Below are 55580 nucleotides of genomic sequence, written 5' to 3' on the forward strand. Positions count from 1 at the left end.
GGTGGCATCCACCAAAGTGCCTTGGGTCATCATGACGCCTGCTTCGGCCAGCCAGCGATTGATGGTCTTGAACAATTGACGGGCCAGTTGATGCTGCTCGAGCAGGTGGCGGAAATTCATGATGGTGGTGCGATCCGGCAGGGCGCTATCCAGGGATAATCGGGCAAACAGGCGCATGGAGGCGATTTCGTACAGGGCATCTTCCATGGCACCGTCGCTCAGGTTGTACCAATGCTGCATGCAGTGAATACGCAGCATGGTCTCCAGCGGATAGGGCCGTCGGCCATTGCCCGCCTTGGGATAAAACGGCTCGATGACAGCGGTCATATTCTGCCATGGCAGAATCTGCTCCATGCGGGAGAGGAAAATCTCTTTTCGGGTCTGACGGCGCTTAGTGCTGAATTCACTATCGGCGAAGGTGAGTTGATGGCTCATGATGTCCCTCTGGGATGCGCTCCGGATGAATATGATGATCTCATATCAGGAACTTGTTCGCACCTTCCCTGGGTGAACGAGGAACTGAGAGAAAAGTTTTTCATAGCCTTCGCCACGAATTTGCTCAACAACTTGACCGAAACCAAGTACCAGAAGATAGGATCGCCCTACTTATGGGGCATGAAAGAGGCAAAACGGAATCTTTTAAAACTTATTCTAAACATGCCGCATCAGTTAAAGAATTAGCGGCATATATTGAATTAGTCAGCTTTGAGAAAGTATTTTTTTAAAGCTGACCTAATCGCCGCTATATTTGTATATACTGTACTCGTACGGTTTATAATTCGATCTTACGTGAAAACAAACAAACGTATGACCACTCATTTACCGGCGGCGATTTTTCGATATTCTGATTTATTAATGTAGCCTGTTGAGATTTAAAAATAATTGTACCGCGATGGCCGGGTGCTTCAGCACTTTCAAAAACCCATGTATCCCCACGTACTGTTATTTCAGTAACCTTTTCATCATATATAAGTGCTTCTGCTTTTCCTGACTCAGTTATATGTGTATAAAAAGCCTTTCCTTCATCGCATACCCATACGTCCCACTGAGATTTCACAGAGGTATCTTTGCAACCAACCATCAAAAATGGCAAAAAAATCATTATTTTTTTCATACAGCAGTACTAATCCCCACCATCCAAATTATAGTATAACGCATTGTTAAATAGGTCATTTCACTCCGTTATAACCATCCATGAATGTATCTTTTAGAGTCTGCCCCCAAAGTTGAGAAGCTCGTGCATCAGGCGTTATTTGTGTTTTGTGCTCTTTCATATTCATGTATGTTTCTGTCCCGCTCGTTGCATGTGCAGACGCCTGATTAATTTCTTCGGCGACTGATTGTGCCTGCTCGAGCGTGAACCCTTTTATTTTCGCCTCTTGCCCTTGCTTATAGATTTTTTGATAAGTAGGCAAATTTGATCGTGCTGTTTCTGTTGGATTCTTGACGTAATTCCCGCCAGACATCGTTGGATCATGACGCGCATAATAAAGTGCATGCCGCTCTGGAGAAGACTTAGATGCGCACCCTGCGAGGGTAATGAAAGTAGCTGCTATCAATATTTTTTTCATTTTGAATCAGTTCTTATAAACGTAAAATCACAGTTAACCAGAAAGAACATTTTTCAGAGTTGATATTAGTCATTTTAAAACATAAAAATTTACAAGTAGAAAAAATCCCTTTTTCATTAATCCGTTTCGGCGGCCAATTTAGCCGCCTGTATTCGTTAGTGGCTGGGGTAGTCGCGGGCTAGGTCTGCGAAAATCCGCGCCACCTCTTCGTTAGCTTGGCGGATTTGCTCAGCCAATGCGGCCTCGTCGTCAGCTTTCGCCGCCGCTCTTGCGTTCGCGCTGGTAGGGTTGACCGTCGCGTTCAGTAGATCAGTGACCTTTTGCAGTAGCGACACGCTCAGCGCTGCGGATTTCTTACAGATGACTCGCGCTGATTGCTCTTCGCGGCTCAGCTCCTGCACCGGCGTTAAACCGCCGGGCCAGTGGCGCGGATCGGCCTCATTCATCACGACGCCGGTTAGCGTCGCGGCCAGTTCTTCCAGTTCTTTTAATCGTGGGTTAGCCATTCACTGCCTCTTGATAAGTGTCATCTTTAGCCGCCGGGGCGGCGTAAATCAGCACCAGCTGGTCGCCGACGTAGCCCGATACGAAGACGCGGCGTGCTGTATGGTGGCGTAACTCGCTCACAGCTGCACAACGTTCGTTAAAGCTCAGCGCCCGCCACCAACTGCAAGCCGGTAATGTTTCCAAGTCGAATAGACTCACGCGGCCACGTTCCTGCACCAGCTGCGTCAGGCGATCAGCATTAGCCACTGTGGCTTTGTGCTTCGCCTTGCTCCAGCGTGCGAACGGTTCGGGCTGATATGAGTATTCAGCATGATCCAGCGTGCGCTTTGAGAGGGGGTAAACCGGGTTCCCGCCGCCGGTGCTTTGCTCGGGTATACTCAGAATCCAGGCAGCTACACAAAAGGCGTGCATCGGGATGTAATCGCGCATTGCGCCGCCACAAGCGTGGTTTTTAACGTGGCTAACCCAACGTTCTACCGCGTGTTTGTAGCCGTAAGCGCTGCGGTGGGTGTTGAAGCTCTTACGCTGGGTTTTGACCAGATCAAAATGGGTCAGCCAATCGACGCAATGGCGAACGGCATCGAGAAAGGTTTCGCCGCTCTCTTCGGTCAGAATATCCACCGGCTTACCGTGTTTGTTCGGATAGCTGGGAGAAAACGAATATTTATTTTCCGTCGGATATTTATTTACGATCTCAATTAACGCGCGTTCGACCGTATTCAAATTAATAGATTTAGCCGCCTCGGTAAAATATATCGTGCGTAGTTCTATCGCATCGCGGGCGGCATGCATTGCCGTAGTCATGCGGGGTTAATCCTTATCGCTGGGTGTATGAAGCACTCCTATATTTTACCCTATGCCGTATATTAATTGTTAATAAACACTGACCATGAGCCAGAAATATAAGACTTTTTTATAAAATCTTGAAGGGAAGACTATGGGTTAAATAAAAAAAGGGTGGGGTAAATAAGCATGCTTTTTATTATTTGCACTAGGTGTATATACACGAACATTTAGAATTGCGCGTATTTTACCGGCGAATATAGAGAGAGTGTGCGCCCTGCGTTTTTGGGGGTAGGCCCGTCGGCGAGCCTATGAGCCAGTAGGGCCGTAGGGGGTTCCCCCCTCCGCCTTATCGCCTTTGACCTATTTCCGATACGCTGGCTTTATCCCACGGCTTACCGCCTCCTGTTGTGTAGCCTGCGGCATTTAGTTCGGTGGCTACGGCGGCGGGCGCTATGCCCTGCTTGTAACGTTCCATCAGAATAGCCATTGCTGCGGCATCGGTATCAAGGCGGCGGCGTGCTGCTGCCGTGGATGGCTTTGTTGCTGTCGCGGGTGCGGCTGGCTGCTGCATCAGCAATGCTAACTGGCGCTCAACCTCAGTGACGCGGGCGGCAGATCTGCGCCGTTCGATACGCTGCCGGTAACGTTAGCCGCCTCGGTTAGTGGTGCTCCACTAGCCAGCACATAACGAATCGCGGTCACAATCCAGGCGCTACGGCTTAGGCCAGCTGCGCGGGCGGCTTCATCAGCTGCGGCCAGCTCTGCGGGATCGATGTTTATTGATGTGGGGCGGTTCTTCATCGGTTAGTCTCTGGCGGGAATTATATCACTAACAGTTAACTATCAATTAGTTAAGCGCCTAGCCTGTCGCGGCCCGACCGGGTATAATACGGCCTGTGCGTTGGCGCGCGCTTGCTGGTTGTATGGATACAAGAAGGCCCACTGTCGAAAGATAGAGGGCCTTTTTTCTGTCTGCTGCTTACGCCGCGTGTTGAATATATTTCAACGCGGCTAATAGGTAGGACGCATTAAAACTGGCCTCGCGATAGTGGCTGGCGGTGGTGCTGCCGGTGGCTTGATAATGTTCAAAGAAAGCGTGCGCCTCTTTGGGGCTGATAGCTCGGCGCTTGCCGTCAGGCTTCGCCACCGTAACGCGGCCCCCATCGGTGAACATAACGAACGGCTTCGCCTGTGGACCGGTGGTTAAGTCGGTTGGTACATGAAACGCGTTAGCCATTACGCTGTAGAAACTGGCGGCAGTAATCTGCTGCATGTGACTATCCCTGTGCATGTGTGGTCATTGAATATGCGCGCTATAATAGCGGGCTGGCAACCTTCAATTAATCCAATTAGCCGAACTCGGCCAGTGTGGCGGTGCGTTCGGCGGCCAGTTCCTTAGCTACGCGGCTAATCGTGGTCGGGCTGTAGCTGTGGCGGCGGTGGATCTCTCGCTGTGGCATACCTTCATCCAGCAATTTAGCGATGTGCGCGCGCTTGGCTTCGTCTACTGGGCGGCCCTTGTACTTGGTTTCATCCTGGCGCGCTGCGGCGATGCCCTGCGCCTGGCGGCGGCGGCGGTCTGCGTAGTCTTTACGTGCAACGGCGGCCAGCGTTTCCAGCATCATTCTTGTTTGGCCCTTCATCAAGCGGCGGTGAAACTCGCGCGCGCTGGCTTCTGCTGGGTCTAATTCTGCCGCCGGTGTCAGTGCTTTGAGCGCGTCGTAAGTCATAGCCAGGTCAAGCGACACGATAGCCAGCTCTTTAGCGTCGATGGTTGCTATTAACTTATTCCAATCGGCCTCGTCTAAACGGGTCAGGCGGTCTACTGCTTCGATTAACAGCACGTCGCCAGGCTGTGCGATTTCAATCAATTTCATCAGCGCGGGGCGATCCAATTTAGCGCCGCTCAGGTTCTCAATGAATGGGGCGGCAATGGTGCGGCCGTAACTGGCAGCGAACTTCTCAAGCTGGGATTTTGCGCGGGTCGCGTCCTGCTCGTTGGTGCTGGCACGAAGGTAAGAGTAAATGCGGTTAGTCATGGGCTGAATCTCTCTGGCGCTACATTATATGTGTTACACTTTAAAAGTTACATTATAGGTTGTCAAACATATTTAGTGTAACATCTGTAACGCGCATTCTACCGCTACGCTAAACGCTACACTTGGGGCATACCCAATATGTAACGGGCATATCTTGCCGCCTAGCTACCTGCCAGGCACAAAAAGCCAGCTCGGCGGCTGGCTGGTGGGCGATGCTGGGTAATATTTTGGATGTTGTAACTATGGTTAGCGGCCGTCCAACTCGGCGGATCTGGCTTCTAACCAACGCAACCGGCGAAAGCTGATAACCACGGCGGCGGGTTCGGCTGCGTGCGGCTGCGGCACGCCGTTAATCGGTGGGTTAATATCGCCGCCCCGTTCGAATAGGTGAAATTGTTCATCGCGGCGCTGGCACTGGCGAACAATCTCGGCCATGTTGCGGGCCGCGCTATCAATAGTGGTTTCAATCATTGCCCTGGCTTCTTCTGCGCGGTTAGATCGATGCCCTGTTTACGGTTCCAGTTAACGGCTGCGCCGATCTCCCAACCGCTACAACCTAAACGGGCGGCTATCTCTCGGCGTGTTGCACCGGCACGGCTCAGCGCTGCCACCTCTTCGCGTAGCCATTTTTTACGCTGCTGGCGCGCCTGTACCTTGCGCCGCTTCCCCGCTGCCTCTTCCGTCACCAGCAAAGCGGCATGTTTTAGCGCTTCCTGCTGGCGCTGGTGTAGCTGGTGGGCGCGGTCAAAGTCGCCGCCCTCGATGTAGGCAAGCAACGCGCGCGCGTGACGCTGGTTGCCGGTGGCCTCTTCTTCGGTGCAGCCCTGCTGTTCTGCCGGTAGCTCGATAAACATCTTCAGCAAAGCGGCGGCCGGAACGCCGCGCCACTCTTTTAAGAGCGTGGCCGCGCCGGTTAACAGGTCGATCCCTTTTACGCTGTCCATCGTTGTTCCTTCCACTGTTCGCGAATCGCCCGCGCTTCTCTTATCTGCTGCTGGGCGGCGCGTAGTCCGTCGCCACGTTTACCGGTAGTAACTTTCGCCGCCTCTCTCGCTGCGGCACGGCGGCGGGCCTGGCGGGCGTTGGCTTTCTCGCGCTCGGTTGCGGCGGAGGCCTGGCAATGCTTCGCCAGTATGCGGGCGGCCTCAGCTTGGGCGGCGTCGCGCTCTGCTTCTGTGGCTTCTTTGTGGGCTGTGACCAATTGCAGGCCGTTAGCGGCACGGCGAAACATGCCGCGCTCTTTCAGGCTGTCGGCCTGTTGGCGTAACTCGTTCGGGGTCATGGGGTGCTCTCACGTTGGGAGCTATGTGCTGAACTCGCGGGCGATCACGACACGCGAGAACATAGAGGGAGTCTAAGTTACTTTTAGGCCGTCTTGGGGAATAATTGATGATTATTTGACCATTATCATGATAATAAGTAATAAATATTCGATTAATCATCACTTTTTCTTATAATCATTTTCCCGCGTAGCGAGCGGGCGCTTTTCTCCACCAGCAAGGCGGCCCGCACTTTTGGGGTGTAGGGGTCGAGCGACTACCGGCGGTGGGTCTGCGAAGTCGGCCGCCGTGCTTCTCTTGTTTCTCTAACTTTCTCTCAGCGTAAGAGAAGCATAAAGCCAGTGCTGGCGCGGTCTGCCGCCCGTTCTTCTATCATTCTCACGTTTTCTAAGTAAGAGAGTATTTATAAAGAAAGTAACCAATAAAATATAAAAAAAATGAAAAGCTAAAAAGTAAGAGAATGAGAGAAATATAGCTTCTAAGCATTGGTATTACTGGGTTTATGCTTCTCTTAACTTGAGAGAATCTAAGAGAATGAGAGAAGCATTAACGAGGACGGCGGCGAACTCGGCCATAAAAAACCCGGCGCTGTGGCCGGGTTGCTGGTTGCTGGTTGCTGATTACAGTTTCTTGAGTAGCGTTACTTGCTCGCCACCTTTGCGCGCCTCCACTTTGACAACGCCAGCTTTGAGCAATGAATCAAAAGCGACGTCGAACGGGTCAACCTGCCCCGCCAGCTTGGCCGCTTGTCGCGCCTGGCGCATTACTTTACCGCGCGTTGTACCTTCGCAGATCTTCGACTTTGACGCGCTGCCGTGGCGGCGTGGATCTTGCAGATAGTTAACGATAGCCAGCTTCAGCGCTGCGCCAACTGTCGGGGCGCTGTTCGCATCAATCATGCCGCGCATTGATGCGGTGCTTACGTTAAAAATCTTTGTGGCCCAATGATAGGCGGCAATATCGATAACGCCGGTATCGAGCGCCGTTAACGTCGCCAGCTCGTCAACGCGAAGCATAGCGCGACGGTAAATAGCGCCTAACGTTGGATGCTCGCGGTACTCTTCATCCTCGAAAATCTGCTTCAGGCGTTCGCGGTACTCCTGCGCCTCTTCGGTTAGCTGATATTCAGGCTGGCCGTGTTGGCTCAGGTCGTCAAAGTCCACGCCGCCCAACATTGCCCCCAGCTTGCGAAGGATCGCCGCCGTTTCTGGTGCGTCGGTGTCGAACTCCGGCACATTGTCGCGTAGGCGTCCGACTTCCTCACCGGCCAGCAAGATAAGCGCGGCTCAGTAACCCACTGTCAGCGGCGTTATCGCTGATAAAGCGGGAGAACGTGGCCGGAACGGCTGAAAGCAGCGCGGCAAATACCGGATTACGAACGCCTTTGATAACCAGCGTTTCACGTAAAGCGAGGCGGCGTAATGCTTTCTCTCCGCCCTTAATGATGCGCTCGGCCTTATTCTTCGGCATGATTTTACGCTTCGGTTTCTCGCCGCTCTCCCAAATCGCCAACGCTGCGGCCGCTTCCTCTAATTTATTCTCTAACGCTTCGCGCTTTGTGGTAATGGCGTGTAACTCTTCCTCACGGTGTAAGCCGGAATAAGAGAAGCGTTTCGCGGTAATAACCTCCAGCAAAACAGATCCGATCCCTGCGGTAAACGTCGCCGCGTTGCGGTTCCCCATCGCGGAAAATAGCTGGTCGGCTTCGTCGCCAATAACCAGCGTCGATCCGTAGCGCTTCGGCTTCGCGCGCTCTGCCTGGACGGGGTCAGCCTCCCAAACATCGACGGCGTTTCGTAACACGTTGCGCATAACTTCTTTGTCGCTGCGTGGTTTCGCCAGCGCGAAGCGCACGCAACTTTCATCATTCAGCGTCAGGCTGTCGAGCATGTCCTTAACGTAGCTCTGCCCCTGCTCTTTACCGGCTGCGGATAGCGCCAACGTGATAGTAAGCGGGGATAATTTGCCGCCGTTTACTGAACGCTTGCCAGATAGGCCGCCCACGACGGCGGTTAACTGAATGGCGGCGGCGATCGATGCCATAGGTAACGAGCGGTGCGCCAGGCGCTCAACGTCGCGGTAAATCTCCCCCAGCAATCCGGGCGGGCTGAAAATGTCCACGGCGGCCAGATCTGCAAACGGGTCGGCCGCTGCGTCGTAGTCCTCTAACCCCGCCAGCGTTTCGGCGGGTTCCTGCGGCCCCAGGTCGGGGAAGTCGTCAGCGTTGGCAACGTCGAAACGTTCGCCGCCCCATACGCGCGCGGCCAGCTCCGGCGAACATCCCAGCATAACGGCCGCAACGTATTGCGAAGATTTGCCCTGTTGCTTGCACTCTTCGCAGTGGGCGCGCCAGGTTGCGCGCTCGCTCTGAAAGCGGGATAACGTAGCGTCGCCGTCGATTTGCAATGCAAAGCTGGTATCGTGGCCGCGCTCGATTTCCTCGCTCTTAAACGGGTGGTCGTGCAACGTGTAAAGCCCTGGTTTGTTGCCAGGCTCGCCGCCGATGCCGATAAACCAGGCGGCCAGCTCTGCCGCGTCGCCTGTCAGCTCGTCAGGCACGGAATAAACGCCAGACTCGCGGCGCTTCTTCCCTGCGTTGGCATAGCTGAACGTGTCGGCCTCGGACAATGGCGGCAAGTCGTCGGGGAAGATCTGCGGGCCGTCGAAAATATCCAGCTTGTCGGCGTCGGCTTCAGGCATGAAATTAACCTGCACGTCACGGTAAACGCTCGGATCGAATTGCACCGGCGCGCCCTGGTAAACGTAATGCCCTGCGGCGTCGGTTGGCTCTGCTCCGGCCTGGCGCATAATCTGGCGCTCAAGCTGGGAGCAAACGGTCGCTTTCTGCTGAACGGTCACGGCTTCGGCCAGAATAAAACCGATACGGGCGCGCGGCTCTGCCTCTGTGCTGCTGGCCGTGGTATGGAAAAATGCGCGGTAGTCGTCCAACACTGCCGCGTTACCGTTGCGGCCGGTCAGCACGTCCACCAGCGACGGCGGCAAAACGTCAGCGTCGAGCGTTACCATTGAGCACGGCGCAACGTCGGACACGTTACGGCGGCGATAACAATCGTTCGCCGCGTCCTTCGTCGCTGTGTATGGGATATCGTAGCCGCTGCCGGTTACTGGCATTCCTCCATTCGCCAGGCCGCCGCCGAAATAGAACGGTAAAAGGTTCTTTAAATCTGCGCGGCCAGCGTCGCTATCTTCCTTCAGCTTTTGGCCGTGGGCGGTCAGCAAGGCGCAAAGCTCGTCGATATTGCGCGCGGCCTTGTGGTCGTCCTGGCTGTAATGGCTTTGCATTACGTGTTTGCCCTGTTTCTGGCTCCAGCGCTGGCGGCCGGTTGCGATTACTACCGGCGTGATAAATTTATCATCGTTCGCCGCCTGGCGAATGTCATCGGCGCGGGCGCTTACTGCTGTTTGCATACTGGTTTTTCCTGGATAGAAATTTCAATAGATGGCGCTGAAGTGCCTACGCCTGGCGCTGGTACTGCTAACGCTGCCCATTCACGGAACACCGGCGGAATGTTGGCCGCCTCACCGGTGCGGCTCAGCTCAGCGATAACACGCGCGGCCAGGTCACGACGGCGGCGGTTGGCGCGCTGCTCCGTCATGCGGGCGATCTGCTGCGGGCGGGCGGCGCGATATAACGTCAGCTCGTCGGCCGTGATGCGGTAATAATCCGTTTTGCCACGGCGGGAACGGGTAACGGTGCGGCCGTCGGGCGTCGTCGTCTGGTACTTCTCGGACGGCTTCATGATGCGCGCGACGGGGATTAGCCTGTCGTTGCGGATCGCGCTTATCGGATCGGCCGCACGTAAACCACGAAAACTAATTTCCTCCGGGCGAACATAGCCGCCGGTGATTAGCGTCGTGTGCGCCCATTCCAGCGCCTCCGCCCTCGTCAGATCTGGCACGGTTACAGTTTTTTGATTGTTGGCGCGTGGGGATTTCATGCGTCACCGCCTGCATAAGCAACGGTGGCACACTCTGCCAGTTTGGCGGTAATGGCGTCAGGATTAGCGAGAATCGCAACGATACTTGCAGCGCCGCGGTCTTCGTCTGGGTAACGTTCTGTCGCCATGTCGAATCCCAGCGACTCGGCCACCATCGAAAGGGATTCAAGCGAGGGGATCAGGCTCATTTTGCCGACTCCTTAAGCGCTGCCTTTGCCAGTAAATCACCGGCGACGGTCTGCAAGAACGCCTCCAGGTCATCAGCTTTGTATTCGTGTTTGCGGTCGTGGCTCAGGGATACCGGGCGCGGGAATAGCTCCAGATTCCAACGTCGGGCGGCGTAAATGCTGGATTTGCTAATGCCGAAGTGTTTCGCGGCCAGGTCTAACGTTAGGTATTCAGGGGTCATGCGGGTTGCTCCGGGTTATGAAATTCATAACCAGCGAAGCGGGGAGGCGGCGAACGTCGCGCACAATGAATCCTCCCCGCCTGGCTGGCGATGGGGGTTCATAGTCGCGGTGTCAGCGCCCACATTAGGCAGGCGGGGAAGGTATCGACGGGCGGGCCGTCAGGCTTCCATTACGGCTGGGTGGCTCTCTGTAATCCCAGCGTTTAAGAACGCGAATCTACCTAACAGGCGGCGCGCTTCGGGGATAGCCCTGGCGATCTGCCTGATAGTTTCAACGGGGGGTATTCTACAGGGTTAGCGCAAGGCTGTGTAAAATATTTTTTCAGAATCGCGATTCTCGCAAATCTAAGGGAGGTAGGCGGCGTTATCGTGGCGTAGACTACTCCAATGGTGGATAAGATATCTTGATAGCTTAGATTGGCTCTGGTGCGTTCGTATTACCGGCTTTCAAATTTAACTCTGCCCTTAACTGGTTCAGGTTTTCTTCCCAATTAAAACGTAAGTTTGTTGTCAGGTTGCATTGTTTTGATCTTCGTTGCCCCTGCGTGAACGCAGCATCAAATAAAACATTACGGGTGAAGTAAGAATTCAGGCAATAGAAGCCATTTAGCGCCGTGATGGGTACACCATCGATCAGCGCCGTAGGCTTTCAGCAGTAGTATCAGCGGTAACGAGCAGTAAGTCAGGTATACACTATCGTGTGCATGAAACGGGGTAGAGCCAGCCGCTTTCCCGAACTGGTTAGGAATCCCATCATTCGCCTGTTTATCCCGCGCTAAGGTCGTCGTAAGCGTCGCTGTTTTCAGAATTTTTAAAGACGCTGGCGGCGTCATTGGCTTCAAGTTGCAAACAGATACGTGTTTGAGCCTAGAAACTACACGCCGATGTGAGTTAATATCCTGATCGCCACTACTAACCACAGCGGCATTTTCTTGTGATGGGATTTACTGCAATTTTCAGTGACAGAGAGTTAAGATATTTATCGTAACTGACTGATTTTATTGAAAATAAAATGATTGGTGCCGAAGGCCGGACTCGAACCGGCACGTATTTCTACGGTTGATTTTGAATCAACTGCGTCTACCGATTTCGCCACTCCGGCACGGAAGGGATGCGGAAAACGTTGTGGATTATACCTGTCATGCGCCACCATGCAAGCGCCAGCGTGTGTCTGGCTCGCTAAGTGTTGAAAATTTCAGCATTACCTTTCTTAGCTGTAACCCTCATCACAGTTTGCCCTCTCCTTAATCCCCCCTTCTGCGAAGCGTCCCGTTTCCCCATGCTCTACACTTCCAGTTCAACACCATACTGAGGGAAACACGATGTCGATGATAAAAAGCTACGCTGCAAAAGCGGCGGGCAGCGAACTCGAACTCTATGAATATGATGCGGGCGAGCTTAAGCCGGAAGATGTCGAAGTCCAGGTCGATTACTGCGGTATCTGCCATTCTGATTTGTCGATGATCGACAACGAATGGGGATTCTCTCAGTATCCGCTGGTTGCCGGGCATGAGGTGATTGGTCGCGTGGCGGCGCTCGGCAGCGCGGCGCAGGATAAGGGCCTGAAGGTTGGTCAGCGCGTCGGGATTGGCTGGACGGCGCGCAGCTGCGGGCACTGCGACGCCTGTATCAGCGGTAATCAGATTAATTGTCTGGAAGGGTCCGTGCCCACGATACTCAATCGCGGTGGCTTTGCCGAGAAGCTGCGGGCCGACTGGCAGTGGGTGATCCCGTTGCCGGAGAGTATCGATCTTGCGGCCGCTGGCCCATTACTGTGCGGCGGCATCACGGTGTTCAAACCACTGCTGATGCACCATATCACCGCCACCAGCCGCGTCGGGGTGATCGGCATCGGCGGCCTGGGGCATATCGCCATTAAGCTGTTACATGCGATGGGTTGCGAAGTGACCGCGTTCAGCTCCAATCCGGCGAAAGAGCAGGAAGTGCTGGCGATGGGGGCGGATAAAGTGGTCAACAGCCGCGATCCGGATGCGCTAAAAGCGCTGGCGGGCCAGTTCGATCTCATTATTAACACGGTTAACGTCGATCTCGACTGGCAGCCCTATTTTGAAGCGCTGGCCTACGGCGGTAACTTCCATACCGTCGGCGCGGTGCTGAAGCCGCTGCCGGTTCCGGCGTTCACCTTAATTGCCGGCGATCGCAGTATCTCTGGTTCGGCGACCGGTACGCCGTTCGAACTGCGCAAGCTGATGAAGTTTGCCGGGCGCAGCAAGGTGTCGCCCACCACCGAACTGTACCCGATGTCGCAAATTAACGAAGCTATCCAGCACGTGCGTGACGGCAAAGCCCGCTACCGCGTAGTGCTTAAAGCCGACTTCTGATCGTCTTTGCCGGGTGGCGTAAGCTTCCCGGCTATTCTCCCCGCTATTCCTGACAGGTTAAATTCTCCTCACAATCTCCGCAATTTAGCGGTGAAGAGTGCGTCACGGTTGCCTATACTCCAGGCAGGATAAATGGAGGAAATCTCAATGAGCGCACCCCTGCTAATTGCCCGCACGCCGGACACCGAACTGTTTTTACTGCCAGGCATGGCCAACCGTCACGGGCTGATTACCGGCGCGACCGGGACCGGTAAAACCGTCACGCTACAGAAGCTGGCCGAATCGTTGTCCGAGATTGGCGTGCCGGTATTTATGGCCGATGTGAAAGGTGACTTAACCGGTGTAGCCGAGGAAGGACAAGCCTCTGAAAAGCTGCTCGCCCGCCTGAAAAACATCGGCATTACCGACTGGCAACCGCATGCTAATCCGGTCACGGTGTGGGATATCTTCGGCGAAAAAGGTCACCCCGTGCGGGCCACGGTATCAGACCTCGGTCCGCTGCTGCTGGCCCGTCTGCTGAACCTCAACGACGTGCAGTCCGGTGTGCTGGATATTATCTTCCGTATTGCCGATGACCAGGGTCTGTTGCTGCTCGATTTCAAAGACCTGCGGGCCATCACCCAGTACATTGGCGATAACGCTAAATCCTTCCAGAATCAGTACGGCAATATCAGTAGCGCCTCGGTTGGGGCTATCCAGCGCGGGCTACTGTCGCTGGAGCAGCAGGGAGCGGCACACTTCTTTGGCGAACCGATGCTGGACATCAAAGACTGGATGCGTACCGACGCCAGCGGCAAAGGGATGATTAATATCCTCAGCGCCGAGAAGCTCTACCAGATGCCCAAACTGTACGCCGCCAGCCTGCTGTGGATGCTCTCCGAGCTGTATGAACAGTTGCCGGAAGCGGGCGATCTGGAGAAACCAAAACTGGTGTTCTTCTTCGATGAAGCACACCTGCTGTTCAACGATGCTCCGCAGGTGCTGCTGGATAAAATCGAACAGGTGATCCGCCTGATCCGCTCGAAAGGGGTCGGCGTGTGGTTCGTCTCGCAAAACCCGTCGGATATTCCGGACAACGTGCTTGGTCAGTTGGGAAACCGTGTGCAACATGCCCTGCGCGCGTTCACGCCGAAAGATCAGAAAGCGGTGAAAACCGCGGCGCAAACCATGCGCGCCAACCCGGCATTTGATACCGAAAAAGCCATTCAGGAGCTGGGAACCGGTGAGGCGCTGGTGTCGTTTCTGGACGCCAAAGGCAGCCCGTCGGTGGTTGAACGAGCAATGGTGATTGCGCCATGCTCACGGATGGGACCGGTGACGGACGACGAGCGCAACGGGCTGATTAATCACTCTTCGTTGTACGGTAAATATGAAGAAGAGATCGACCGCGAGTCCGCCTATGAACGTTTACAGCAAGGCGTGCAGGCCAGTACCGAGCAGCAAAATACGCCTCCCGCCAACGGTAAAGCTGTCGATGTGGACGGCGGTATTCTCGGTGGGTTGAAGGATATTCTGTTTGGCAGCACCGGACCGCGCGGCGGTAAGCGCGATGGCGTAGTGCAGAGCGTGGCGAAAAGCGCGGCGCGACAGGTTACCAATCAGATAATCCGCGGCATGTTGGGGAGTTTGATGGGCGGGAGAAAACGCTAGCCCCGCGTTACGTTGCCGGATGGCGGCGTAAACGCCTTATCCGGCCTACGGGTCCGGAGTAGGCCTGAAAAGCGCAACGCCATCAGGCCTACGATTACTGTGATTACGACTTACGCAGCATCAGCCACAGGCTTATCAGGAAGAAGCTGGCGCTTGGCAGCAGCGCACCGATAATCGGCGGAATGCCGTACACCAGCGTCAGCGGGCCAAAGATTTGGTCCAGCACATAGAACACAAAGCCAAAGCTAATCCCTGTCACCACGCGCACGCCCATCGGGACGCTACGCAGCGGACCAAAGATAAACGACAGCGCCATCAGCATCATGACCGCTACAGACAGCGGCTGGAAGACTTTGCTCCACATATTGAGCTGATAGCGTCCGGCATCCTGGCCGCTCGACTTCAGGTACTTCACGTAGTTATGCAGACCGCTAATCGACAGCGCGTCAGGATCCAACGCCACAACGCCGAGCTTGTCGGGTGTCAGGTTGGTTTTCCAGGTGCCGCTCACCGTTTGCGAGCCGGTGATTTGCTTCGGATCGGTCAGGTTGGATTCATCTACCTGCGACAAACGCCAGACCTTCTGCTCCGGGTCAAACGTCGCGCTCGCAGCGTAGCGTACAGACTGCAGACGGCGCTTGTCGTTAAACGAGTAGATGCTAATCCCGCCTAACTCTGCGTCGCCTTTCACCCGCTCGATGTAGACAAAGCTGTCACCGTCTTTCGCCCACAACCCCTGCTGGGTAGAGAGCAACGAGCCGCCGTACATCTGCTGCGCACGGTAGTTACGCGCCATCTGTTCGCCTTGTGGCGCGACCCATTCGCCGATAGCCATCGTCAGCAGCACCAGCGGAATCGCGGTTTTCATCACCGACAACGCCACCTGCATACGGGTAAAGCCAGAAGCCTGCATCACCACCAGTTCACTACGCTGGGCCAGCATGCCCAATCCCAGCAATGCACCCAGCAGCGCCGCCATCGGGAAGAAGATCTGGATATCTTTCGGCGCACTGAGCAGGGTATACAGCCCGGCGCCCATCGCATCGTAGCTCCCCTGCCCGGCTTTTTTCAGCTGGTCGACAAACTTGATGATCCCGGAGAGCGACACCAGCATGAACAGCGTCATCATGATGGTGGTGAAAATGGTTTTACCGATATAGCGGTCAAGTACACCAAAAGGCTGCATTATACCGCTCCTTTACGCATAAAACGGGCACGCAAGCGGCGCATCGGCACCGTATCCCAGAGGTTAAGCACAATCGCGAGCGCCAGATACGCCAGGTTAACCGTCCACATCCAGAACACCGGATCCAGCTTACCTTTACCGCCGTTCGACTTCAGCGACGTCTGAACCAGGAAGAACAGCAAATAGAGCAGCATTGCTGGCAGCATCGACAGCACGCGCCCCTGACGCGGGTTCACCACGCTCAGCGGTACGACCATCAGCGCCATCATAAATACGGTGAATACTAACGTGATACGCCAGGTTAGCTCCGCGCGGGCACGATCGGTGTCGGTCGTCCACAGCGTACGCATGTTCATCTGGTCGGTATCGTTTGGATCCAGTGCCACGGCCTGATGACCGATAATCGCCTGATAATCCTGGAAGTCGGTAATGCGGAAATCGCGCAGCAGCGCGGTACCTTCAAAGCGCGTACCCTGATTCAGCGTCACAACCTGAGAGCCATCGCGCATCTGGGTAAGATGTCCGGAATCCGCTACCACCACCGAAGGACGAGCGTTGCCTTTCGGGCGGATTTGCGCGAGGAACACGTCTTTGAAGTTGCTGCCGTCAACGCTTTCAATAAACAGCACCGAACTGCCGTTGGTCGCCTGCTGGAATTGCCCCTGAGCAAGCGCCGCCATACCGGGGTTCGCTTTCGCCTCCGCCAGGACTTCGTCCTGATGTCTGGAGGACCACGGTCCAGCCCACATCACGTTGACCGCCGCAATAATACTGGTAAACAGCGCCAGCACCATCGCCGCTTTCACGAGCACTGCCTTGCTCAGCCCGCAGGCGTGCATGACCGTAATTTCGCTTTCGGTATACAGTTTGCCCAGCGTCATCAACAGCCCGAGGAACAGGCTTAAGGGCAAGATAAGTTGCGCCATTTCTGGCACGCCCAGCCCCAGCAGCGAGAGCACCAGATTTGCCGGGATATCACCGTCAACCGCCGCACCAAGGATCCTGACCAACTTTTGACAAAAGAAGATCAAAAGCAGGATGAATAGGATCGCAAGTTGGCTTTTGAGCGTTTCCCGAACCAGATATCTTATGATTATCACTTTAAATACGCCCGTAAAAACCCGTCTTTTGCCGGAATTTAGCTTGTTTCATGGCTTAAACGTCATTTATTCTCTTGAGTCGTCGAAATCGTCGCTAAGATCATTATACTCAACGGATCCACCTCTCAGAAATTGTTCTGACGTGCCAATGCCGTAATAACGTTAAGATTAACACGAAGTCACCGCAACAGCGGGTATGAGTTACGAAAGCTTGCAATTCTATCCGTAGCCACCGCCGTTGTCTTTAAGATTCAGGAGCGTAGTGCATGGAGTTCAGTGTAAAAAGCGGTAGCCCGGAGAAACAGCGGAGTGCGTGCATCGTCGTGGGTGTCTTTGAACCACGCCGCCTCTCTCCGATTGCAGAGCAGCTCGACAAGATCAGCGACGGGTACATCAGCGCACTGCTGCGTCGCGGCGAACTGGAAGGCAAACCGGGTCAAACCCTGTTGCTGCACCATGTTCCTAACGTTCTGTCTGAGCGAATTCTCCTCATTGGTTGTGGCAAAGAGCGCGAACTTGACGAGCGCCAGTACAAGCAGGTCATTCAGAAAACCATCAATACGCTGAATGATACTGGCTCAATGGAAGCCGTCTGCTTTCTGACTGAGCTGCACGTCAAAGGGCGCAATAACTACTGGAAAGTGCGTCAGGCCGTTGAGACGGCACAGGAAACGCTGTACAGCTTTGATCAATTGAAGACCAACAAAAGCGAGCCACGTCGCCCGCTGCGTAAAATGGTCTTCAACGTACCGACCCGCCGTGAGCTGACCAGCGGTGAGCGTGCTATCCAGCACGGTCTGGCGATCGCCGCCGGCATTAAAGCGGCAAAAGATCTTGGCAACATGCCGCCGAACATCTGTAACGCCGCCTACCTGGCCTCTCAGGCGCGCCAGCTGGCAGACAGCTACAGCAAAAATGTTGTGACCCGCGTGATCGGCGAGCAGCAAATGAAAGAACTGGGCATGCACTCTTATCTGGCCGTCGGTCACGGCTCGCAGAACGAGTCGCTGATGTCGGTCATCGAGTACAAAGGTAATCCGTCCGAAGACGCGCGTCCGATTGTGCTGGTCGGTAAAGGGTTAACCTTTGACTCCGGCGGTATCTCCATCAAACCTGCCGAAGGCATGGATGAGATGAAATACGACATGTGCGGCGCGGCAGCGGTATACGGCGTGATGCGCATGGTGGCCGAGCTTCAGTTGCCTATCAACGTCGTCGGCGTGCTGGCGGGCTGTGAAAACATGCCGGGTGGCCGCGCGTATCGCCCAGGCGACGTGCTGACCACCATGTCTGGACAGACCGTTGAAGTGCTCAATACGGATGCCGAAGGCCGTCTGGTGCTGTGCGACGTGTTAACCTACGTCGAGCGTTTTGAGCCAGAAGCAGTGATTGACGTCGCGACCCTGACCGGCGCGTGCGTGATTGCGCTGGGCCATCACATCACCGGCCTGATGTCGAACCACAACCCGCTGGCGCATGAGCTGATCGGTGCGTCCGAGCAGGCTGGTGACCGCGCATGGCGTTTGCCGTTGGGTGATGAATACCAGGAGCAGTTAGAGTCCAACTTTGCGGATATGGCGAACATCGGCGGACGTCCTGGCGGTGCCATTACCGCGGGCTGCTTCCTGTCACGCTTTACCCGTAAGTACAACTGGGCGCACCTGGATATCGCCGGTACCGCATGGCGTTCAGGGAAAGCCAAAGGCGCAACCGGTCGTCCGGTGGCGTTGCTGTCGCAGTTCCTGCTCAATCGTGCCGGTTTTAACGGCGAAGAGTGATGTAAAACGCCGGGTGGCGGCTTCGCCTTACCCGGCCGACAACGTTACTCAACCGTAGGCCGGGTAAGCGTAGTGCCACCCGGCTTTGCATTTAAATCCACAACAAGAAGCCCCATATCATGAGAAACGCAACGTTCTATATTCTGGACAATGACAACACCGTCGATGGCTTAAGCGCCGTTGAACAACTGGTGTGTGAAATTGCCGCAGAACGTTGGCGTGCTGGCAAGCGCGTGCTGATCGCCTGTGAAAACGAAAAGCAGGCTCTTCGACTGGATGAAGCTCTGTGGGCGAGACCGGCAGAAAGTTTTGTTCCGCATAATCTGGCGGGAGAAGGCCCCAGAGGTGGCGCGCCGGTAGAGATTGCCTGGCCGGAGAAACGCAATAGCAGCCCGCGCGACCTGCTCATCAGTTTGCGCGTTGGCTTTGCAGATTTTGCCACCGCTTTCACAGAAGTGATAGACTTCGTTCCTTACGAAGATTCTTTGAAACAATCGGCACGCGATCGCTACAAAGCTTACCGCGTGGCTGGTTTTAACCTGAATACGGCAACCTGGAAATAATGGAAAAGACATACAACCCACAAGATATCGAACAGCCGCTTTACGAGCACTGGGAAAAGCAGGGCTATTTCAAACCTAACGGCGATGAAAGCAAAGAGTCCTTCTGCATCATGATCCCGCCGCCGAACGTCACCGGCAGTTTGCATATGGGTCATGCTTTCCAGCAAACCATCATGGATACCATGATTCGCTACCAGCGCATGCAGGGTAAAAACACCCTGTGGCAGGCCGGTACCGACCACGCGGGTATCGCTACCCAGATGGTGGTTGAGCGTAAGATTGCCGCTGAAGAAGGTAAAACCCGTCACGACTACGGTCGCGAAGCGTTTATCGACAAAATCTGGCAGTGGAAAGCGGAATCCGGCGGCACCATTACCCGTCAGATGCGCCGTCTCGGCAACTCCGTTGACTGGGAGCGCGAGCGCTTCACTATGGACGAAGGTCTTTCCAATGCCGTGAAAGAAGTCTTTGTTCGCCTGTACAAAGAAGATCTGATCTACCGTGGCAAGCGTCTGGTCAACTGGGACCCGAAACTGCGCACCGCTATTTCTGATCTGGAAGTGGAAAACCGCGAGTCTAAAGGCTCCATGTGGCACATCCGCTATCCGCTGGCTGACGGCGCGAAAACCGCAGACGGTAAAGATTACCTGGTCGTCGCCACCACCCGTCCGGAAACCGTACTGGGTGATACCGGCGTGGCTGTGAACCCGGAAGATCCGCGCTATAAAGATCTGATTGGCAAATTCGTTGTTCTGCCGCTGGTTAACCGCCGCATTCCGATCGTCGGTGATGAACACGCCGACATGGAAAAAGGCACCGGCTGCGTGAAGATCACCCCGGCACACGACTTTAACGACTACGAAGTCGGGAAACGTCACGGCCTGCCGATGATCAACATTCTGACCTTTGACGGTGACATCCGTGAAACCGCGGAAGTGTACGACACCAAAGGCGAAGAGTCCGACGTTTACTCCAATGAAATCCCGGCTGAGTTCCAGAAGCTGGAACGTTTTGCTGCGCGTAAAGCGGTGGTTGCCGCCGTTGATGCGCTGGGCCTGCTGGAAGAAATTAAACCGCACGACCTGACCGTACCTTACGGCGACCGTGGCGGCGTGGTTATCGAACCGATGCTGACCGACCAGTGGTACGTCCGTGCCGACGTGCTGGCGAAACCGGCGGTTGAAGCGGTTGAAAACGGCGACATCCAGTTCGTACCGAAGCAGTACGAAAACATGTACTTCTCCTGGATGCGTGATATTCAGGACTGGTGTATTTCCCGTCAGCTGTGGTGGGGTCACCGTATCCCGGCATGGTATGACAACGACGGCAATGTCTACGTTGGCCGTACCGAAGACGAAGTGCGTCAGGAAAACAACCTCGGCGCCGACGTTGCGCTGCGTCAGGACGAAGACGTTCTCGATACCTGGTTCTCTTCTGCACTGTGGACCTTCTCTACGCTGGGCTGGCCGGAAAATACCGACGCGCTGCGTCAGTTCCACCCAACCAGCGTGATGGTTTCCGGCTTCGACATTATCTTCTTCTGGATTGCCCGCATGATCATGATGACCATGCACTTCATCAAAGATGAAAACGGCAAGCCGCAGGTTCCGTTCAAGACCGTCTACATGACCGGTCTGATTCGTGACGACGAAGGCCAGAAGATGTCCAAATCCAAGGGTAACGTGATTGACCCGCTGGATATGGTCGACGGTATCTCTCTGGCAGAACTGCTGGAGAAACGTACCGGCAACATGATGCAGCCGCAGCTGGCTGAGAAAATTGCCAAGCGTACCGAGAAGCAGTTCCCGGATGGCATCGAGCCGCACGGCACCGACGCCCTGCGTTTCACCCTGGCAGCGCTGGCCTCTACCGGTCGCGATATCAACTGGGACATGAAGCGTCTGGAAGGTTACCGTAACTTCTGTAACAAGCTGTGGAACGCCAGCCGCTTCGTGCTGATGAACACCGAAGATCAGGATTGCGGCTTCAACGGCGGCGAAATGACCCTGTCTCTGGCGGATCGCTGGATCCTGGCTGAATTCAACCAGACCATCAAAGCGTACCGCGAAGCGCTGGATAACTTCCGCTTCGATATCGCCGCGGGCATTCTGTACGAGTTCACCTGGAACCAGTTCTGCGACTGGTATCTGGAGCTGACCAAGCCGGTCATGAACGGCGGTTCCGAGTCTGAACTGCGCGGCACCCGCAATACGCTGGTTACCGTGCTGGAAGGTCTGCTGCGCCTGGCGCACCCGATCATTCCGTTCATCACCGAAACCATCTGGCAGCGCGTGAAAGTGATTTGTGGCAACACTGCAGATACCATCATGCTGCAGCCGTTCCCGGAATATAACGCCGCACAGGTTGATGAAGCCGCGCTGGCCGATACCGAATGGCTGAAGCAGGCGATCGTTGCCGTACGTAACATCCGTGCGGAAATGAACATCGCCCCGGGCAAACCGCTGGAGCTGCTGCTGCGTGGTTGCAGCGCTGACGCAATGCGTCGTGTGAACGACAACCGTAGCTTCCTGCTGAACCTGGCACGTCTGGAAAGCATTACCGTGCTACCAGCCGATGACAAAGGCCCGGTCTCCGTGACCAAAATCATCGACGGCGCCGAGCTGCTGATCCCGATGGCTGGCCTCATCAACAAAGAAGATGAGCTGGCGCGTCTGGCAAAAGAAGTAGCGAAAATCGAAGGTGAGATTGCCCGTATCGAAGGCAAACTTTCCAACGAAGGTTTCGTTGCCCGCGCACCGGAAGCAGTTATCGCCAAAGAGCGTGAGAAGCTGGACGGTTACGCAGAAGCCAAAGCGAAGCTGATTGAACAGCAGGCGGTCATCGCCGCGCTGTAATTGCCTATGCCGGATAGCGCTGCGCTTATCCGGCAAACGGGCACCGTCATCGTAGGTCGGATAAGCGTAGCGCATCCGACACCACAGACGATAAAGCCTCTGACGCATAGGCTCAGAGGCTTTTTATTGAATTATCCTCGCTTGCGCTTCCCCTCGCCGCAGTGGTATTAACTGCATATGTCTCACTTTTATGTCATGAGTTCGCTATGAGTGCCATTACCTCCGTCGCGGCAACGCTGCGCCGAATTTCTGCCGATGATAACGCCGCCATTGCCCGTGTTATCCGCAAAGTTTCCGCTGAATACGGGCTTACCGCCGATAAGGGCTATACCGTTGCCGACCCTAATCTGGACGAACTGTTCCAGGTTTACAGCCAGCCGGGCGCGGCCTACTGGGTGGTTGAGCAAAACGGTGAAGTCGTGGGCGGCGGTGGTGTTGCACCGTTAGGATGTAGTGAACCAGACATTTGCGAGCTGCAAAAGATGTACTTCCTGTCGAGCGCGCGCGGTCAGGGGCTGGCGAAAAAACTGGCGCTGATGGCGCTCGAACATGCCCGCGAGCAGGGTTTTAAACAGTGCTATCTGGAGACCACAGCGTTTCTGACCGAGGCAATCCGCCTGTATGAACATTTAGGCTTTGAGCATATCAGCGAAGCGCTGGGCTGTACCGGGCACGTAGATTGTGAAGTGCGGATGTTAAAGCCCCTCTGACCCTACGCCGATAGGCTTTAACCGCGTTACTGCATCTCGGCTGAGAGCATCAGTCTAATAACACCAGCCGCGCGAGCGGTTGGCAGTTTCAGCACCTGTGACCAGAGATCCTGCACTATCTCACAGGCAATCTTCTCTTTGCCGATCGCTTTAGTCGGATCGGCCATGATCTGAATATCCGGCCCATAACGCTGTACTAGCCCAGGGCTTATTGCTTGCAGATCCTGCAACGCCAGCTGTTTCTCTTCTGCCGTGACCGTATGTTTTTTCGGGCCGTGAGAGGCATACATCATGCTCATGTCACTCGCCATACGACGATCCATGATCTCACGCGGAACCAGACGTGCCGGGTTAATCCCCCCTTTCACTGCCGGAAACAGAAAGCGGAAGCATTCGTCATTACCTATTTTGGCCACAGCAGCGATCTGCTCAAGGTTAATTTTCATATATTCAATGACATTGGCATCTGGCGCCTGCTGCAATCTTGCCATTTGTAACTGAAGAATTTGCGGCTGTATCGCGTCGATAACCTGCTGTTCGCTACTCCCTGCTTTCTTCATCTGCGCTGCCTGGCTGATAATTTTTTGTGTCAGCTCAGGTTCCTGCTCCTTAATCACCTGAAACGCCGGATTGGAGAGCATCGCCTTTTCAAACTGCTGCTCTTCGGTCAGACCATAATCCGGGCTTTCGCGTGGGATCAGGTAGTGCACATCAAACAGATTCCACGCGATAATCGCCACCACAAAGACCACCGCGCCGGAGACCTTGCCCAGCCAGCCTTTTTTGCGAAACATGCCGACGACGATAGCAATCACCGCCCCGATATAACCTGCCAACAAAACGTGTGCCCAGTTCATTAACCATCCTTATGCCAAATCATCTCTGTTACGGGGATATATTTCCCCTTCGTGTGTTTTGATTATTACGGCAGCAGCGAGCGATTTCCAGCCACCAGATTTTGCTAACAGAAACAGGAAGGATTAAACCGCGCGGCGATGAGCACCGCGCGTCAAAGAAAGGAATTAAGCTGGCACACCGCTGTGGAAACGGAATTCATCGTCAGGAGAGGTGATCAACGCGGCTTCTACTTCGCCAAAAAACCGCACCCGGCTACTGATATCATCGGCTGAAACCTGCTGCGCCAGCGCCAGGTAATCCTGATAGTGTCGGGCCTCGGATCGCAATAGCGACAGATAAAACGCCTGCAGATCATCATCCAGATACGGCGCCAGCGCGGCGAACCGTTCGCAGGAACGCGCCTCAATGTAAGCCCCGCAAATCAGTTTATCGATTAGCGTTAAAGGCTCATGGGTGCGTACCTCTTTGAGCATGCCTTTGGCGTAACGGCTGGCGGTAATCTTGATATAGGGAATGTTGCGGCTCATCATCGCCTCACGCACCTGCCAGAAATGATGCAGCTCTTCTTTGATCAGCAAAACCATGCTGTCGATAAGCTTGCGTCCCCACGGGTCGTCGGTTTGCGGCATCACGCTTTTGCTTATCTGTTTATTCAGCGCGATAAAATCCGGCTCATCCCCTTCTCTGAAAGCAAACGCTTCATAGGGCTTCAGCCAGTCCAGCAGCGCCTGCGATCCCTGTTTATCCGCGACATACTTACGCACCAGCAGCATCGCCGTTTGCGCCGCTTTCAGCTCACAGACGAGGTGATCGGTCAATAACAGAGGCAGATTCGCTGGGTCTCGCGCTTTATCAAGCCAGGCCTGGGGCGTTTTACAGTGCAGGAAATTGTGGATCGGGGAGAGTATTTGCAGGTAATCCATACGTTGTCCTTGGCCTGCGGCAGCCTGGGCTACCGCAGGTCAGTAGATGACTTAGTGACGCACGCCGTCATCATCTTCGTCGACGAGGTCTTCATCGTCGCCGTCTTCACCTTCTTCGCCGTTCGGGTCTTCAAAATAGGTACCCCAACCGTCGTATTCCACATCATATTTTTCAGCCAGGTTCATCAGTTGCTCAACCTGAGCATCAATCAACTCCGCATTCAGTGCACATTCGCTCAGAATGTCACAGCAAATAACCGTGTCGCCTTCTTCCACTTCCAGCTCTTCCGGCTCGGTCACTTCATAACCCAGCTTGAAGGCTTCTACTGCCGCTTTTTCCAGGGTTTCGAAGTCATCCGCGGAAAGGTGATGCTCGATGGTGTACAGCGCATCTGGATCGCTGCCATCTTCGAGTAGCTCTTCAATAATCAAGCGCGTTTCTTCACGCTGTTCTTCCAGTAGTTCCGGGTTTGCCATGGCTCGTTCCTCATAATGTCCTGCCGATACTCTTATTGTCACATACCGCTGTCATTGCCTCCACCTTTCCAGGAAAGATTTGTTAAACAAGGTTGCAAATGAATAAACATCCATATAAATTGAATTTTAATTCAATAAATAGCCTAAGCCATGTGAGGGAACCATGTCTGCGTTTTATCAGAAACATTTTTTGAAACTGCTTGATTTCACCTCTGCTGAACTCACGTCACTGCTCCAGCTCGCCGCACAGCTGAAGGCAGATAAGAAAAACGGCACTGAAGTCGCTAAGCTCACCGGTAAAAATATCGCGCTCATCTTCGAAAAAGACTCAACCCGTACCCGTTGCTCTTTCGAAGTTGCCGCATACGATCAGGGCGCGCGCGTGACGTATCTCGGGCCAAGCGGCAGCCAGATTGGTCATAAAGAGTCGATCAAAGATACTGCCCGCGTGCTCGGCCGCATGTACGACGGTATTCAGTATCGGGGTCACGGTCAGGAGATTGTCGAGACGCTGGCGGAATATGCCGGAGTTCCGGTGTGGAACGGATTAACCAACGAGTTTCACCCCACTCAACTGCTGGCGGATCTGTTAACTATGCAGGAACACCTGCCGGGTAAAGCGTTTAATGAGATGACGCTGGTCTACACCGGTGATGCCCGCAACAATATGGGCAATTCCATGCTGGAAGCCGCCGCATTAACCGGGCTGGATCTGCGCCTGGTCGCACCGCAGGCCTGCTGGCCGGAAGAAAGTCTGGTTGCGGAGTGCAAAGCGCTGGCGCAGAAAAACGGCGGCAATATTACGCTGACTGAAGATGTCGCCACTGGCGTGAAAGACGCGGACTTCATCTATACCGACGTCTGGGTATCAATGGGCGAAGCAAAAGAGAAGTGGGCCGAACGTATTGCGCTGCTGCGTAAGTACCAGGTTAATAGCGCGATGATGGCGTTGACCGGCAATCCGCAGGTGAAATTCCTGCACTGCCTGCCCGCGTTTCATGACGATCAAACCACGCTTGGCAAACAAATGGCACAGGAATATGGTCTGCACGGCGGAATGGAAGTGACCGATGAGGTCTTTGAATCCCCCGCCAGTATCGTATTTGATCAGGCGGAAAACCGGATGCACACCATCAAAGCGGTGATGGTGGCGACGCTGGCGAAGTGAGGGCATGGATGAAAAGAATGCCGGATGGCGATGCTAAGCATCTTATCCGGCCTACAACCGCGCTCCCGTAGGCCGGGTAAGGCGAAGCCGCCCCCGGCAAATACGCTTATGCCACCCGCATTTTCACCACGGCTTTGCGTACCAGCGCTGGAGCACCGACCGCGCACAGCGGTTTATGCACTTCGCCCGGATAAAACACCACGAAATCACCTTCGTTCAGCACCACCGTTTTCTCCTGTACCCCTTCCGGCAGGAAGGCGATATCTTTATCCGCCAGCCAGTCAGTTTCCGGCGCGCCCGCAGGCTGCGTGCTGAAGGTCATGCCTTCCTGACCTTTGAGCAGGATCTGAATATCCAGATAGCGCGCGTGATACTCGGCGCGGCGCTGTGCAAACGGCTCCGTCATATCTTCAGCAATCAGATAAAACAGACGATCGCCGTCGATGTCGTGCTTACCTTTTTCCGTCTCATCCGTCACATGCGCTTTAATGTGTTCAATCGCCTGACGCAGCTCTTCCGGCAGCCAGGCATCCAGGTTGTGAATATTGCCGACAATCATCTCAAACCCCTTAATTAAAACATCGTTTCATTTTAGTTGTTATACGAAAAAATGGTCTGCCATACTACTGCTATTTGCCGATATTTTGCGTCAACGCATGTTTATCTCATTGTTACTGTTTGGCATTCAGGGTGAATGAATATTCATGAGAATCGTTTGCGATGAATAATTTGTGCATTTTTCGCTTGATCCCATAACGGAGCTGAGTATAATCGCGGACAATTTGCCGGGAGGATGTATGGTTCAGTGTGTACGACATTTTGTCTTACCGCGTCTGAAAAAGGACGCTGGCCTGCCGTTTTTCTTTCCGTTGATCACCCATTCCGAGCCCCTCAATTGAGGGGCTTTTTTTTTGCCCAGGCGTCAGGAGATAAACATGGCTAATCCGCTCTATCAAAAACACATCATTTCCATAAACGACCTCAGCCGCGATGACCTCAATCTGGTCCTCGCAACGGCGGCGAAATTAAAAGCTAACCCACAGCCGGAGCTGTTAAAGCATAAGGTTATCGCCAGCTGCTTCTTTGAAGCCTCAACCCGCACCCGTTTATCCTTTGAAACCTCCATGCACCGCCTGGGCGCCAGCGTGGTGGGTTTCTCTGACAGCAGCAACACCTCTCTGGGCAAAAAAGGTGAAACACTGGCCGATACCATTTCCGTCATCAGCACCTATGTCGACGCCATCGTAATGCGCCATCCGCAGGAAGGCGCCGCGCGTCTGGCTACGGAGTTCTCCGGTAACGTTCCGGTACTGAACGCAGGCGACGGCTCCAACCAACATCCCACCCAAACACTGCTGGATCTGTTCACCATTCAGGAAACTCAGGGTCGCCTGGACAATCTTCACATCGCCATGGTGGGTGACCTGAAATATGGCCGCACCGTCCATTCCCTGACCCAGGCGCTGGCGAAGTTTGAAGGTAACCGTTTCTACTTCATCGCCCCGGACGCGTTGGCCATGCCGCAATATATTCTGGATATGTTGAATGAAAAAGGTATCGCCTGGAGCCTGCACGGCACTATTGAAGAGGTGATGGCGGAGGTCGATATCCTCTACATGACCCGCGTACAAAAAGAGCGTCTGGACCCGTCCGAATACGCCAACGTGAAAGCGCAGTTTGTTCTGCGCGCCAGCGATCTGAACGGCGCCAGAGCAAACATGAAGGTACTGCATCCGCTGCCGCGTATCGATGAGATCACCACCGACGTCGACAAGACGCCACACGCCTGGTATTTCCAGCAGGCTGGCAACGGCATCTTCGCCCGCCAGGCGTTACTGGCACTGGTACTGAATAGCGAACTGGCACTGTAAGGGAGAAAAAGAGATGAAACACGATAACAAACTGCAGGTTGAAGCCATCAAACGTGGCACCGTGATTGACCATATTCCCGCACAGGTTGGTTTTAAGCTGCTGACGCTGTTCAAACTGACGGAAACCGACCAACGTATCACCATCGGTCTGAACCTGCCGTCAGGCGAGATGGGCCGTAAGGACCTGATTAAAATTGAAAACACGTTCCTGACCGATGAGCAGGTAAACCAGCTCTCCCTGTACGCCCCGCAGGCAACGGTAAACCGCATTGACGATTACGACGTGGTGGGTAAATCACGTCCGAGCCTGCCTGAGCGTATCGACAACGTACTGGTTTGCCCGAACAGCAACTGTATCAGCCATGCTGAACCAGTATCTTCCAGTTTTGCAGTGAAAAAGCGCGCTGATGACATCGCACTCAAATGCAAATACTGTGAAAAAGAGTTTTCGCATTATGTGGTGCTGGCCAACTAATTGGGGTTGGTTATGAGATCCCGGCTCCCTATAATGAGCGGGAACATTCTACTACCGCTGTAATTCAGGAGAAATCATGAGCAAGACTATCGCGACGGAAAATGCACCAGCAGCAATCGGCCCATACGTTCAGGGCGTTGACCTGGGTAGCATGGTAATCACTTCCGGTCAGATCCCGGTCGATCCGAAAACCGGTACCGTAGCGGAAGACGTGTCCGCTCAGGCACGTCAGTCGCTGGAAAACGTAAAAGCTATCGTTGAAGCAGCAGGCCTGAAAGTGGGCGACATCGTAAAAACGACCGTTTTCGTTAAAGACCTGAACGATTTCACAACTGTAAACGCGACCTACGAAGCATTCTTCACCGAACACAACGCGACCTTCCCTGCGCGTTCTTGCGTAGAAGTTGCCCGTCTGCCGAAAGACGTGAAAATCGAGATTGAAGCGATCGCTGTTCGTCGCTAAGTCTTCTTGTGCCGGATGATGGCTTTGCCTCGTCCGGCCAATGCACGGGTCCTTTACAGGCCCGGTAAGCGCAAGCGCCACCGGGCATTTATCACATCACACCAAACAGTTTCGGCAGGAACAGCGAAATCGCCGGAATGTACGTCACGAGCATCAGCACCAGGAATAGCACGAGGTAAAACGGCAGCATCGCCTTCACCACCTGCTCTATTTTCTGTTTACTCACCGCACTGGCCACAAACAGCACCGACCCTACCGGCGGCGTAATCAGGCCGATCCCTAAGTTCACCAGCATGATCATGCCAAAATGAACCGGATCAATGCCGAGCGCGTTGGTCACCGGCAGCAGAACCGGCGTCAGAATGAGGATCAGCGGTGCCATATCCATCAGCGTACCGATCAGCAGCAGCATGATGTTAATACACATCAGGATGACGTATTTGTTGTCCGAGATGCTGGTGAAAGCTTCAGTGATACGCATCGGCAACTGCATATAGGTCATGACGGCACCGAACGCAGCGGCAAAGCCTATCAGGATCATGACGATAGTGACCGTTTTCACCGTGCGGAACATCAGCTTCGGCAGCTCAGACCATTTATAGTCACGATAGATAAACATGGTGACAAAGAAGGCCCACAGGCAGGCAATTGCCGCAGACTCCGTTGCGGTAAAGATACCTGACAGGATACCGCCCATGATGATCACAACGGTCATCAGGCCCCACAGCGTATCGACGAAAATCTTCAGCGCCTGGCGAAACGGTACACGTTCTCCTTTTGGATAACCGCGCTTGTGCGCGAACGCCACACACATCACCATCAGGCTGAGGCTTAACAGCAGCCCCGGCAGGATCCCGGCGATGAACAGCGCGGCAATCGACACCGTGCCACCGGTTGCCAGCGAGTAGATAACCGAGTTATGGCTGGGCGGCGTAAGAATCGCCTGCACCGAACCACTGGCCGTTACCGCTGCGGCAAAGTCGCGCGGATAACCTTTTTTATCCATCTCTGGGATCATTACCGAACCAATGGATGCGGTATCCGCCACGGACGATCCGGAAATAGCGCCAAAAAAGGTTGATGCCACAATGTTTACCAGCGACAGTCCGCCGCGGATAAAGCCAACAAAAATATAGGCAAAGTTCACCAGTCGCCGCGCAATTCCCCCTTCGGCCATAATAGCCCCGGCCAGAATAAAGAATGGGATCGCCAGCAGCGAAAACTTATTCACACCGCTGGTCAGTTGGATCATTACCGCTTCCAGCGGAATATCTATGTACCAGGCCCCAATGATGGCGCTAATGCCAACCGCGTACGCTACCGGTACCCCAATCGCCAGCATAATGCCGAGCGTAAAGACGAGAATAAATGCATCCATCTGCTTTCCTTTCTGAAATGGGGGCGGTAACTAGCTGGTCGATCCCAGCATGACAACGGGACGTTGGTACTGCGGACCACGGAAAATCTTTTCTGCGATAAACAGCAGCGTTATGGCAGAGCCAATCGGCAATGGAAGATAGTTTTGCCCGGCGCTTAAAAGCGGGAATTCCGCCACGGGCTGGTCCCACAGTTCAAGACAGAGATTGGTTCCGTACCAAAGGATAAACAGGCTTATCGCCACCAACATAACGTCTGCGATTACCGAGCAATAACGGCGGGAAGCATCCCCCAGACGGTCAGTCACCATGCTCACCGCGATATGCGAGCCTGCACGATAGCTCACCGCCGCGCCAATAAAGGTGAATGTCACCATACAGAGAATAGCGACGGGTTCAGGCCATGACAGGGCGTTATTCAGAACATAACGCGCGAATATGCCAATGGGGATAATGGCGACCATGACCAATAATGCGATACCGGCAATCCACATTGACACCCGATAAAGAAAATCCATTACCGATGAATAGCATTCACCCATAATTATCACCTCGAATTAATCAAAAGATTCAGGCGGAGGGTTGATATCCTCCACCTGATGAATTACTTCACATCCTGAATACGTTTGATCAAATCCTGGTGGTCTTTACCGTAATTATCCCGCACTGACTGCGTGGCTTTATAGAAATAGTCCGTATCAATATCGTGGAACTGAACGCCGTTGGCTTTCATGGTCTCCAGTGACTTCGCATTATAATCCTGCCAAAGTTTTCGTTGCTCTACCTGGGCTTCTTTAGCGAGTTTAATAATGAGATCCTGGTCTTCTTTTTTCAACTTATCCCATTTAGCTTTCGAGAACAGAAAAAGCTCAGGAATAATAAAGTGTTTGCTCCAGGTATAGTTTTTCACGACCGGCAAATAGTTATGCGCAACAAACGTTGGCGGGTTATTTTCCGTGCCATCAATAACGCCGGTCTGCATGCCGCTAAATACTTCACTGACGCCCATGACAACGGAGTTAGCGCCCATCGCTTTCAGGGTATCCAGCGCTATCGGACTTCCTTGAACGCGGATTTTCATACCGTGTAAATCTTCCGGTTTCACCACCGGATTTTTGGTGATCAGGTTACGCGTGCCGGCATCCATCCAACCGAGAAACACCAGCCGCGATTTGGTATTGGCCGTCAGACGGTCGCCAATTTCCTGACCGATCATGCCATCGAGAACCTTATGCAGATGGTCCTCATCGCGGAAAATATATGGCAGGGTAAACACGTTAATTTCAGGGAGAATAGCGGCAACAGGCGTCATTGAGACACGAATAATATCGATAGCGCCTAATTGCGCCTGTTCAATCATCTGTTTTTCATCGCCTAACACGCCACCTGGAAAGGTTTTAATCTCCAGACGACCGTCGGTCGCAGCGCTAAGTTTTTCCCCCATATGTTTGACAGCAACAACGTTCGGGTAATCAGCCGGATGCACATCTGCGGCGCGAAAAGTTTGTGCCAGCGTTGCATGACTCGCCAGGAATACAGACGCGCCAATACACAGACTTAACAGGTTTTTTGTCAGTTTCATTTGTCCTTCTCCAGAAGTTCATAATATCCATTAACAGGAATAGCTTGCAGAGCAAATGACTGCCGGAATTAAAAACGGGCAGCGAGAAACTTTCTTAACGACGTTACCTGCGCAGACTAACTGGTGTAACAATTTATTTCGATGACTGCGTTCACAAAAAATCGCAGATGCTTAAAATTTTTAGCACACTGTTTCATTTTTGCAATGCAGATCGTTTTATTGATACAAAAACAACGCAAAGAAGGCGATTTGATACTAATAACACCCGTTAGCATTTCAATAAAAATAAAACACTAATATTTTGGGAGAATATCTTTCGAATGAAAAAGAGAAATGCAGGATGGTATTAACACCATCCTGCAGAGACGTTGAGGATTACTGCCAGCCGTAGCGACGGCTATAAAAACCTTTCACAAGCTGGGTTAATGTCATGTAACCCGCCAGAATCGCAATCAGCCATGGGAAGTAGCTCAGCGGCAGCGCCTGCAATTGCAGGTAGCTGGCCAGCGGCGAGAACGGTAATGCAATGCCCACCACCATTACCACCAGCGTCATCAGCATCAGCGGCCATGCGGCGCGGCTCTGGATGAACGGCACGCGACGGGTACGGATCATATGCACAATCAACGTTTGCGACAGCAGGCCCACCACGAACCAGCCAGACTGGAACAACGTCTGATGTTCAGGCGTATTGGCATGGAAGACGAACCACATCAGGCAAAAGGTCAGAATATCGAAGATCGAGCTGATCGGTCCAAAGAAGATCATAAAGCGGCCCAATTCGCTGGGATTCCAGCGCTGCGGCTTTTTGATCTGCTCTTCGTCGACGTTATCAAACGGAATCGCCACCTGGGATACATCGTACAGCAGGTTCTGAATCAGTAAGTGCAGCGGTAACATCGGCAAGAACGGTAAGAAGGCGCTCGCCACCAACACGCTAAACACGTTACCGAAGTTCGAACTGGCCGTCATTTTGATGTACTTCAGCATGTTAGAGAAGGTACGGCGTCCTTCGATCACCCCTTCTTCCAGCACCATCAGGCTCTTTTCCAGCAGGATGATATCCGCCGCTTCACGTGCAATATCTACCGCGCCGTCAACGGAGATACCAATGTCCGCCGCGCGCAGCGCCGGGGCATCGTTTATACCATCGCCCATAAAGCCGACCACATGGCCTTCGCGCTTGAGCAGCGTGACAATGCGCTCTTTGTGCATTGGCGTCAGACGGGCAAACAGCGTGGTGCGCTGAGCAAGCCGAGCCAGCTCATCATCGCTTAACCCTTCAATGCTGCTACCGATAACCACATCACCCGCATCCAGGCCCACTTCATGACACACTTTCGCCGCCACCAATTCGCTATCGCCAGTGAGGATTTTCACCGTAATACCGCTGGCTTTCAGCGCTTTAAGCGCAGGTGCGGTGGTCTCTTTCGGCGGATCGAGGAACGCAATATAGCCTTCGAGGATCAGATCTGATTCATCAATACGCTGATAATCACCTTCACGCGCTGGCAGGTATTTCGTCGCCACCGCCACCACGCGCAGCCCCTGGCGGTTCAGCGTGTCCGTGACGCGTTTCACCCGACGCAGCATGTTGTCATCTAACGGGACTATCTCACCGTTGTGACGCACCTGGGTACAGACGTTGAGGATCTCCTGTAGCGCCCCTTTACAGACCAGTTGGTGTACATCGGTTTCTTCTGCCACCACTACCGACATGCGGCGACGTTCAAAATCAAACGGGATCTCATCGATTTTCTGCCAGCGAGTCGAGAGCTGGCGGGCTGATTCTTCGTCCACGCCTTCCAGCACCGCCGTATCCAGCAGATTCTTCAGCCCGGTCTGATAATGGCTGTTCAGCCACGCAGAATGCAGGACATGTTCGCTGGGCTTTCCAGAGATATCCGTATGATTCTCAAGTACAATTTTATCCTGAGTCAGGGTGCCGGTTTTATCGGTGCACAGGATATCCATCGCGCCAAAGTTCTGGATAGCGTCGAGGTGTTTAACGATAACCTTTTGTTTTGACAGCTTCACCGCCCCACGCGCCAGCGTTGAGGTGACGATCATCGGCAGCATTTCCGGTGTCAGTCCCACCGCCACAGACAGGGCAAACAGCGCCGCTTCCCACCAGTCGCCTTTAGTGTAGCCGTTGATGATAAGCACGATGGGCGCCATCACCAGCATAAAGCGGATCAGCAGCATGCTGACGCGGCTGATCCCTTTCTGGAAGGCATTCTGCTCGCTTTCCTGCTCGCTGACGCGGCCTGCCAGTTGCCCGAACCAGGTATTGGCGCCGGTTGAAATCACAATGGCCTGCGCCGTGCCGCTCACTACGTTGGTGCCCATAAAGCACAGGGTATCGTATTCCAGCGGGTTGCTTTGCTGCGGATCGCGACTGGTTGCCACTTTCTCCACCGGCAGCGATTCACCGGTCAGCGAAGCCTGGGCCACGAACAGGTCACGAGCCTGCACCACGCGCAAATCGGCTGGGATCATATCCCCTGCCGCCAGCTTGATGACATCGCCGGGAACCAACTGGTCGATCGGCAGTTCAACCCAGCCGTTCTCCCCTTTCTCGTTGATAACGCGCAGCACCGTGGCGGTGTTGCTGACCATCGCTTTCAGCGCATCAGCCGCTTTGGTGGAACGCGCCTCTTGCACAAAATTCAGCAGTGTAGAGATAACGACCATCAGGGCGATGACCCCAGCGGCAAACAGATCTTCGGTGGCATAGGAAATCGCCCCGAGAATGGTCAGCAGTATATTAAACGGGTTGCGATAGCAGACCCACAGATGCACCCACCAGGGCGACGGCTTCTGCGCCGGCAACTGGTTCTCGCCATGTATTTCGCGGGCGTTTTCGACTTCTGCGGCGTTTAAGCCTTCCGGATGAGCGCCGAACGTTTTCCACAGCGCTTCTTCGTCCATCAGCGCCATTTTCAGGCAATGTTCGCTCAGCGATGGCGGGATCGGCGTGCTGGCAACGGTCTGAGCATTCGGCAATGGATCACGATGCACCAGACGATGCGGTAAATGGCGGTTTAGCCGGGCAAACAGCTGGCGGGTTATATTTTTGAACATAGGCAGTCCCTCTGCACCAGTATAAACAGGCGCAGTAAATCCTTCAGGCGTGGCAAAGCCTTGCCTGGTGGCAATATTAAAATCACAACAGGGACGTCAGAACGTCACTGTCTTACAGTTCCGGTAAGACAGTGAAAGACAAGCTTACCGGAAAGGGTTGTTTCTCCATCTCGGGAGAGGGGTGGGATCGGGATCCATATAGCCTCCGGTAAGTGAATGATTTGCGCTGCGGATTATACGCAGAAAACCATAAGGTTTGTGGCAATTATGGCGGTATGATAAACCATGGAAACTAAACCAAACATATACCAGACTTTGCCCATTGCACTGCGCTTGAGTAAAGTTATTCTCTATTTGGCATAACTTCACACGCAACATGGGAAAACAGGATGCAAAATCGGCTGACCATTAAAGACATCGCCCGCTTAAGCGGTGTGGGAAAATCAACCGTTTCCCGTGTGCTCAACAATGAAAGCGGCGTGAGTGAACGTACCCGCGAACGCGTTGAGGCGGTGATGAATCAGCACGGTTTTTCCCCTTCCCGCTCCGCACGCGCCATGCGCGGACAAAGCGACAAGGTGGTGGCGATTATCGTCACGCGTCTGGACTCGCTTTCGGAAAATCTCGCCGTGCAGACCATGTTGCCCGCCTTTTATGAACAGGGCTACGATCCGATCATGATGGAAAGCCAGTTCTCGCCCGAGCTGGTTGAAGAACATCTCGGCATGCTCAGACGCCGTAACATTGATGGCGTGGTGCTGTTCGGTTTTACCGGCATTACTGAAACCATGCTCGCCTCCTGGCAGGATTCTCTGGTGCTGCTGGCAAGAGATGCAAAAGGCTTTGCCTCCGTCTGCTATGACGATGAGGGTGCCATTCGTACCCTGATGCAGCGTTTATACGAACGCGAGCATCGCCATATTAGCTTTCTTGGTGTTCCGCATAGCGATGTGACCACTGGTAAACGCCGCCATGAGGCCTACCTGGCATTCTGTAAAAAACATAAACTGCATCCTGTGGCAGCGCTACCTGGTCTGGCCATGAAGCAGGGCTATGAACAGGCCGCCAACGTCGTCACCCCGGAAACCACCGCCTTAGTCTGTGCGACGGATACCCTTGCCCTTGGCGTCAGCAAATACTTGCAGGAGCAGCGAATAGAGAACCTGCAGTTGGCAAGCGTGGGCAGCACGCCGCTGATGAAATTCCTCCATCCGGAAATTATCACCGTCGATCCAGGATACGCCGAAGCCGGGCGACAAGCGGCCTCGCAGCTGATCGAACAGATCAACGGCCGTAGCGAACCACGACAAATCGTTATTCCTTCCACCCTCTCCTGATCGCTTTCTGAGCATTAATTTGTGATCTTCGCTGCGTTTCGGGAACGTTCCCATTTTTAAAAATTCATCGAAGATATACTCTGGCGTCAACAACGAGAGAGTTGCCGAATGACGACGCAACAGCGTCTTTTCCGGTCTACGGGGAACACACACCATCATGAGCAAAATAAAACAAGCAGACATCGACCGGCTGATTGAGCTGGTTGGCGGGCGCGACAATATCGCTACGGTGAGTCACTGCATTACTCGCCTGCGTTTTGTGCTGAATCAGCCTGCAAACGCCAGACCGAAAGAGATCGAATTGTTGCCAATGGTCAAAGGCTGCTTCACCAACGCCGGGCAATTTCAGGTGGTAATTGGCACCGAGGTGGGCGATTACTACAAAGCGCTGTTGGCGACCACCGGACAAGCCAGTGCCGACAAAGAGCAGGCAAAGAAAGCGGCGCGGCAGAACATGAAGTGGCACGAGCAGCTGATTTCTCACTTCGCGGAGATCTTCTTCCCGCTGCTGCCAGCGCTGATTAGCGGCGGCCTGATCTTAGGTTTCCGTAACGTGATCGGCGATCTGCCCATGAGTAACGGGCAGACGCTGGCGCAGATGCATCCTTCGCTGAAAACCCTCTATGACTTCCTGTGGCTGATTGGCGAAGCGATCTTCTTCTATTTGCCGGTCGGGATCTGTTGGTCGGCGGTGAAGAAAATGGGCGGTACGCCGATCCTCGGTATTGTGCTGGGCGTGACCCTGGTTTCTCCGCAACTGATGAACGCCTATTTGCTCGGTCAGCAGGTGCCGGACGTGTGGAACTTCGGCCTGTTCAGCATTGAGAAAGTGGGCTACCAGGCGCAGGTCATTCCGGCACTGTTGGCCGGGCTGGCGCTCGGGTTCATTGAAACACGCATGAAGCGCATCGTGCCGGATTACCTGTATCTGGTGATCGTCCCGGTGTGCTCGCTGATCCTCGCCGTGTTCCTCGCCCATGCCTTTATCGGTCCATTTGGCCGCATGATCGGCGACGGTGTGGCGTTTGCGGTCCGTCATCTGCTGACCGGCAGTTTTGCTCCGATTGGCGCGGCGCTGTTCGGCTTCCTGTACGCCCCGCTGGTGATTACCGGCGTGCATCAGACCACGCTGGCTATCGACATGCAGATGATTCAGAGCATGGGCGGCACGCCGGTATGGCCACTGATCGCCCTGTCGAATATCGCTCAGGCCTCTGCGGTGGTCGGGATCATTATCTCCAGTCGCAAACACAACGAACGTGAAATTTCCGTTCCTGCCGCGATCTCCGCTTATCTCGGGGTAACCGAACCAGCGATGTATGGGATCAACCTGAAATACCGCTTCCCGATGCTGTGCGCGATGATCGGTTCCGGTCTCGCCGGACTGCTGTGCGGCCTGAACGGTGTGCTGGCGAACGGGATTGGCGTCGGCGGTTTGCCGGGCATCCTCTCCATCCAGCCGACTTACTGGCAGGTCTTTGGCATGGCGATGGTCATTGCGATTGTCATCCCAATGGTACTGACCTCATTCGTTTACCAGCGTAAACACCGTCTGGGCACATTACAGATTGTCTAACTTTTCTTCGGGGCGCAGTTGCGCCCCAGCGTATTTCCAGGAAACAACCATGAATATTCCCCACTGGTGGCAAAACGGCGTTATCTATCAGGTTTACCCCAAGAGTTTTCAGGACACCACCGGCAGCGGCACCGGAGATTTACGCGGCGTGACGCAGCGCCTCGACTATCTGCAAAAGCTGGGCGTTGATGCCATCTGGCTGACGCCGTTCTATATTTCGCCGCAGGTTGATAACGGTTACGACGTCGCAGACTACACGTCTGTCGATCCGGCCTACGGCACGCTGGAAGACTTTGACGAACTGGTGGTACAGGCGAAAGCACGCGGCATCCGTATTATTCTCGACATGGTGTTTAACCACACCTCAACCCAGCACGCCTGGTTTCGTGAAGCGCTGGATAAAGACAGCCCGTATCGTCAGTTTTATCTCTGGCGCGACGGCACGCCAGACTGCCCGCCGAATAACTGGCGTTCCAAGTTTGGCGGCAACGCCTGGGACTGGCACGCCGAAAGCGAGCAGTACTATCTGCACCTCTTTGCTCCGGAGCAAGCCGACCTGAATTGGGAAAACCCGGCGGTCCGCGCCGAGCTAAAAAAAGTCTGCGAGTTCTGGGCCGATCGCGGCGTGGACGGACTGCGCCTCGACGTGGTGAATCTTATCTCTAAAGACCAGGACTTCCCGAACGATCCCGACGGCGATGGACGGCGTTTTTATACCGACGGCCCACGCGCGCATGAATTTTTGCGTGAGATGAACCGCGATGTTTTTACCCCACGCAACCTGATGACGGTCGGCGAAATGTCATCCACCACGTTGGAACATTGCCAGCAGTACGCCGCACAAGATGGTAGCGAACTGTCGATGACCTTTAACTTCCACCACCTGAAAGTGGATTACCCCAACGGTGAGAAGTGGACGTTAGCAAAACCCAATTATGTCGCGCTAAAAACCCTGTTCCGCCACTGGCAGCAGGGCATGCACAATCAGGCATGGAACGCGCTGTTCTGGTGTAACCACGATCAGCCGCGCATCGTGTCGCGTTTTGGTGATGAAGGTAAATACCGCGTTCCGTCGGCCAAAATGCTGGCGATGGTGCTGCATGGCATGCAGGGCACCCCCTATATCTACCAGGGTGAAGAGATCGGTATGACCAACCCGCACTTCCGCCAGATTACCGATTATCGCGATGTGGAAAGCCATAACATGTTTGCCGAGTTGAACGGCCAGGGACGCGATGCGCAAGAACTGCTGGCGATCCTCGCCAGTAAATCACGCGATAACAGCCGCACGCCGATGCAATGGGATGCCAGCAAACACGCGGGCTTCACCCGCGGCGAGCCATGGATCAATCTGTGTGACAACGCAGCAGACATTAACGTGGCGGCAGCACTGAACGATACTGACTCGGTGTTCTACACCTATCAGAAGCTGATCGCATTGCGCAAAGCGGAGCCGGTTATCACCTGGGGCGACTACCAGGATCTGCTACCGGACAGCCCGCATCTGTGGTGCTATCAACGAGAGTGGCAAGGGCAGCGGCTGCTGGTCATTGCCAATCTGAGCGATACCTTCCAGAGCTGGCAGCCAGCCCAGACCGACGGAAACTGGCAGGTGCTGATGCACAACTATGCCGAGGTTGCCAGCCAACCTGGGGACATGACACTGCGTCCTTTTGAGGCCGTCTGGTGGTTGCAAAAATAGCTTGCAATTATGTTCAGGCCCGGTACGCATAGCGCTACCGGGCGTTGCTACATACGCTTAGCTTACCCTTCTGTTTTTGCTGAATAATTAATCAGAATTTTCTGCCTACAATTTACAATCGGCTGTACCGCCCGTCATCTGTACGCTCCGATTTTTACTTTGCGCTACATCAAATAAATCGTAAACATCCTTGATGCAAATCACTACATATAGAACTTAAAATGCACACCGACCCAATATGTTGTATTAATCGACTACAATTGCTACAACTACAGTGCACCGTTTAACGGTGGAGTTGTGGATAAAGTGGGTCAGGATTGCGGGAAGTCATTGGCCAGATAGATGAATAAAGCCATGGCCGCTTCTCCAACCTCTGTGGATAACCTGTTCTTATAAATATGGAGTGATCATGACACCGCATGTGATGAAACGAGATGGCTGTAAAGTGCCGTTTAAATCAGAGCGCATCAAAGAAGCCATTCTGCGTGCAGCTAAAGCAGCGGGAGTCGATGACGCAGATTACTGTGCCACCGTCGCAGAAGTCGTTAGTAGCCAGATGAATGAGCGCAGCCAGGTCGATATCAACGAGATCCAGACAGCGGTAGAAAACCAGCTGATGTCTGGTCCGTACAAACAACTCGCCCGTGCGTACATCGAATATCGCCACGACCGTGATATACAGCGTGAAAAACGTGGCCGTCTGAACCAGGAAATTCGTGGTCTGGTTGAGCAAACCAACTCTGCTCTGCTGAACGAAAACGCCAACAAAGACAGCAAAGTGATCCCGACCCAGCGCGATCTGCTGGCCGGTATCGTCGCCAAACACTATGCGCGTCAACACCTGCTGCCGCGTGATGTCGTCCAGGCGCACGAGCGTGGTGATATTCACTATCACGATCTCGACTACTCTCCGTTCTTCCCAATGTTTAACTGCATGCTGATCGACCTGAAAGGTATGCTGACGCAGGGCTTTAAGATGGGTAACGCGGAGATTGAGCCGCCAAAATCCATCTCCACCGCGACGGCCGTCACCGCGCAAATTATCGCGCAGGTTGCCAGCCATATTTATGGCGGTACCACCATTAACCGTATTGACGAAGTTCTCGCACCGTTCGTGACCGAGAGCTTTAATAAGCATCGCAAAACCGCTGAAGAGTGGCAGATCCCAGATGCCGACGGTTATGCGCATTCCCGTACCGAGAAAGAGTGCTACGACGCATTCCAGTCCCTTGAGTATGAAGTGAATACCCTGCATACCGCCAACGGTCAGACGCCGTTCGTTACCTTCGGTTTCGGCCTGGGAACCAGCTGGGAATCGCGTTTGATCCAGCAGTCCATTCTGCGTAACCGCATTGCCGGCCTGGGTAAAAATCGTAAAACTGCCGTGTTCCCGAAACTGGTGTTTGCGATTCGTGACGGTCTGAACCACAAGTTTGGCGATCCGAACTATGACATCAAGCAGCTGGCGCTGGAGTGCGCGAGCAAGCGTATGTATCCGGACATCCTGAACTACGATCAGGTGGTTAAAGTGACCGGCTCGTTCAAAACGCCAATGGGCTGCCGCAGCTTCCTGGGTGTATGGGAAAACGAGAACGGCGAACAGGTTCACGATGGCCGTAACAACCTCGGCGTTATCAGCCTTAACCTGCCGCGTATCGCGCTGGAAGCTCATGGCGATGAAGCCACCTTCTGGAAACTGCTCGACGACCGTCTGATCCTGGCGCGTAAAGCGCTGATGACCCGCATTGCGCGTCTGGAAGGCGTGAAGGCCCGCGTTGCACCGATCCTGTATATGGAAGGGGCCTGCGGCGTGCGTCTGAAAGCAGACGATGACGTGTCTGAAATCTTTAAAAACGGCCGCGCGTCGATTTCTCTGGGTTACATCGGCATTCACGAAACCATCAACGCGCTGTTTGGCGACAAACACTTGTACGACAGCGAGCAGCTTCGCGCTAAAGCTATCGCCATTGTGGAACGTCTGCGTCAGGCGGTCGATCAGTGGAAAGACGAAACCGGCTACGGCTTTAGTCTGTACAGTACGCCAAGTGAAAACCTGTGCGATCGTTTCTGCCGTCTGGATACCGCCGAGTTTGGCGTGGTGCCGGGTGTTACCGACAAAGGTTACTACACCAACAGCTTCCACCTCGACGTGGAGAAAAAGGTTAACCCGTACGACAAGATCGATTTTGAAGCGCCGTACCCGCCGCTGGCGAACGGAGGCTTCATTTGCTACGGCGAGTACCCGAACATTCAGCACAACCTGAAAGCACTGGAAGACGTCTGGGATTACAGCTATCAGCACGTGCCGTATTACGGGACCAACACGCCAATCGATGAATGCTACGAGTGCGGCTTTACCGGTGAGTTCGAGTGCACCAGCAAAGGCTTTACCTGCCCGAAATGTGGTAACCACGACGCCGCACGCGTGTCGGTCACCCGCCGCGTATGCGGTTATTTAGGCAGCCCGGACGCTCGTCCGTTTAACGCCGGTAAGCAGGAAGAAGTGAAGCGCCGCGTTAAGCATTTAGGTAATGGGCAGATAGGTTAATTTCCGTTTGCAAAGGCCGTAGGCCTGATAAGAAGCAGTCGCGTCGTCATCAGGCATCACAATGTTGCCGGATGCGGTGCAAGCACCTTATCCGGCCTACATGCTTTCTGGACACCCGCTATGCGCTACCATCAATACTATCCCGTCGATATCGTTAACGGCCCCGGCACTCGCTGCACCCTGTTTGTGTCGGGATGCGTGCATGAATGCCCTGGCTGCTATAACAAAAGCACCTGGCGACTCAATTCCGGCCAGCCGTTTACCAAAGAGATGGAAGACAAGATCATTGCCGATCTGAACGACACGCGAATCCCTCGCCAGGGTATTTCGCTGTCCGGCGGCGATCCGCTGCATCCGCAAAACGTGCCGGATATCCTGCAACTGGTACAGCGTATTCACGCTGAGTGTCCGGGGAAAGATATCTGGGTGTGGACCGGCTACAAGCTTGATGAACTCAACGCCGCACAAATGCAGGTGGTGGATCTCATCAACGTGCTGGTCGATGGTAAATTTGTGCAGGATCTTAAAGACCCAGCGCTGATCTGGCGCGGCAGCAGCAACCAGGTTGTACATCATTTGCGTTAATTTCCAGGCGGTAAATATTCTGTTTTCCGCCTCTCAAAAACGGCTCACACACTCCATGGCAACCGCTTTGAACTCGGTGAAATTACGGCACGCGCAGAGCCGCGTCATCGCGCGTTCGCGCAAGAAGGTAACGAAGATATCGTAGATGGCCATCGCTTCTTCGTATTCACTCTTGCTGATAGCGAGCAAGAAGATCACGTGCGCGGTTTCATCGCCCCAGGCGATACCCTGCGGGGCGAGGATGGTGTAGACCACCGTTTTCTTGGCCAGCAGACCAAGGGCGTGCGGCAAGGCAATGCTGTCACCCAGCATGGTGCTGACGATGGCCTCACGTTCCACCACCGAATCAAGAAACTCCGCGTCGACAAAACCTTCATCCTGCAACTGACGGCATAAGGTTTTGAACAACGTTTGTTGATCCATTGGCTCGTCAACCACACGAAAATGGGCGGCATCGAAGAATTTGTTCAACATCCACGGACGGGTTCTGTCGACCAGCACCAGTTTGCCAATCTGCTCCAGCTGATAATCGGTAGGGAACGGCGCAATCATCACCACCGGCTTATCTTTTTCACCGATCCGCGCGGTTGAGATGACAAAATCTTCGCTGATGCTTTCCCGCTGTTCGTAGTCGCGAAGCGTTACGGTATCGACGATCTCTATCTGCGGATACTTACGCGCCAGTACCGCTTCAATCATCCGCGCCATCGCATTTCCGGCATCGCATACCAGCAGAACCTTCGGCTGTCTCTGGTAACCGATGTTGTAACTACGCTCCAGCCCGACGCCAATATGCAGCACAAGGAAGCCAATCTCATTTTCACTGATGGTGTACGGCGTATATTTTCCCCATCCCGAGACGGCGGCCAGCGTCATGTCCCACGCCATGGGGTAGTGCTGTTTAATATTTTCCAGCAGCGGATTGGGGATCATTATCTGGTAACGCACCCGGGTTATCATCGTCTTAATATGCGTCAGCAGGTCAGCATGTAACTGTTTGTCATTCAACAGGTTGTAGTTGTACTGGCTGTTGATAAAACGCAGGATGTAATTGACCAACGCTTCATCATCATCCGCATTGATAGCACTGGGCGCGATCTCTTGTACCTGGCGGGCAGCAATATGCACCTGTAGCCAGTTTTCTTCGGAAACGGAAAGCGGTTTGTCTGCCAGGCGGTGCAATACCGCCGCGATTTCCCGCGTGGCCAGGCACACCGATTGATCGGCCTCTTCTGCGGCAAAATCCGGGAGTGGATATCCTTCGCTAATCCGCCGTACCGCCACCGCGCAGTACAAGCGTAAAAACAGCTCGCCCTCATCGGTCAGACGAATATGGAAACGGGCAAAAATGTCCTGCAAAACGGGTTGCAACTGTTCAGGGAGCCCCGCATTCAGCGCTTCTTGCGTCACTAACGGATGCTGCGGATCCTGCTGCGCCAGCGTCCACAGCAGATCGGTCAAACAGGCGCGGATCGCCATTTCGCTGCCGAACAGCTTCATGCCGTGACGGGGACGCGTTTCCAGCGTCAGATGATAACGTTGCAGATGCTCGCGCACCTCAGCCATATCGTTTTGCAGCGTCGCGCGGCTGATAAACCATTCATCAGCCAAATCTTCCAGCTTCAGCGAGAAAGCCGATGTCAGAAAACGCACCACCAGCCAGTGTATCCGTTCCTGGCTGGTGCGTGGGATGCGCAGCAACGTATTGGGCTGCTGCGTTTGCAGGGTGTGAAAGCTTGCCGGGTCGTCAATTTTGAGCTGATAACCATTACCCCGGCTGAGGACAAACTGTGCGCCGTACTGGGTGAGCAGCGCGTTTAGCGCGGTGATATCCGCCCGTACGGTGCGTGTGGAAACCGACAACCGCTGCGCCAGCTCGTCCTGCGGAAGCGCTTCGTTTTGCAACATGTCAAACAGCTGTGCTAAACGTTGGTTGGGGAATCGCACGTCAGTTTCCTCATCAGTCAGTTAGCCTACGCAGGCCCGGGTCATCGCCATCAGCTGGCGTACGTCGTCCGGACGAGTGTTACCACTCACCTTATCAATAATCGAACTATAGATGTGAGGAATGATTTTACTCACTCCGGCATCGAGGGCAATTTTCAGGATTTCAGTGAAATTATCCAGATCGATACCGCCGGTTGGCTCCAGCCAGAAGTCATGACGGGCGCAGGCCTGCGCGACCGCAATGTACTCGTCACGGCATTGCAGGCCGCCCATCGGGAAGTATTTAATTGAGCTACCGCCCATGTCTTTGAGCAGCGCAATCGCGGTTTCTACCGGCACAATACCGTCCGGAGTCTGGCTGCTTAGCGGACCAGTGGAGATTTTCACCCTGCCCGGCGTGCCGGTTGGCGAGACCAGACCGTTGACCACTGTCTCCTGCTGGCCCAGCAGCGCGCGACTGGTAGCCACGCCGGTAAAGACCTGATTGACATGTTGTGGCTGCACCTGACGGGAGATTTCACTGACCATCGCCGACTGGTTAGGATCGCCCGCCCCCAGCCCCACGGAGAGCGCATTGTCGATAAGGGCCGCGTATTCACGCATATCCGCTACCGCGCTTGCGACATCCGGGTAATTTTTTGACAATACGCCAACCAGCACGTGTCCTTCCGCCGCCGCATAAATATCTCGGGCATTTTCTTTGGAGCCTGCCAGCACGTTCAGGCAGACGCGGTCGCGATAAAAGTTAGGGGTCAGTTTCATGCATTTTTCTCCTGCGAAATCACTTCACCAATTCGACGGGCCACAATCTCCAGCTGCGCGCGATCGACACTGCGCACATCGGCTTCGATAATGCCTTCATTGGCTTTGTAACCACGGAAGTAAATCGCGTACTCCCCCTGTTTCAGCGCGTCAACCAGTTCCCCCGTGGCGATCCCGGTTACCGCTTCATCAAACTTAATTTCCGTGCGTGCGATGTCGCGCCCTGCACTATCCCACACCACGCGGGCGCTCACGCCGTTAAGCTGGTTCAAGGCATTAATGAACGGCGTCATTTTCTCGACCATCTCCGCGCCGCTCTCTTTCTGCGCGTTCAGATACAGTTCGATGGCGCAGGTCAGTCCAAGAATTCCCTCTTTGCCCACCTTCATCGCCCGGCCAATTCCCGCCGTCTGGCGCTTCACCCACTCAACGTACTGGGTTTTACCTATCACCAGACCGCTGGTTGGTCCTTCTATCGCCTTGGCGCCACTATAAATCACCAGATCTGCACCAACCCGGTAGTAGCACTGCAAATCCTCTTCCGCCGCCGCGTCCACGATCAACGGCAGATTATGTGTACGCGCCACCACCGCGGCCTGCTCCACGCTGAGCATACTTTTCTGGACGCAATGGTGAGATTTGATATACAGAATGGCCGCCGTACGCGGTGTAATGGCCGCCGCCAGCTGCGCCGCGGAACATTCGTTGGCATAACCGGCTTCCACTAACTTACCGCCGCCAAGCGCCACCATCGTGCCCACCGGAGCGCCAAAGTTGACGTTGTGGCCTCTGGGCAGCACGATTTCGTTGTTCTCGATGGGCGTGACGTGCAGATTCTCCGGCAGCCAGTCGCTGTCTTTAACCAGTACGCCAGCCACCGATAGGGCGATCCCGGCCGAGGCGCAAGAGACAACCGTTGCCCCTTCCACTTCCAGTAATTTCGCGATGTAGTCGCCTGTTTTATTGACCAGGTCTTTCATCTCGAAATATTGGTTCATCCCCGCCATCGCGGCTTCAACCACTTCTGGTCGCGGCGTGGAGACGCCAAGCGCCGTCATGCGGCCGGAGGTATTAATCACCTGTTTTAAATCGTATTTCTCAAAAATCGAAGGCATGTTCCGCGCTCCCTTGTTCGGTCATATAGCCCTTGCCCGCACGTATTGCGGCAAGCGGCACCAGCAGTTGTTCAGCCTGCAGGCTGTCGTTTTCTGCATCTACCAGCACGGTTGGCTGGCGCTTAAGCGTAAAGAGGGTTAAATCGGCATCCAGACCGACCTGCAGCCGCCCCTTCTGTTTCAGGCGCAGACCATCGGCGGCATTGGCGGTAACGCATTCAATGACCTGCGGAAGCGACATCCCAATGGCGAGGAATTTCGACATCACATTCGCCAGGGAATGTACCGGGCCGCTGATACGGTTGCGACAGTAAATATCGGAGCTGATGGTGTGCGGCAAAATGCCCAGGCCGATAGCGCGTTTTGCCACCGCAAAGCTCAGGCTGGCGGTGCCATGCCCAACGTCCAGACGCACGCCGCGTGAAATCGCCCGCGTCACTGACGCCCGCAGCTCGCCTTGCGGCGTCAGAATGCGATTCGGCTTACCGTTGTAACAGTGGGTAATGATGTCACCCGCGCTCAGGCGCTCAGCGATATCATCGAGATTCGGCGGGTTGTTGCCGATATGCACCATCAGCGGCAGGTCGCCGTTCTGTGCTTGCATCGCTTTGGCGCGATCCAGCGGCGTGATGCCATTTTCACCGACTACGCTGCTGCTCATACGTGCCTTCAGACCGACGATAAAATCAGGGTGGCGTTTAACCGCCTCTCGCACCGCATCAGCGTCAATATTGGCCATGTTGGCCAGCTCGTTCTGGGCGATAAGCCCAACGCGGGAGATGTTCAGCAGCGCATACACTTCGGTGGCAGCTTCCCGGGTCAGGGTGTAAAAATCGTCGATGTCATCCGCCCCGGTACTGCCCGCATCCACCACGGTAGTAACGCCGGTCGCAATACCGACGCTATCCGGCTGGTCGTGATAAATCGGGGATTTCGGGTAGCAATGAACGTGGGAGTCAATCCAGCCTGCGCTGACGTAACACTCGCCGCCCAGCTCGATGGTTTTCAGCGCCGGGCCATCAACGTCGCCCAAGGCCGCGATCTTGCCGTCTTTGAGCGCAATATCGCTCACCGTATCGTCAACGAGGCGCGCACGGCGCAGGAGTAAATCAAACATCGCTCTCTCCTTTGCCGGATGGCGGCGTAACCGCCTTATCCGGCCTGCAAATCAACAGTTAGCTAATGGCAATCGGGAAGATGGACCCGAGGATCATTGCGCCGAGGATCGCCCCGCCGGTAATCGGTTTTTGCCACAGATAAAACAGCAGCGCGCCCGCCAGAGAACCGATTCCGATAGGAATAGAAGCCGTCATCGCGCTAAGGATAATCAACGGTCCGAGGAAGCGGCCGGAGGCGTTACCGGCCCCCATCATGACGTCCGCACCGTAGGTCGAGTCGCTCTGGTTGATGGTGAACTTACGCGCCAGAATGATGATGTAGCCAATCGCCAGACCAATCACCAGACCGGTGACCAGCGAGGCGGCGAAGTTGGCGACCGGGAAGATAATGCCCGCGCCCAGCAGCAGCGCCGGAACACCTAACCCAACCCCGGTTTGAATCGCCCCGCCGATATCCAAAATCCCCACCAGCGAACCTTCAATGATGCGGGCAAACAGGAAGCTTGCGCCAAATGCCGCCACCGCCCCGTAGGAGCCGGTATCCATTCCCGCCTTCAGCATCGCCACAAAAGCCACTTCGTTAAATGCGCCAATACCGTACAGGTAGTACATGTGTGTTCCGGCAAATACGCCAGAGGAGAGCAGGCCCACGAAGATCGGGAACGACCAGTCAGCGAACCAAAAACCTTTATTCTGTTCCATGATGACCTCCGTTATTTGCCGCTGAGCGAGTTGTGGATAAGTTCGAGCCAGTTAGGCACGGTCAGATGGAAGGATTCGATCATCTTCATGTCGAAACCGCGGAAGAAGCCGCTCAGGACAAACAGCGCGACGATAGCTACCATCATCACTTTCGTGACGTGGTTCCAGCCGCTTTCTTCAACACCTTTGCCGATCAGAATGCCGAGCACCAGACCCGGAACGGCGTTGCCCATAATCAGCTGCGCCGCGCCGCCAAAAACGGTGGCCCAGAAGCCGGATTTCTTACCAGCGTCGATCGCCGCCAGCCAGAAGATCACTGGCATCACGGTGTTAACCAGCAGGTTAGCCGCGGGCACCAGCACTTTGACGGCGGTAACTTGCAACGCTTCCGGTACGGATGATGCGGTGAGGTTCAGGAAGGTCACTACGATCATCCCGATAACGCCGCAGGCAATTGCCATGCGTTTGGGGTCGTGCAGCGTTTCACCGACGTTGCGATTTTTAATCATCAGCGCGGCGGCGCCCCAGTTAGGGATGATGCGATGGTCGACGTCCTGCGTGAACGCCCCCGCCGCAACGGAGGAAGCCCAGGCATTAAAGAAGAAGCCCAGGCCGAACGAGAAGTGAGAAGCTGGATCTCCTTCGCAGGAATTCAGTTCTCCCAGAGTACGAAACGCGCCCATCCCTTGAGTGGTAGGCGCATGAAACATGCGTGCAGCCCCAGCGCCGACACCAACGCCAACCAATGCGCCGATGATGAGCGATTTTATTAATATTATCAGGAACATAATTATGCCTTTTAATAGAAAAATCAGCGTTGCGTAACGAAATCCACCTTGTCGAGATTGATGGCAGTCACGTTGACGGTCACGTCCAGCTCCACGCTGAAAGTGCATCTTTCCCGGCGCAAAAAGAGGAATAAAAACGCCTCTTTACGCACCGATTCACGCGCTTGAACAACCTGCACATCCTGTGGCTCAATACGCAGTAAGATATGCGGCGACGCTTTCATCACCGCAGCCTGAACGTGGTTCAGGGCATCGGCAAAGGCGCGAGCTTTAGTCTCGCCCTTACCCGTGACTCTCACCGTGGTGGTGAATTGCTCTTTCATGCTTAAGCGCCGTGTTTCTTTTGCCACGCCTGCACCAGGCGCTCGCCGAGCTCTTCTTTATCCATAAAGCCGAATCCCAGTACGTTGCACCCTTCGTTGATGGCGGTTACCCCTTCATCGACCGAGCGCATGCCGTATTTCGCCTTGTAGCCGTATTTGGTCTGCGCGGTAATCGCACCCGCACCACCACTGCCACAAAACGAGATACCAAAGGTGGCGTTTTCCGCTTTCATCACGTCACCCAGCTTCATATCTGCTGCAACGCCCGGCACCACAACGGCACGGCCACCCGCTTTCTCTACGCCTGCCGCCACTTTCTGGCCTTTACCCAGACGATCGCCAATCACTACGGTAATCTGTTCCATCTTTTGCTCCTTAAAGGTTGTCTTTCGCGACTTCGAAGTGCACCGACAGCAGCCAGGCCTCTTCCTCAGGAAGATTGCCAAACTCGGCGACCACGTCGCGGGCAAGCGCCATTGATTCGGCAGAAATTTCATCAAACAAGCTGGCATCGACTTCTGGTAAGGGTTCACCCGTTACCGAGCGGTGCGCCATGGCGCGAACATGCGACGTCAGCATCTGTTCCTGTACGGCGTTGGGAATAATGTTGCGTTCACGCAGCAAGGCATACACCTGCGCCAGCATGCGGTCGGCCAGTTCCACCGATTCCCCCATGTCATTCATTACAGCTCCGTTATTCACTCGTCTTACCCCGTTAATGTCTCTGAGGGTAAATTAGCGACGGAGGTTATAAGTTTGTAGCGAGTTGTTTTCCACTTCGAAGTGGAAAGGCGTGCAGCGATAGTGATCTGTGCCGCAAAAAGGGCTGGAACCACGATTTATCACTGGAAGAATGTGATTGAAATCGCAAGAGCGAGCAGCAAAATGGAAGGAAGTGCGAACAATGAATGGACGATAAAAATGAAAAAATGTGATGGGGATAGCGTTTACTTATGGGGCGTGCAGTAACGGGGTATTTTATCCGGCCTGCGGGTATGCAGGCCGGATAGCGTAGATTAACGGAACTTCTTGTGGTTTTCGTTGCGCGTGGTTTTCAACTCTTCCGCAACGGCTTTCGCCTCTTTGACTTTACCTTCGTTCGCCAGCTTCAACGCACCGTCAATCTGGCCGATCAGCGTGTCAAAGCCGTGGCGAAAATCCTTCATCTCCGGGCTGTCCGGGGATTTGTTTTCCAGCTTCGGCGGCGTTCCCTTTTGCGCGTCCAGCGCGGCTGCACGCATTTTGGTTAAGGCGTCTTTCAGTTCAGTCGCATTATCCGTTTTTTCGACGATTTTCAGGTTGTCGTTGAGGATCCCCATATCGTCTTCAAGATCGGCTGCAAACGCAGAAGAACCAAGAACCAGCGTTGAAGCTGCGACGATCGCTAACAGGTGTTTACGCATTGCTCACTTCCTTTTTTATTATTCAAAAATAAACAAACGCCAGATACCCTCAATAATTCACGCCACAGCTTGAAGTATGACGGGTATTATTGCCCGGCGATCTTCATCTCCGGCAACAGGACCGAACCACACTGAATATTACTGCGCGTTTCAATATCGTTGCCGACGGTGACGATATTACGCCACATCTCTTTTAAGTTACCGGCGATGGTAATTTCACTCACCGGGTACTGAATTTCGCCGTTTTCGACCCAGAAGCCCGCCGCGCCGCGCGAGTAATCGCCGGTAATGCCGCTTACGCCCTGTCCCATCAGCTCGGTAACCACAAGACCTGTGCCCATCTCTTTAAGCAACTGCTCGAAGCTTAGACCCTGTCCCGGAATTCGCCAGTTGTGGATCCCGCCTGCATGACCGGTGCTCTTCAGCCCCAGCTTACGTGCGGAATAGTTGGTCAGCAGCCACTGAGTCAGCACGCCGTCTTTAATAATGTCGCGGCGTTCGGTCCGTACGCCTTCGCTGTCGAACGGCGACGACGCCAGCCCTTTCAGCAAGTGCGGATGTTCTTCAATGGTCAGCCATTCCGGCAGAATTTGCTTGCCCAGCGAGTCGAGCAGGAAGGTGGATTTGCGGTACACCGAGCCACCAGCAATTGCGCCAACCAGGTGTCCGAACAGTCCGGTCGCCACTTCATTGGCGAAAATCACTGGTGCTTTCATGGTGGAAAGTTTACGCGGAGACAGGCGAGATAAGGTACGGCGAGCACAGTCAGCCCCCACCCACTCCGGCGTTTGCAGATCGCCCATAGCCCGGCCAATGGTGTAGGCGTAATCACGCTCCATATCGCCATTTTCTTCTGCGATTACGCAACTGGAAAGGGAATGGCGCGTGGAGCAGTAGCCCTGCAGCATGCCGTGGCTGTTGCCAAACACTTTGATGCCATAGTGGCTGTTAAAGCTGCCGCCTTCGGTGTTGGTGATACGCTTATCGGCCTGCAACGCCGCCTGTTCAGCGCGGGCAGCCAGTTCGATAGCTTCGTCAGGGGAAACTTCCGCCGGGTGGAACAGGTCCAGATCGGGCGCATCAAAGGCCAGCAGTTCTTTATCTGCCACGCCCGCGCACGGGTCCGGCGAAGTGTAACGTGCAATGTCCAGCGCGGCCTGCACGGTACGTGCAATCGCCTGCGGGCTTAAATCGGTGGACGATGCGCTGCCCTTACGGTTCTGGTGGTAAACCGTAATCCCCAGTGCACCATCGCTATTGAATTCGACGTTCTCCACTTCACCATAACGGGTGCTGACGCTAATACCCGTGGTCTTGCTCACAGCGACTTCCGCGCCATCCGACTTACCTGACGCTAATTCCAGTGCCGTCGAGACTGCTTCTTCCAGAATCTTACGCTGCGCTTCAACTTGTGAGATTACTTTCATCGCAAATGCCATAATGTAGAGAGAGTTTCTCTGAAGTCTAACAGAGAACCGTTTTTCAGTGCGCATCTTAACTGGTAACATTAGCCTCTTTTTTTAAGGAGCCTGACATGACTAAGCAGCCCGAAGACTGGCTCGACGACGTTCCCGGTGATGACATCGAAGACGAAGACGATGAAATTATCTGGGTCAGTAAAAGTGAAATAAAACGTGACGCCGAGGAGTTAAAACACCTTGGTGTGGAACTGGTAAAACTGGGGAAAAACGCGCTGGACAAAATCCCGCTCGATGCGGATTTACGTGCCGCGATTGAGCTGGCCCAGCGTATTAAGATGGAAGGTCGCCGTCGTCAGCTGCAGCTGATTGGCAAAATGTTGCGCCAGCGCGATGTTGATCCTATCCGTCAGGCGTTGGACAAGCTAAAAAACCGTCATAACCAACAGGTCGTTGTCTTCCATAAGCTGGAGCAACTGCGTGACCGTATGGTTGACGGTAGCGATGAAGCTATCGAAGAAGTGATGAACCTGTGGCCTGACGCCGACCGTCAGCAACTGCGTTCGCTGGTGCGTAACGCCAGGAAAGAAAAAGCGGGCAACAAGCCGCCAAAATCTTCCCGCCAGATCTTCCAGTATCTGCGTGAACTGGCGGAAAACGAGGCCTAACCTCTTCGTCCGCCGAAAGTGCCGGATGGCGGTGCAAATACCTTATCCGGCCTACGATCCGTTGTAGGCCCGGTAAGCGTAGCGCCACCGGGCATTTTTTACTCTTCTTCCGCCTGAGCTTTCTTCGCCAGACCATCCAGCAGTTTTTGATGAATGCCGCCAAACCCGCCGTTGCTCATCACCAGAATGTGATCGCCAGGCTGTGCGGTTTTCACCACCATATCTGCCAGTGCATCCACATCGCCGCTCCAGTGTGCCGGCTGAACGCAGGCTTCAGCGACTTCTGCTACCTGCCACGGAATGTGCGGGGGTTGCAGCAGGAACACTTCGTCTGCACGCCCTAACGACGGCGCCAGGTCATCTTTGCACAGGCCCATTTTCATGGTGTTCGAGCGAGGTTCCAGCACAGCGATGATGCGCGCCGTGCCGCCCACTTTACCGCGCAGTGCCGCAAGCGTTGCCAGAATGGCCGTCGGGTGATGGGCGAAATCGTCATACACCGTCACGCCATTGGCTTCACCGCGCAGCTCAAGACGACGACGGGCGTTGATGAATGAGCCAAGCGCATTGGCCGCATCCGCAGGTACGACGCCAACATGACGCGCGGCTGCAATCGCCATCAGGCCGTTGTGCATGTTGTGCTCGCCCACCAGGCCCCACTTCACTTCACCGACTTTTTCACCGTCCAGCCACACTTCCCACTCGGAAGCATCGGTGGTCAGTTTTTTCGCCTGCCAGTGACCTTGTTCGCCCACCAGCTCTTGTTCGCTCCAGCAGCCCATCGCCATCGTTTGTTTCAGATTGATGTCGTTTTCCGGGTAGATGATGCGTCCCTGGCCCGGCACGATACGCACCAGATGGTGGAACTGTTTCTGGATCGCTTTCAGATCGTCAAAGATGTCCGCGTGATCGAACTCAAGGTTGTTGAGGATCAGCGTGCGCGGGCAGTAATGCACGAATTTAGAACGCTTATCGAAAAACGCGCAGTCGTACTCGTCCGCTTCTATCACGAAGAAATCGCTCTCGCCGAGACGCGCGGAAACCTCAAAGTTGCCCGGAACGCCGCCGATCACAAAGCCAGGTTTATAGCCACAGGCTTCGAGGATCCAGGTCGCCATTCCGGCGGTAGTGGTTTTGCCGTGCGTTCCCGCAACCGCCAGTACCCAGCGATCGCGCAATACAAAGTCATGCAGCCACTGCGGGCCAGACATGTACGGAATGTTCTTTTCCAGCACCGCTTCCACGCACGGATTGCCACGGGTCATGGCATTGCCGATGATCACCAGGTCCGGCTGCGGGTCGAGCTGGCTGGCATCGTAACCCTGAATCAGATCAATGCCTTGCTTCTCAAGTAAGGTACTCATCGGCGGATACACATTGGCGTCCGAACCGGTTACTTCATGACCGAGCGAGCGCGCCAGCATCGCCAGACCGCCCATGAAAGTGCCACAAATTCCCAAAATATGAATGCGCATACGTCACTATCCTTTTTTAATCTGGGGGCCATTTTACGCACATGTCCGGCAAGTGAGAAACGCATTTCAGGATATTCCGCAGTTTGCTGGCGCGATTCACCTAAGCGCAGCAATGGAAATATTTGTTAATATTGTTGCGGTCGCTTTACTCCACATAAATTGCAGGGAAAGTGTTATGAAAACGTTAGGTGAATTTATTGTCGAAAAGCAGCACGAGTTTTCTCATGCTACCGGTGAACTCACTGCTTTGTTGTCGGCAATAAAGCTGGGCGCCAAGATCATCCACCGCGATATCAATAAGGCCGGTCTGGTCGATATCCTGGGTGCCAGCGGTGCTGAGAACGTACAGGGAGAGGTTCAGCAAAAACTCGATCTGTTCGCAAACGAAAAACTGAAAGCAGCACTGAAGGCGCGCGACATTGTGGCGGGCATTGCCTCAGAAGAAGAAGATGAAATCGTCGTCTTTGAAGGCTGTGAACACGCTAAATACGTTGTGCTAATGGATCCGCTGGATGGCTCATCCAACATCGATGTTAACGTCTCTGTCGGTACGATTTTCTCTATCTACCGCCGCGTAACCCCAGTCGGCACACCGGTCACGGAAGAGGATTTCCTGCAGCCGGGCAACAAGCAGGTTGCTGCAGGTTACGTGGTTTATGGTTCTTCCACCATGTTGGTGTATACCACCGGCTGTGGCGTACACGCCTTCACCTACGATCCTTCTCTGGGCGTATTCTGCCTCAGCCAGGAACGTATGCGCTTCCCGACGAAAGGCAGCACGTACTCCATTAACGAAGGCAACTACATCAAATTCCCGAACGGCGTGAAGAAGTACATTAAATTCTGCCAGGAAGAAGATAAGTCAACCCAGCGCCCGTACACCTCGCGCTACATTGGCTCTCTGGTTGCGGATTTCCATCGCAATCTGCTCAAAGGCGGGATCTACCTGTACCCAAGCACCGCCAGCCACCCGGAAGGGAAACTGCGTCTGCTGTACGAATGCAACCCAATGGCCCTGCTGGCCGAGCAGGCGGGCGGCAAGGCGAGCGACGGTAAAAATCGTATTCTGGATATCATCCCGGAAAGCCTACACCAGCGCCG

At 54.3% G+C, this 55580-nt stretch carries 58 protein-coding genes, 1 tRNA gene and 2 pseudogenes (1 of these 61 running past the window's edge); 19 read left to right on the forward strand and 42 right to left on the reverse strand.

All coding sequences use genetic code 11. The features are described from left to right. A pseudogene (locus OGY37_RS12125) lies at nucleotides 1-435 on the reverse strand (IS5-like element ISKpn26 family transposase); the annotation flags it as partial. Between the two features lie 65 nt (nucleotides 436-500). Between OGY37_RS12125 and OGY37_RS12130 the strand changes: the two are divergent. Beyond that, nucleotides 501-725: pseudogene (locus OGY37_RS12130) on the forward strand (tyrosine-type recombinase/integrase); the annotation flags it as partial. A 47-nt stretch (nucleotides 726-772) separates the two neighbouring features. Here the strand turns inward: OGY37_RS12130 and OGY37_RS12135 are convergent. The 17 genes from OGY37_RS12135 to OGY37_RS12215 form a co-directional block, all read right to left on the reverse strand. Further along, a complete protein-coding gene (locus tag OGY37_RS12135; protein WP_286620899.1) occupies nucleotides 773-1114 on the reverse strand; it encodes a hypothetical protein in 342 nt (113 codons plus the stop codon). A 55-nt stretch (nucleotides 1115-1169) separates the two neighbouring features. After that, nucleotides 1170-1571: an Exc2 family lipoprotein gene (locus OGY37_RS12140; protein WP_286620902.1), complete on the reverse strand. Its 402-nt coding sequence runs from the start codon at nucleotides 1569-1571 to the stop codon at nucleotides 1170-1172. A 155-nt stretch (nucleotides 1572-1726) separates the two neighbouring features. Next, nucleotides 1727-2077, reverse strand: a complete 351-nt coding sequence (locus OGY37_RS12145) for a hypothetical protein (protein ID WP_286620904.1) — start codon at nucleotides 2075-2077, stop codon at nucleotides 1727-1729. Next, complete coding sequence (locus OGY37_RS12150; protein ID WP_286620907.1) at nucleotides 2070-2882, reverse strand: hypothetical protein; 813 nt, start codon at nucleotides 2880-2882, stop codon at nucleotides 2070-2072. Before OGY37_RS12150 ends, OGY37_RS12145 begins: the two co-directional genes overlap by 8 nt. Nucleotides 2883-3210: 328 nt before the next feature. Continuing rightward, nucleotides 3211-3435: a recombinase family protein gene (locus tag OGY37_RS12155; RefSeq protein ID WP_286620909.1), complete on the reverse strand. Its 225-nt coding sequence runs from the start codon at nucleotides 3433-3435 to the stop codon at nucleotides 3211-3213. Nucleotides 3436-3443: 8 nt separating this feature from the next. Continuing rightward, nucleotides 3444-3665, reverse strand: a complete 222-nt coding sequence (locus OGY37_RS12160) for a hypothetical protein (RefSeq protein WP_286620911.1) — start codon at nucleotides 3663-3665, stop codon at nucleotides 3444-3446. A 178-nt stretch (nucleotides 3666-3843) separates the two neighbouring features. Then, complete coding sequence (locus OGY37_RS12165; RefSeq protein ID WP_267453070.1) at nucleotides 3844-4137, reverse strand: hypothetical protein; 294 nt, start codon at nucleotides 4135-4137, stop codon at nucleotides 3844-3846. A 76-nt stretch (nucleotides 4138-4213) separates the two neighbouring features. Then, the gene (locus OGY37_RS12170; protein ID WP_286620919.1) at nucleotides 4214-4903 is read right to left on the reverse strand and encodes a recombinase family protein; all 690 of its coding nucleotides are present in this window, start codon (nucleotides 4901-4903) and stop codon (nucleotides 4214-4216) included. Between the two features lie 246 nt (nucleotides 4904-5149). After that, nucleotides 5150-5374, reverse strand: a complete 225-nt coding sequence (locus OGY37_RS12175; RefSeq protein ID WP_267451211.1) for a hypothetical protein — start codon at nucleotides 5372-5374, stop codon at nucleotides 5150-5152. Continuing rightward, nucleotides 5371-5847 carry a hypothetical protein gene (locus OGY37_RS12180; protein ID WP_286620922.1) on the reverse strand — a complete coding sequence of 159 codons (477 nt, stop codon included), beginning with the start codon at nucleotides 5845-5847 and terminating at the stop codon, nucleotides 5371-5373. Before OGY37_RS12180 ends, OGY37_RS12175 begins: the two co-directional genes overlap by 4 nt. Next, nucleotides 5835-6185, reverse strand: a complete 351-nt coding sequence (locus OGY37_RS12185; protein ID WP_286620924.1) for a hypothetical protein — start codon at nucleotides 6183-6185, stop codon at nucleotides 5835-5837. Before OGY37_RS12185 ends, OGY37_RS12180 begins: the two co-directional genes overlap by 13 nt. A 618-nt stretch (nucleotides 6186-6803) precedes the next feature. Next, nucleotides 6804-7457 carry a hypothetical protein gene (locus OGY37_RS12190; RefSeq protein WP_286620926.1) on the reverse strand — a complete coding sequence of 218 codons (654 nt, stop codon included), beginning with the start codon at nucleotides 7455-7457 and terminating at the stop codon, nucleotides 6804-6806. Continuing rightward, on the reverse strand, nucleotides 7444-9612 hold the full coding sequence (locus OGY37_RS12195; protein ID WP_286620928.1) for a hypothetical protein: 2169 nt from the start codon (nucleotides 9610-9612) through the stop codon (nucleotides 7444-7446). Before OGY37_RS12195 ends, OGY37_RS12190 begins: the two co-directional genes overlap by 14 nt. After that, a complete protein-coding gene (locus OGY37_RS12200; protein WP_286620929.1) occupies nucleotides 9597-10142 on the reverse strand; it encodes a hypothetical protein in 546 nt (181 codons plus the stop codon). The genes OGY37_RS12195 and OGY37_RS12200 overlap by 16 nt, the downstream gene beginning before the upstream one ends. Continuing rightward, a complete protein-coding gene (locus OGY37_RS12205) occupies nucleotides 10139-10330 on the reverse strand; it encodes a hypothetical protein (protein ID WP_267451206.1) in 192 nt (63 codons plus the stop codon). The genes OGY37_RS12200 and OGY37_RS12205 overlap by 4 nt, the downstream gene beginning before the upstream one ends. Next, complete coding sequence (locus tag OGY37_RS12210) at nucleotides 10327-10551, reverse strand: helix-turn-helix transcriptional regulator (protein WP_267451205.1); 225 nt, start codon at nucleotides 10549-10551, stop codon at nucleotides 10327-10329. Before OGY37_RS12210 ends, OGY37_RS12205 begins: the two co-directional genes overlap by 4 nt. A 1017-nt stretch (nucleotides 10552-11568) precedes the next feature. After that, a tRNA-Leu gene (locus OGY37_RS12215) sits at nucleotides 11569-11653 on the reverse strand. A 220-nt stretch (nucleotides 11654-11873) separates the two neighbouring features. On the opposite strand from OGY37_RS12215, the gene ahr reads away from it, so the two are divergent. Together ahr and OGY37_RS12225 are read left to right on the forward strand one after the other, a co-directional pair. Beyond that, entirely contained in the window at nucleotides 11874-12893 is a 1020-nt protein-coding gene (gene ahr, locus OGY37_RS12220) for an NADPH-dependent aldehyde reductase Ahr (RefSeq protein ID WP_003839634.1), read from the forward strand. Between the two features lie 147 nt (nucleotides 12894-13040). Continuing rightward, nucleotides 13041-14543 carry a helicase HerA-like C-terminal domain-containing protein gene (locus OGY37_RS12225; RefSeq protein ID WP_100272870.1) on the forward strand — a complete coding sequence of 501 codons (1503 nt, stop codon included), beginning with the start codon at nucleotides 13041-13043 and terminating at the stop codon, nucleotides 14541-14543. 103 nt (nucleotides 14544-14646) lie between these two features. Here OGY37_RS12225 and lptG read toward each other — a convergent pair whose 3' ends face one another. The 3 genes from lptG to OGY37_RS12240 all read right to left on the reverse strand — a co-directional run bounded on the left by lptG (nucleotide 14647) and on the right by OGY37_RS12240 (nucleotide 16942). Beyond that, a complete protein-coding gene (gene lptG / locus OGY37_RS12230) occupies nucleotides 14647-15729 on the reverse strand; it encodes an LPS export ABC transporter permease LptG (protein ID WP_008786067.1) in 1083 nt (360 codons plus the stop codon). Further along, a complete protein-coding gene (lptF, locus tag OGY37_RS12235; RefSeq protein ID WP_032942200.1) occupies nucleotides 15729-16829 on the reverse strand; it encodes an LPS export ABC transporter permease LptF in 1101 nt (366 codons plus the stop codon). Before lptF ends, lptG begins: the two co-directional genes overlap by 1 nt. A 62-nt stretch (nucleotides 16830-16891) precedes the next feature. Beyond that, on the reverse strand, nucleotides 16892-16942 hold the full coding sequence (locus tag OGY37_RS12240; RefSeq protein WP_212723231.1) for a hypothetical protein: 51 nt from the start codon (nucleotides 16940-16942) through the stop codon (nucleotides 16892-16894). A 153-nt stretch (nucleotides 16943-17095) separates the two neighbouring features. Here OGY37_RS12240 and pepA point away from each other — a divergent pair, with 153 nt between their 5' ends. From pepA to OGY37_RS12260, 4 genes are all read left to right on the forward strand, one after another. Next, the gene (gene pepA, locus OGY37_RS12245; protein ID WP_003025870.1) at nucleotides 17096-18607 is read left to right on the forward strand and encodes a leucyl aminopeptidase; all 1512 of its coding nucleotides are present in this window, start codon (nucleotides 17096-17098) and stop codon (nucleotides 18605-18607) included. 119 nt (nucleotides 18608-18726) lie between these two features. Then, complete coding sequence (holC, locus tag OGY37_RS12250; RefSeq protein WP_003830256.1) at nucleotides 18727-19170, forward strand: DNA polymerase III subunit chi; 444 nt, start codon at nucleotides 18727-18729, stop codon at nucleotides 19168-19170. Further along, nucleotides 19170-22025, forward strand: a complete 2856-nt coding sequence (locus OGY37_RS12255) for a valine--tRNA ligase (protein ID WP_008786064.1) — start codon at nucleotides 19170-19172, stop codon at nucleotides 22023-22025. The genes holC and OGY37_RS12255 overlap by 1 nt, the downstream gene beginning before the upstream one ends. A gap of 206 nt (nucleotides 22026-22231) precedes the next feature. Continuing rightward, the gene (locus tag OGY37_RS12260) at nucleotides 22232-22735 is read left to right on the forward strand and encodes a GNAT family N-acetyltransferase (RefSeq protein WP_003025856.1); all 504 of its coding nucleotides are present in this window, start codon (nucleotides 22232-22234) and stop codon (nucleotides 22733-22735) included. Between the two features lie 26 nt (nucleotides 22736-22761). Here the strand turns inward: OGY37_RS12260 and OGY37_RS12265 are convergent, their stop codons facing one another. The 3 genes from OGY37_RS12265 to rraB all read right to left on the reverse strand — a co-directional run bounded on the left by OGY37_RS12265 (nucleotide 22762) and on the right by rraB (nucleotide 24993). After that, nucleotides 22762-23592 (reverse strand): topoisomerase II, encoded by an 831-nt coding sequence (locus OGY37_RS12265; RefSeq protein ID WP_286620933.1) that lies wholly within the window; start codon nucleotides 23590-23592, stop codon nucleotides 22762-22764. Between the two features lie 165 nt (nucleotides 23593-23757). Continuing rightward, nucleotides 23758-24516 carry a tRNA isopentenyl-2-thiomethyl-A-37 hydroxylase MiaE gene (gene miaE, locus OGY37_RS12270; RefSeq protein WP_008786061.1) on the reverse strand — a complete coding sequence of 253 codons (759 nt, stop codon included), beginning with the start codon at nucleotides 24514-24516 and terminating at the stop codon, nucleotides 23758-23760. Nucleotides 24517-24567: 51 nt separating this feature from the next. Then, nucleotides 24568-24993 (reverse strand): ribonuclease E inhibitor RraB, encoded by a 426-nt coding sequence (gene rraB / locus OGY37_RS12275; RefSeq protein ID WP_003025845.1) that lies wholly within the window; start codon nucleotides 24991-24993, stop codon nucleotides 24568-24570. A gap of 163 nt (nucleotides 24994-25156) precedes the next feature. On the opposite strand from rraB, the gene argF reads away from it, so the two are divergent. Next, nucleotides 25157-26161 carry an ornithine carbamoyltransferase gene (gene argF, locus OGY37_RS12280; RefSeq protein WP_003830265.1) on the forward strand — a complete coding sequence of 335 codons (1005 nt, stop codon included), beginning with the start codon at nucleotides 25157-25159 and terminating at the stop codon, nucleotides 26159-26161. Between the two features lie 106 nt (nucleotides 26162-26267). Here the strand turns inward: argF and OGY37_RS12285 are convergent, their stop codons facing one another. Then, entirely contained in the window at nucleotides 26268-26720 is a 453-nt protein-coding gene (locus OGY37_RS12285; protein WP_048215052.1) for a YhcH/YjgK/YiaL family protein, read from the reverse strand. A 238-nt stretch (nucleotides 26721-26958) separates the two neighbouring features. Here OGY37_RS12285 and pyrL point away from each other — a divergent pair, with 238 nt between their 5' ends. From pyrL to ridA, 4 genes are all read left to right on the forward strand, one after another. Then, a complete protein-coding gene (gene pyrL, locus OGY37_RS12290) occupies nucleotides 26959-27060 on the forward strand; it encodes a pyr operon leader peptide (protein ID WP_003025819.1) in 102 nt (33 codons plus the stop codon). A gap of 36 nt (nucleotides 27061-27096) precedes the next feature. Further along, a complete protein-coding gene (gene pyrB / locus OGY37_RS12295; RefSeq protein ID WP_003025818.1) occupies nucleotides 27097-28032 on the forward strand; it encodes an aspartate carbamoyltransferase in 936 nt (311 codons plus the stop codon). Nucleotides 28033-28045: 13 nt separating this feature from the next. After that, complete coding sequence (gene pyrI / locus OGY37_RS12300) at nucleotides 28046-28507, forward strand: aspartate carbamoyltransferase regulatory subunit (protein WP_191235825.1); 462 nt, start codon at nucleotides 28046-28048, stop codon at nucleotides 28505-28507. 76 nt (nucleotides 28508-28583) lie between these two features. Continuing rightward, entirely contained in the window at nucleotides 28584-28970 is a 387-nt protein-coding gene (ridA, locus tag OGY37_RS12305) for a 2-iminobutanoate/2-iminopropanoate deaminase (RefSeq protein WP_286620936.1), read from the forward strand. 91 nt (nucleotides 28971-29061) lie between these two features. Here the strand turns inward: ridA and OGY37_RS12310 are convergent, their stop codons facing one another. From OGY37_RS12310 to mgtL, 5 genes are all read right to left on the reverse strand, one after another. After that, a complete protein-coding gene (locus OGY37_RS12310) occupies nucleotides 29062-30348 on the reverse strand; it encodes a TRAP transporter large permease (RefSeq protein ID WP_003830349.1) in 1287 nt (428 codons plus the stop codon). 30 nt (nucleotides 30349-30378) lie between these two features. After that, complete coding sequence (locus OGY37_RS12315) at nucleotides 30379-30888, reverse strand: TRAP transporter small permease (protein WP_043018240.1); 510 nt, start codon at nucleotides 30886-30888, stop codon at nucleotides 30379-30381. Between the two features lie 62 nt (nucleotides 30889-30950). Then, nucleotides 30951-31928 (reverse strand): TRAP transporter substrate-binding protein, encoded by a 978-nt coding sequence (locus tag OGY37_RS12320; protein WP_181509651.1) that lies wholly within the window; start codon nucleotides 31926-31928, stop codon nucleotides 30951-30953. Nucleotides 31929-32303: 375 nt separating this feature from the next. Continuing rightward, a complete protein-coding gene (mgtA, locus tag OGY37_RS12325; protein ID WP_286620939.1) occupies nucleotides 32304-35012 on the reverse strand; it encodes a magnesium-translocating P-type ATPase in 2709 nt (902 codons plus the stop codon). A gap of 144 nt (nucleotides 35013-35156) precedes the next feature. Beyond that, complete coding sequence (mgtL, locus tag OGY37_RS23410) at nucleotides 35157-35390, reverse strand: mgtA regulatory leader peptide MgtL (protein WP_122973918.1); 234 nt, start codon at nucleotides 35388-35390, stop codon at nucleotides 35157-35159. Between the two features lie 11 nt (nucleotides 35391-35401). On the opposite strand from mgtL, the gene treR reads away from it, so the two are divergent. The 5 genes from treR to nrdG all read left to right on the forward strand — a co-directional run bounded on the left by treR (nucleotide 35402) and on the right by nrdG (nucleotide 42760). Continuing rightward, nucleotides 35402-36349: a trehalose operon repressor TreR gene (treR, locus tag OGY37_RS12330; RefSeq protein ID WP_286620941.1), complete on the forward strand. Its 948-nt coding sequence runs from the start codon at nucleotides 35402-35404 to the stop codon at nucleotides 36347-36349. A gap of 157 nt (nucleotides 36350-36506) precedes the next feature. Beyond that, the gene (gene treB / locus OGY37_RS12335; protein WP_048215055.1) at nucleotides 36507-37925 is read left to right on the forward strand and encodes a PTS trehalose transporter subunit IIBC; all 1419 of its coding nucleotides are present in this window, start codon (nucleotides 36507-36509) and stop codon (nucleotides 37923-37925) included. A gap of 49 nt (nucleotides 37926-37974) precedes the next feature. Continuing rightward, the gene (gene treC / locus OGY37_RS12340) at nucleotides 37975-39627 is read left to right on the forward strand and encodes an alpha,alpha-phosphotrehalase (RefSeq protein ID WP_286620943.1); all 1653 of its coding nucleotides are present in this window, start codon (nucleotides 37975-37977) and stop codon (nucleotides 39625-39627) included. A 409-nt stretch (nucleotides 39628-40036) separates the two neighbouring features. Further along, nucleotides 40037-42175, forward strand: coding sequence for an anaerobic ribonucleoside-triphosphate reductase (gene nrdD / locus OGY37_RS12345; RefSeq protein ID WP_003830363.1), 2139 nt, complete (start codon nucleotides 40037-40039; stop codon nucleotides 42173-42175). Between the two features lie 120 nt (nucleotides 42176-42295). Beyond that, a complete protein-coding gene (gene nrdG, locus OGY37_RS12350; RefSeq protein WP_048227187.1) occupies nucleotides 42296-42760 on the forward strand; it encodes an anaerobic ribonucleoside-triphosphate reductase-activating protein in 465 nt (154 codons plus the stop codon). Nucleotides 42761-42793: 33 nt separating this feature from the next. On the opposite strand, the gene OGY37_RS12355 is transcribed toward nrdG, so the two are convergent. The 11 genes from OGY37_RS12355 to pmbA all read right to left on the reverse strand — a co-directional run bounded on the left by OGY37_RS12355 (nucleotide 42794) and on the right by pmbA (nucleotide 52357). Next, nucleotides 42794-44707 carry a BglG family transcription antiterminator gene (locus tag OGY37_RS12355; RefSeq protein ID WP_191221897.1) on the reverse strand — a complete coding sequence of 638 codons (1914 nt, stop codon included), beginning with the start codon at nucleotides 44705-44707 and terminating at the stop codon, nucleotides 42794-42796. A 21-nt stretch (nucleotides 44708-44728) separates the two neighbouring features. Further along, nucleotides 44729-45469 (reverse strand): 2-dehydro-3-deoxy-phosphogluconate aldolase, encoded by a 741-nt coding sequence (gene dagF / locus OGY37_RS12360; protein WP_164563184.1) that lies wholly within the window; start codon nucleotides 45467-45469, stop codon nucleotides 44729-44731. Continuing rightward, nucleotides 45466-46584 (reverse strand): DgaE family pyridoxal phosphate-dependent ammonia lyase, encoded by a 1119-nt coding sequence (locus OGY37_RS12365; RefSeq protein WP_286620945.1) that lies wholly within the window; start codon nucleotides 46582-46584, stop codon nucleotides 45466-45468. The genes dagF and OGY37_RS12365 overlap by 4 nt, the downstream gene beginning before the upstream one ends. After that, complete coding sequence (locus OGY37_RS12370; RefSeq protein ID WP_003830377.1) at nucleotides 46568-47701, reverse strand: amidohydrolase/deacetylase family metallohydrolase; 1134 nt, start codon at nucleotides 47699-47701, stop codon at nucleotides 46568-46570. Before OGY37_RS12370 ends, OGY37_RS12365 begins: the two co-directional genes overlap by 17 nt. Nucleotides 47702-47759: 58 nt before the next feature. Then, a complete protein-coding gene (locus tag OGY37_RS12375; protein WP_003830379.1) occupies nucleotides 47760-48404 on the reverse strand; it encodes a DUF4310 family protein in 645 nt (214 codons plus the stop codon). A gap of 11 nt (nucleotides 48405-48415) precedes the next feature. Continuing rightward, complete coding sequence (locus tag OGY37_RS12380) at nucleotides 48416-49192, reverse strand: DUF4311 domain-containing protein (protein ID WP_003025764.1); 777 nt, start codon at nucleotides 49190-49192, stop codon at nucleotides 48416-48418. Nucleotides 49193-49215: 23 nt separating this feature from the next. Beyond that, the gene (locus OGY37_RS12385) at nucleotides 49216-49515 is read right to left on the reverse strand and encodes a DUF4312 family protein (RefSeq protein WP_286620947.1); all 300 of its coding nucleotides are present in this window, start codon (nucleotides 49513-49515) and stop codon (nucleotides 49216-49218) included. Nucleotides 49516-49517: 2 nt separating this feature from the next. Next, a complete protein-coding gene (locus OGY37_RS12390) occupies nucleotides 49518-49880 on the reverse strand; it encodes an SFCGS family glycine-rich protein (RefSeq protein ID WP_003830384.1) in 363 nt (120 codons plus the stop codon). Between the two features lie 10 nt (nucleotides 49881-49890). Further along, complete coding sequence (locus OGY37_RS12395; protein ID WP_003025758.1) at nucleotides 49891-50199, reverse strand: glycine dehydrogenase; 309 nt, start codon at nucleotides 50197-50199, stop codon at nucleotides 49891-49893. Between the two features lie 332 nt (nucleotides 50200-50531). Continuing rightward, complete coding sequence (gene cybC, locus OGY37_RS12400; protein ID WP_003025756.1) at nucleotides 50532-50918, reverse strand: cytochrome b562; 387 nt, start codon at nucleotides 50916-50918, stop codon at nucleotides 50532-50534. An 86-nt stretch (nucleotides 50919-51004) separates the two neighbouring features. Beyond that, nucleotides 51005-52357: a metalloprotease PmbA gene (gene pmbA, locus OGY37_RS12405; RefSeq protein ID WP_003830385.1), complete on the reverse strand. Its 1353-nt coding sequence runs from the start codon at nucleotides 52355-52357 to the stop codon at nucleotides 51005-51007. Nucleotides 52358-52452: 95 nt separating this feature from the next. On the opposite strand from pmbA, the gene yjgA reads away from it, so the two are divergent. Further along, nucleotides 52453-53004 carry a ribosome biogenesis factor YjgA gene (gene yjgA / locus OGY37_RS12410; RefSeq protein WP_008786039.1) on the forward strand — a complete coding sequence of 184 codons (552 nt, stop codon included), beginning with the start codon at nucleotides 52453-52455 and terminating at the stop codon, nucleotides 53002-53004. Between the two features lie 98 nt (nucleotides 53005-53102). Here yjgA and mpl read toward each other — a convergent pair whose 3' ends face one another. Further along, nucleotides 53103-54479, reverse strand: coding sequence for a UDP-N-acetylmuramate:L-alanyl-gamma-D-glutamyl-meso-diaminopimelate ligase (gene mpl, locus OGY37_RS12415; RefSeq protein WP_003830388.1), 1377 nt, complete (start codon nucleotides 54477-54479; stop codon nucleotides 53103-53105). Between the two features lie 175 nt (nucleotides 54480-54654). On the opposite strand from mpl, the gene fbp reads away from it, so the two are divergent. After that, a protein-coding gene (fbp, locus tag OGY37_RS12420) for a class 1 fructose-bisphosphatase (protein ID WP_148362529.1) crosses the window boundary here: on the forward strand, nucleotides 54655-55580 show its 5' portion. It continues 73 nt past the right edge of the window; the window shows 926 of its 999 coding nt (coding positions 1-926); it begins with the start codon at nucleotides 54655-54657; the stop codon falls past the right edge of the window.

Source organism: Citrobacter sp. Cpo030 (assembly GCF_030333005.1).
GTDB lineage: Bacteria > Pseudomonadota > Gammaproteobacteria > Enterobacterales > Enterobacteriaceae > Citrobacter > Citrobacter portucalensis.

What these genes read in the sequence shown, in the direction of transcription:
- OGY37_RS12150 (WP_286620907.1), bottom strand. Translation starts at nt 2,882, where the DNA reads ATGACTACGGCAATGCATGCCGCCCGCGATGCGATAGAACTACGCACG.
- nrdG (WP_048227187.1), top strand. Translation starts at nt 42,296, where the DNA reads ATGCGCTACCATCAATACTATCCCGTCGATATCGTTAACGGCCCCGGC.
- cybC (WP_003025756.1), bottom strand. Translation starts at nt 50,918, where the DNA reads ATGCGTAAACACCTGTTAGCGATCGTCGCAGCTTCAACGCTGGTTCTT.
- lptG (WP_008786067.1), bottom strand. Translation starts at nt 15,729, where the DNA reads ATGCAGCCTTTTGGTGTACTTGACCGCTATATCGGTAAAACCATTTTC.
- OGY37_RS12170 (WP_286620919.1), bottom strand. Translation starts at nt 4,903, where the DNA reads ATGACTAACCGCATTTACTCTTACCTTCGTGCCAGCACCAACGAGCAG.
- OGY37_RS12145 (WP_286620904.1), bottom strand. Translation starts at nt 2,077, where the DNA reads ATGGCTAACCCACGATTAAAAGAACTGGAAGAACTGGCCGCGACGCTA.
- pyrI (WP_191235825.1), top strand. Translation starts at nt 28,046, where the DNA reads ATGAAACACGATAACAAACTGCAGGTTGAAGCCATCAAACGTGGCACC.
- nrdD (WP_003830363.1), top strand. Translation starts at nt 40,037, where the DNA reads ATGACACCGCATGTGATGAAACGAGATGGCTGTAAAGTGCCGTTTAAA.
- argF (WP_003830265.1), top strand. Translation starts at nt 25,157, where the DNA reads ATGTCTGCGTTTTATCAGAAACATTTTTTGAAACTGCTTGATTTCACC.
- OGY37_RS12380 (WP_003025764.1), bottom strand. Translation starts at nt 49,192, where the DNA reads ATGTTCCTGATAATATTAATAAAATCGCTCATCATCGGCGCATTGGTT.
- ahr (WP_003839634.1), top strand. Translation starts at nt 11,874, where the DNA reads ATGTCGATGATAAAAAGCTACGCTGCAAAAGCGGCGGGCAGCGAACTC.
- OGY37_RS12180 (WP_286620922.1), bottom strand. Translation starts at nt 5,847, where the DNA reads ATGGACAGCGTAAAAGGGATCGACCTGTTAACCGGCGCGGCCACGCTC.
- OGY37_RS12165 (WP_267453070.1), bottom strand. Translation starts at nt 4,137, where the DNA reads ATGCAGCAGATTACTGCCGCCAGTTTCTACAGCGTAATGGCTAACGCG.
- holC (WP_003830256.1), top strand. Translation starts at nt 18,727, where the DNA reads ATGAGAAACGCAACGTTCTATATTCTGGACAATGACAACACCGTCGAT.
- yjgA (WP_008786039.1), top strand. Translation starts at nt 52,453, where the DNA reads ATGACTAAGCAGCCCGAAGACTGGCTCGACGACGTTCCCGGTGATGAC.
- OGY37_RS12315 (WP_043018240.1), bottom strand. Translation starts at nt 30,888, where the DNA reads ATGGGTGAATGCTATTCATCGGTAATGGATTTTCTTTATCGGGTGTCA.
- OGY37_RS12140 (WP_286620902.1), bottom strand. Translation starts at nt 1,571, where the DNA reads ATGAAAAAAATATTGATAGCAGCTACTTTCATTACCCTCGCAGGGTGC.
- OGY37_RS12310 (WP_003830349.1), bottom strand. Translation starts at nt 30,348, where the DNA reads ATGGATGCATTTATTCTCGTCTTTACGCTCGGCATTATGCTGGCGATT.
- ridA (WP_286620936.1), top strand. Translation starts at nt 28,584, where the DNA reads ATGAGCAAGACTATCGCGACGGAAAATGCACCAGCAGCAATCGGCCCA.
- mgtL (WP_122973918.1), bottom strand. Translation starts at nt 35,390, where the DNA reads ATGTTGCGTGTGAAGTTATGCCAAATAGAGAATAACTTTACTCAAGCG.
- OGY37_RS12365 (WP_286620945.1), bottom strand. Translation starts at nt 46,584, where the DNA reads ATGCCTTCGATTTTTGAGAAATACGATTTAAAACAGGTGATTAATACC.
- treR (WP_286620941.1), top strand. Translation starts at nt 35,402, where the DNA reads ATGCAAAATCGGCTGACCATTAAAGACATCGCCCGCTTAAGCGGTGTG.
- pmbA (WP_003830385.1), bottom strand. Translation starts at nt 52,357, where the DNA reads ATGGCATTTGCGATGAAAGTAATCTCACAAGTTGAAGCGCAGCGTAAG.
- rraB (WP_003025845.1), bottom strand. Translation starts at nt 24,993, where the DNA reads ATGGCAAACCCGGAACTACTGGAAGAACAGCGTGAAGAAACGCGCTTG.
- pyrL (WP_003025819.1), top strand. Translation starts at nt 26,959, where the DNA reads ATGGTTCAGTGTGTACGACATTTTGTCTTACCGCGTCTGAAAAAGGAC.
- OGY37_RS12225 (WP_100272870.1), top strand. Translation starts at nt 13,041, where the DNA reads ATGAGCGCACCCCTGCTAATTGCCCGCACGCCGGACACCGAACTGTTT.
- treB (WP_048215055.1), top strand. Translation starts at nt 36,507, where the DNA reads ATGAGCAAAATAAAACAAGCAGACATCGACCGGCTGATTGAGCTGGTT.
- OGY37_RS12395 (WP_003025758.1), bottom strand. Translation starts at nt 50,199, where the DNA reads ATGAATGACATGGGGGAATCGGTGGAACTGGCCGACCGCATGCTGGCG.
- OGY37_RS12285 (WP_048215052.1), bottom strand. Translation starts at nt 26,720, where the DNA reads ATGATTGTCGGCAATATTCACAACCTGGATGCCTGGCTGCCGGAAGAG.
- OGY37_RS12135 (WP_286620899.1), bottom strand. Translation starts at nt 1,114, where the DNA reads ATGAAAAAAATAATGATTTTTTTGCCATTTTTGATGGTTGGTTGCAAA.
- OGY37_RS12175 (WP_267451211.1), bottom strand. Translation starts at nt 5,374, where the DNA reads ATGATTGAAACCACTATTGATAGCGCGGCCCGCAACATGGCCGAGATT.
- OGY37_RS12260 (WP_003025856.1), top strand. Translation starts at nt 22,232, where the DNA reads ATGAGTGCCATTACCTCCGTCGCGGCAACGCTGCGCCGAATTTCTGCC.
- OGY37_RS12320 (WP_181509651.1), bottom strand. Translation starts at nt 31,928, where the DNA reads ATGAAACTGACAAAAAACCTGTTAAGTCTGTGTATTGGCGCGTCTGTA.
- dagF (WP_164563184.1), bottom strand. Translation starts at nt 45,469, where the DNA reads ATGAAACTGACCCCTAACTTTTATCGCGACCGCGTCTGCCTGAACGTG.
- OGY37_RS12390 (WP_003830384.1), bottom strand. Translation starts at nt 49,880, where the DNA reads ATGGAACAGATTACCGTAGTGATTGGCGATCGTCTGGGTAAAGGCCAG.
- pepA (WP_003025870.1), top strand. Translation starts at nt 17,096, where the DNA reads ATGGAGTTCAGTGTAAAAAGCGGTAGCCCGGAGAAACAGCGGAGTGCG.
- OGY37_RS12265 (WP_286620933.1), bottom strand. Translation starts at nt 23,592, where the DNA reads ATGAACTGGGCACACGTTTTGTTGGCAGGTTATATCGGGGCGGTGATT.
- miaE (WP_008786061.1), bottom strand. Translation starts at nt 24,516, where the DNA reads ATGGATTACCTGCAAATACTCTCCCCGATCCACAATTTCCTGCACTGT.
- OGY37_RS12200 (WP_286620929.1), bottom strand. Translation starts at nt 10,142, where the DNA reads ATGAAATCCCCACGCGCCAACAATCAAAAAACTGTAACCGTGCCAGAT.
- OGY37_RS12385 (WP_286620947.1), bottom strand. Translation starts at nt 49,515, where the DNA reads ATGAAAGAGCAATTCACCACCACGGTGAGAGTCACGGGTAAGGGCGAG.
- OGY37_RS12205 (WP_267451206.1), bottom strand. Translation starts at nt 10,330, where the DNA reads ATGAGCCTGATCCCCTCGCTTGAATCCCTTTCGATGGTGGCCGAGTCG.
- pyrB (WP_003025818.1), top strand. Translation starts at nt 27,097, where the DNA reads ATGGCTAATCCGCTCTATCAAAAACACATCATTTCCATAAACGACCTC.
- mpl (WP_003830388.1), bottom strand. Translation starts at nt 54,479, where the DNA reads ATGCGCATTCATATTTTGGGAATTTGTGGCACTTTCATGGGCGGTCTG.
- OGY37_RS12375 (WP_003830379.1), bottom strand. Translation starts at nt 48,404, where the DNA reads ATGGAACAGAATAAAGGTTTTTGGTTCGCTGACTGGTCGTTCCCGATC.
- OGY37_RS12210 (WP_267451205.1), bottom strand. Translation starts at nt 10,551, where the DNA reads ATGACCCCTGAATACCTAACGTTAGACCTGGCCGCGAAACACTTCGGC.
- treC (WP_286620943.1), top strand. Translation starts at nt 37,975, where the DNA reads ATGAATATTCCCCACTGGTGGCAAAACGGCGTTATCTATCAGGTTTAC.
- OGY37_RS12155 (WP_286620909.1), bottom strand. Translation starts at nt 3,435, where the DNA reads ATGCAGCAGCCAGCCGCACCCGCGACAGCAACAAAGCCATCCACGGCA.
- OGY37_RS12255 (WP_008786064.1), top strand. Translation starts at nt 19,170, where the DNA reads ATGGAAAAGACATACAACCCACAAGATATCGAACAGCCGCTTTACGAG.
- OGY37_RS12185 (WP_286620924.1), bottom strand. Translation starts at nt 6,185, where the DNA reads ATGACCCCGAACGAGTTACGCCAACAGGCCGACAGCCTGAAAGAGCGC.
- OGY37_RS12195 (WP_286620928.1), bottom strand. Translation starts at nt 9,612, where the DNA reads ATGCAAACAGCAGTAAGCGCCCGCGCCGATGACATTCGCCAGGCGGCG.
- OGY37_RS12370 (WP_003830377.1), bottom strand. Translation starts at nt 47,701, where the DNA reads ATGTTTGATTTACTCCTGCGCCGTGCGCGCCTCGTTGACGATACGGTG.
- OGY37_RS12160 (WP_286620911.1), bottom strand. Translation starts at nt 3,665, where the DNA reads ATGAAGAACCGCCCCACATCAATAAACATCGATCCCGCAGAGCTGGCC.
- mgtA (WP_286620939.1), bottom strand. Translation starts at nt 35,012, where the DNA reads ATGTTCAAAAATATAACCCGCCAGCTGTTTGCCCGGCTAAACCGCCAT.